The 57671-nt window shown below is 54.7% G+C and carries 49 protein-coding genes and 1 riboswitch (1 of these 50 cut by a window edge); of the genes, 21 read left to right on the top strand and 28 right to left on the bottom strand.

Annotated features, from left to right (window positions below):
• The first annotated feature begins 160 nt into the window (after positions 1-160).
• From coaE to yacG, 3 genes are read left to right on the top strand one after another with little or no spacing between them, the layout of a single operon-like run.
• The gene (gene coaE / locus FD737_RS11480; protein ID WP_058960895.1) at positions 161-769 is read left to right on the top strand and encodes a dephospho-CoA kinase; all 609 of its coding nucleotides are present in this window, start codon (positions 161-163) and stop codon (positions 767-769) included.
• A gap of 4 nt (positions 770-773) precedes the next feature.
• Entirely contained in the window at positions 774-1517 is a 744-nt protein-coding gene (zapD, locus tag FD737_RS11485; protein WP_097118345.1) for a cell division protein ZapD, read from the top strand.
• A 7-nt stretch (positions 1518-1524) separates the two neighbouring features.
• A complete protein-coding gene (yacG, locus tag FD737_RS11490; RefSeq protein WP_097118344.1) occupies positions 1525-1722 on the top strand; it encodes a DNA gyrase inhibitor YacG in 198 nt (65 codons plus the stop codon).
• Positions 1723-1751: 29 nt separating this feature from the next.
• On the opposite strand, the gene mutT is transcribed toward yacG, so the two are convergent.
• The 22 genes from mutT to ilvI all read right to left on the bottom strand — a co-directional run bounded on the left by mutT (position 1752) and on the right by ilvI (position 27529).
• Complete coding sequence (gene mutT, locus FD737_RS11495) at positions 1752-2147, bottom strand: 8-oxo-dGTP diphosphatase MutT (protein WP_160833542.1); 396 nt, start codon at positions 2145-2147, stop codon at positions 1752-1754.
• Positions 2148-2258: 111 nt separating this feature from the next.
• Positions 2259-4964 (bottom strand): preprotein translocase subunit SecA, encoded by a 2706-nt coding sequence (gene secA, locus FD737_RS11500; RefSeq protein WP_160833543.1) that lies wholly within the window; start codon positions 4962-4964, stop codon positions 2259-2261.
• 75 nt (positions 4965-5039) lie between these two features.
• Complete coding sequence (gene secM / locus FD737_RS11505; protein ID WP_370523067.1) at positions 5040-5540, bottom strand: secA translation cis-regulator SecM; 501 nt, start codon at positions 5538-5540, stop codon at positions 5040-5042.
• Between the two features lie 268 nt (positions 5541-5808).
• Positions 5809-6726: a UDP-3-O-acyl-N-acetylglucosamine deacetylase gene (gene lpxC, locus FD737_RS11510; protein WP_058960899.1), complete on the bottom strand. Its 918-nt coding sequence runs from the start codon at positions 6724-6726 to the stop codon at positions 5809-5811.
• Between the two features lie 101 nt (positions 6727-6827).
• Positions 6828-7982: a cell division protein FtsZ gene (gene ftsZ / locus FD737_RS11515; protein WP_034829667.1), complete on the bottom strand. Its 1155-nt coding sequence runs from the start codon at positions 7980-7982 to the stop codon at positions 6828-6830.
• A 71-nt stretch (positions 7983-8053) separates the two neighbouring features.
• The gene (ftsA, locus tag FD737_RS11520; protein ID WP_013507861.1) at positions 8054-9310 is read right to left on the bottom strand and encodes a cell division protein FtsA; all 1257 of its coding nucleotides are present in this window, start codon (positions 9308-9310) and stop codon (positions 8054-8056) included.
• On the bottom strand, positions 9307-10146 hold the full coding sequence (gene ftsQ / locus FD737_RS11525; RefSeq protein WP_160833545.1) for a cell division protein FtsQ: 840 nt from the start codon (positions 10144-10146) through the stop codon (positions 9307-9309). The genes ftsA and ftsQ overlap by 4 nt, the downstream gene beginning before the upstream one ends.
• A 1-nt stretch (position 10147) precedes the next feature.
• A complete protein-coding gene (locus tag FD737_RS11530) occupies positions 10148-11068 on the bottom strand; it encodes a D-alanine--D-alanine ligase (protein WP_097118340.1) in 921 nt (306 codons plus the stop codon).
• Entirely contained in the window at positions 11061-12536 is a 1476-nt protein-coding gene (gene murC / locus FD737_RS11535) for a UDP-N-acetylmuramate--L-alanine ligase (RefSeq protein ID WP_160833546.1), read from the bottom strand. The genes FD737_RS11530 and murC overlap by 8 nt, the downstream gene beginning before the upstream one ends.
• A gap of 69 nt (positions 12537-12605) precedes the next feature.
• On the bottom strand, positions 12606-13664 hold the full coding sequence (murG, locus tag FD737_RS11540) for an undecaprenyldiphospho-muramoylpentapeptide beta-N-acetylglucosaminyltransferase (RefSeq protein WP_160833547.1): 1059 nt from the start codon (positions 13662-13664) through the stop codon (positions 12606-12608).
• Positions 13661-14875 carry a cell division protein FtsW gene (ftsW, locus tag FD737_RS11545; RefSeq protein WP_034829677.1) on the bottom strand — a complete coding sequence of 405 codons (1215 nt, stop codon included), beginning with the start codon at positions 14873-14875 and terminating at the stop codon, positions 13661-13663. Before ftsW ends, murG begins: the two co-directional genes overlap by 4 nt.
• Positions 14875-16191 (bottom strand): UDP-N-acetylmuramoyl-L-alanine--D-glutamate ligase, encoded by a 1317-nt coding sequence (gene murD, locus FD737_RS11550; RefSeq protein WP_160833548.1) that lies wholly within the window; start codon positions 16189-16191, stop codon positions 14875-14877. The genes ftsW and murD overlap by 1 nt, the downstream gene beginning before the upstream one ends.
• A gap of 2 nt (positions 16192-16193) precedes the next feature.
• Entirely contained in the window at positions 16194-17276 is a 1083-nt protein-coding gene (gene mraY, locus FD737_RS11555; RefSeq protein WP_034829683.1) for a phospho-N-acetylmuramoyl-pentapeptide-transferase, read from the bottom strand.
• Complete coding sequence (murF, locus tag FD737_RS11560; protein ID WP_160833549.1) at positions 17270-18631, bottom strand: UDP-N-acetylmuramoyl-tripeptide--D-alanyl-D-alanine ligase; 1362 nt, start codon at positions 18629-18631, stop codon at positions 17270-17272. Before murF ends, mraY begins: the two co-directional genes overlap by 7 nt.
• Complete coding sequence (gene murE / locus FD737_RS11565; RefSeq protein WP_097118336.1) at positions 18628-20115, bottom strand: UDP-N-acetylmuramoyl-L-alanyl-D-glutamate--2,6-diaminopimelate ligase; 1488 nt, start codon at positions 20113-20115, stop codon at positions 18628-18630. The genes murF and murE overlap by 4 nt, the downstream gene beginning before the upstream one ends.
• A complete protein-coding gene (locus FD737_RS11570) occupies positions 20102-21868 on the bottom strand; it encodes a peptidoglycan glycosyltransferase FtsI (RefSeq protein ID WP_058960906.1) in 1767 nt (588 codons plus the stop codon). Before FD737_RS11570 ends, murE begins: the two co-directional genes overlap by 14 nt.
• Before the next feature lie 20 nt (positions 21869-21888).
• Entirely contained in the window at positions 21889-22209 is a 321-nt protein-coding gene (gene ftsL, locus FD737_RS11575) for a cell division protein FtsL (protein WP_034825986.1), read from the bottom strand.
• A complete protein-coding gene (gene rsmH, locus FD737_RS11580) occupies positions 22206-23147 on the bottom strand; it encodes a 16S rRNA (cytosine(1402)-N(4))-methyltransferase RsmH (RefSeq protein ID WP_160833550.1) in 942 nt (313 codons plus the stop codon). The genes ftsL and rsmH overlap by 4 nt, the downstream gene beginning before the upstream one ends.
• Before the next feature lie 2 nt (positions 23148-23149).
• Positions 23150-23608, bottom strand: a complete 459-nt coding sequence (gene mraZ / locus FD737_RS11585) for a division/cell wall cluster transcriptional repressor MraZ (RefSeq protein ID WP_160833551.1) — start codon at positions 23606-23608, stop codon at positions 23150-23152.
• A gap of 493 nt (positions 23609-24101) precedes the next feature.
• Positions 24102-25112 (bottom strand): catabolite repressor/activator, encoded by a 1011-nt coding sequence (gene cra, locus FD737_RS11590; RefSeq protein WP_097118335.1) that lies wholly within the window; start codon positions 25110-25112, stop codon positions 24102-24104.
• Between the two features lie 198 nt (positions 25113-25310).
• Positions 25311-25802, bottom strand: a complete 492-nt coding sequence (gene ilvN, locus FD737_RS11595) for an acetolactate synthase small subunit (protein ID WP_034825997.1) — start codon at positions 25800-25802, stop codon at positions 25311-25313.
• Positions 25803-25804: 2 nt separating this feature from the next.
• Positions 25805-27529 carry an acetolactate synthase 3 large subunit gene (ilvI, locus tag FD737_RS11600; RefSeq protein ID WP_034825999.1) on the bottom strand — a complete coding sequence of 575 codons (1725 nt, stop codon included), beginning with the start codon at positions 27527-27529 and terminating at the stop codon, positions 25805-25807.
• 733 nt (positions 27530-28262) lie between these two features.
• Here ilvI and leuL point away from each other — a divergent pair.
• The 5 genes from leuL to leuD all read left to right on the top strand — a co-directional run bounded on the left by leuL (position 28263) and on the right by leuD (position 33121).
• Positions 28263-28346 (top strand): leu operon leader peptide, encoded by an 84-nt coding sequence (leuL, locus tag FD737_RS24150; RefSeq protein ID WP_101749442.1) that lies wholly within the window; start codon positions 28263-28265, stop codon positions 28344-28346.
• 98 nt (positions 28347-28444) lie between these two features.
• Complete coding sequence (gene leuA, locus FD737_RS11610) at positions 28445-30007, top strand: 2-isopropylmalate synthase (RefSeq protein ID WP_034826001.1); 1563 nt, start codon at positions 28445-28447, stop codon at positions 30005-30007.
• Between the two features lie 2 nt (positions 30008-30009).
• Complete coding sequence (gene leuB, locus FD737_RS11615; RefSeq protein ID WP_097118333.1) at positions 30010-31101, top strand: 3-isopropylmalate dehydrogenase; 1092 nt, start codon at positions 30010-30012, stop codon at positions 31099-31101.
• A 4-nt stretch (positions 31102-31105) separates the two neighbouring features.
• A complete protein-coding gene (leuC, locus tag FD737_RS11620; RefSeq protein ID WP_034826009.1) occupies positions 31106-32512 on the top strand; it encodes a 3-isopropylmalate dehydratase large subunit in 1407 nt (468 codons plus the stop codon).
• Positions 32513-32515: 3 nt separating this feature from the next.
• Positions 32516-33121, top strand: a complete 606-nt coding sequence (gene leuD, locus FD737_RS11625; protein ID WP_038649091.1) for a 3-isopropylmalate dehydratase small subunit — start codon at positions 32516-32518, stop codon at positions 33119-33121.
• Between the two features lie 83 nt (positions 33122-33204).
• Here leuD and FD737_RS11630 read toward each other — a convergent pair whose 3' ends face one another.
• On the bottom strand, positions 33205-34386 hold the full coding sequence (locus FD737_RS11630) for an MFS transporter (RefSeq protein WP_160833552.1): 1182 nt from the start codon (positions 34384-34386) through the stop codon (positions 33205-33207).
• Between the two features lie 253 nt (positions 34387-34639).
• Here FD737_RS11630 and sgrR point away from each other — a divergent pair, with 253 nt between their 5' ends.
• The 4 genes from sgrR to thiQ all read left to right on the top strand — a co-directional run bounded on the left by sgrR (position 34640) and on the right by thiQ (position 39736).
• A complete protein-coding gene (gene sgrR, locus FD737_RS11635) occupies positions 34640-36301 on the top strand; it encodes an HTH-type transcriptional regulator SgrR (protein WP_160833553.1) in 1662 nt (553 codons plus the stop codon).
• 35 nt (positions 36302-36336) lie between these two features.
• A riboswitch (TPP riboswitch) is annotated at positions 36337-36431 on the top strand.
• A gap of 47 nt (positions 36432-36478) precedes the next feature.
• The gene (gene thiB / locus FD737_RS11640) at positions 36479-37465 is read left to right on the top strand and encodes a thiamine ABC transporter substrate binding subunit (protein ID WP_160833554.1); all 987 of its coding nucleotides are present in this window, start codon (positions 36479-36481) and stop codon (positions 37463-37465) included.
• The gene (thiP, locus tag FD737_RS11645; RefSeq protein ID WP_160833555.1) at positions 37465-39051 is read left to right on the top strand and encodes a thiamine/thiamine pyrophosphate ABC transporter permease ThiP; all 1587 of its coding nucleotides are present in this window, start codon (positions 37465-37467) and stop codon (positions 39049-39051) included. The genes thiB and thiP overlap by 1 nt, the downstream gene beginning before the upstream one ends.
• Positions 39035-39736 carry a thiamine ABC transporter ATP-binding protein ThiQ gene (thiQ, locus tag FD737_RS11650; protein ID WP_160833556.1) on the top strand — a complete coding sequence of 234 codons (702 nt, stop codon included), beginning with the start codon at positions 39035-39037 and terminating at the stop codon, positions 39734-39736. Before thiP ends, thiQ begins: the two co-directional genes overlap by 17 nt.
• On the opposite strand, the gene FD737_RS11655 is transcribed toward thiQ, so the two are convergent.
• On the bottom strand, positions 39733-40497 hold the full coding sequence (locus FD737_RS11655; RefSeq protein WP_160833557.1) for a DedA family protein: 765 nt from the start codon (positions 40495-40497) through the stop codon (positions 39733-39735). The two genes, thiQ and FD737_RS11655, sit on opposite strands and share 4 nt — an antisense overlap.
• Positions 40498-40663: 166 nt before the next feature.
• Between FD737_RS11655 and polB the strand changes: the two genes are divergently transcribed.
• The 3 genes from polB to rluA all read left to right on the top strand — a co-directional run bounded on the left by polB (position 40664) and on the right by rluA (position 46763).
• Positions 40664-43024, top strand: coding sequence for a DNA polymerase II (gene polB, locus FD737_RS11660; protein ID WP_160833558.1), 2361 nt, complete (start codon positions 40664-40666; stop codon positions 43022-43024).
• 152 nt (positions 43025-43176) lie between these two features.
• Complete coding sequence (rapA, locus tag FD737_RS11665; protein WP_160833559.1) at positions 43177-46083, top strand: RNA polymerase-associated protein RapA; 2907 nt, start codon at positions 43177-43179, stop codon at positions 46081-46083.
• A 20-nt stretch (positions 46084-46103) separates the two neighbouring features.
• Positions 46104-46763, top strand: a complete 660-nt coding sequence (gene rluA / locus FD737_RS11670; RefSeq protein WP_097118323.1) for a bifunctional tRNA pseudouridine(32) synthase/23S rRNA pseudouridine(746) synthase RluA — start codon at positions 46104-46106, stop codon at positions 46761-46763.
• Between the two features lie 67 nt (positions 46764-46830).
• Here rluA and djlA read toward each other — a convergent pair whose 3' ends face one another.
• A complete protein-coding gene (gene djlA / locus FD737_RS11675) occupies positions 46831-47643 on the bottom strand; it encodes a co-chaperone DjlA (RefSeq protein WP_058959353.1) in 813 nt (270 codons plus the stop codon).
• Between the two features lie 181 nt (positions 47644-47824).
• Between djlA and lptD the strand changes: the two genes are divergently transcribed.
• Genes lptD through apaH form a run of 6 tightly spaced genes read left to right on the top strand, consistent with a single transcriptional unit; the run spans position 47825 to position 54649 of the window.
• Positions 47825-50197 carry an LPS assembly protein LptD gene (gene lptD, locus FD737_RS11680; RefSeq protein WP_160833560.1) on the top strand — a complete coding sequence of 791 codons (2373 nt, stop codon included), beginning with the start codon at positions 47825-47827 and terminating at the stop codon, positions 50195-50197.
• Between the two features lie 54 nt (positions 50198-50251).
• A complete protein-coding gene (gene surA / locus FD737_RS11685) occupies positions 50252-51547 on the top strand; it encodes a peptidylprolyl isomerase SurA (protein ID WP_097118321.1) in 1296 nt (431 codons plus the stop codon).
• Positions 51537-52529, top strand: coding sequence for a 4-hydroxythreonine-4-phosphate dehydrogenase PdxA (gene pdxA / locus FD737_RS11690; protein WP_097118320.1), 993 nt, complete (start codon positions 51537-51539; stop codon positions 52527-52529). Before surA ends, pdxA begins: the two co-directional genes overlap by 11 nt.
• A complete protein-coding gene (rsmA, locus tag FD737_RS11695; RefSeq protein WP_034826076.1) occupies positions 52522-53346 on the top strand; it encodes a 16S rRNA (adenine(1518)-N(6)/adenine(1519)-N(6))-dimethyltransferase RsmA in 825 nt (274 codons plus the stop codon). Before pdxA ends, rsmA begins: the two co-directional genes overlap by 8 nt.
• Positions 53347-53350: 4 nt before the next feature.
• Positions 53351-53728 (top strand): Co2+/Mg2+ efflux protein ApaG, encoded by a 378-nt coding sequence (gene apaG, locus FD737_RS11700; protein ID WP_034826077.1) that lies wholly within the window; start codon positions 53351-53353, stop codon positions 53726-53728.
• Positions 53729-53779: 51 nt separating this feature from the next.
• The gene (gene apaH, locus FD737_RS11705) at positions 53780-54649 is read left to right on the top strand and encodes a bis(5'-nucleosyl)-tetraphosphatase (symmetrical) ApaH (protein WP_160833561.1); all 870 of its coding nucleotides are present in this window, start codon (positions 53780-53782) and stop codon (positions 54647-54649) included.
• Between the two features lie 145 nt (positions 54650-54794).
• Here apaH and folA read toward each other — a convergent pair whose 3' ends face one another.
• The 3 genes from folA to carB form a co-directional block, all read right to left on the bottom strand.
• A complete protein-coding gene (gene folA, locus FD737_RS11710; RefSeq protein WP_034826087.1) occupies positions 54795-55274 on the bottom strand; it encodes a type 3 dihydrofolate reductase in 480 nt (159 codons plus the stop codon).
• 287 nt (positions 55275-55561) lie between these two features.
• Positions 55562-56704, bottom strand: a complete 1143-nt coding sequence (locus FD737_RS11715; protein WP_160833562.1) for a porin — start codon at positions 56702-56704, stop codon at positions 55562-55564.
• A 239-nt stretch (positions 56705-56943) separates the two neighbouring features.
• On the bottom strand, positions 56944-57671 hold the 3' portion of the coding sequence (gene carB / locus FD737_RS11720; protein WP_034826091.1) for a carbamoyl-phosphate synthase large subunit. The gene runs 2497 nt beyond the window's last position; 728 of the gene's 3225 nt are visible here — the last part of the coding sequence; its start codon lies beyond the right edge, outside the window; it ends in the stop codon at positions 56944-56946.

Raw genomic sequence — 57671 nt, forward strand, 5'->3', positions numbered from 1 at the left:
TGTCGTTATCATACGCGCCATTCGTTCCGCGACAAGACTGCGAATTTCACTTTATTTAAGCTACAATCCCTTAAATTTAGCTGAGAAAATTGATTGTGATCATGCTCTCATCTTATTGCGGCTGATGGTCGCCCAATGAAGACAATTTTGAGAGAACGCTATGCCTTTTACCGTTGCGCTCACCGGAGGAATTGGCAGTGGTAAAAGCACCATTGCCAACGCTTTCACCGCGCTAGGCGTTGATATTATTGATGCTGATGTGATTGCGCGAGAAGTGGTTGAACCTGGTTCACCCGCCCTGCAGGCGATCGTTAAACGCCATGGTGAGTCAATATTGACCGCCGAAGGAGCGTTGTATCGGGCACGGCTGCGCGAGATTATTTTTCAGCAGCCGAAAGAAAAAAACTGGCTAAATCAGCTGCTTCATCCTCTTATTAATGCCCGTACACAGCAGCTAAAATTATTGGCAACGTCACCCTATGTGTTATGGGTGGTGCCGCTATTGGTTGAAAACGGGTTACAGCATCAGGCTGACCGGGTTCTGGTGGTTGATGTGGATGAAGCTACGCAGTTGCGGCGCACTCAGCAGCGTGATGGCATCACACTTAGCCAGGCAAAAAATATTCTTGCCGCACAGGCCAGCCGCGAGCAGCGTCTGGCCTGTGCGGATGACATCATCGATAACAGTGGTACGCCCGAGCAGGCGTTGCCGCGCGTTGCTGAACTTCACCAGCGTTATTTACGCCTGGCAGCAACCGGACAGGATTAACATCATGAGTACAGTCGTTCTGTTTGAACACCCGCTGAATGAGAAGATGCGCACCTGGCTGCGCGTGGAGTCATTACTTAACCAACTGCATGAAACGGTGCCCGTGGTGAATTCCGTCTCTGCATTAGGGGTATTTCGCATCATTGGTGATCTGTTAGATATCTTTGAGCGCGGTGATATGCGTACCGAGTTATTGAAAGAGCTGGAGCGCCAGCAGCAGAAACTTCGCGCCTGGCTTGATGTGCCAGGTGTGGACGAGCACACCGTCAGTAGCCTGCGTGACCGATTGAAACAGCAATCCAGCGAGCTGAATGCGGCACCGCGTATGGGCCAGCAATTGCGCGAAGATCGGTTGATTGGATTGGTACGCCAGCGATTGAGCATTCCTGGTGGCTGCTGCAGTTTTGATTTGCCGAGCCTGCATATCTGGCTGCACCAGCAGCAGTCACAGCGTGATTTGCAGGTTAACGGCTGGCTGGCGTCACTGGTTCCTCTGCGCAATAGTCTGACCATGATCCTTGATCTGGTGCGTCAGTCAGGCGTATTTCGCCATCAAACCAGCCTGAACGGTTTTTATCAGGATAATGCCGAAGGTTCGGATTTGTTGCGCCTCCAGCTCACCCTCGAAGATGCGCTGTACCCGCAGGTTTCAGGCCATAAAAGCCGTTATGCCATTCGATTCCTGCCACTGGACAGCGAGCGTGGTGAAGTGCCAGCCCGATTGAATTTTGAATTAGCGTGTTGTTGAGGTTGTTATGCAGGAAGAGTTGATTACCGTACCTTGTCCCAACTGCGGTAAAGATGTGATGTGGGATGAGCTGAGTCCTTGGCGCCCGTTTTGCAGCAAGCGCTGCCAGCTGATTGATTTGGGCGAATGGGCCGCCGAAGAGAAGCGCATTCCCAGCGATAGCGATCTGACCGACAGCGATGACTGGAGCGAAGAACAGCATTAATAAGAGATAAGGGGCTTACGCCCCTTTGCTTAAATTTCGTCAGCGACCAGGCGAGCGATAAGTTCGTGGTTGGCAGGAGGAAACTCTTCCGCGACTATATCACGCTGTTCCACCCAACGCTGTGGCTGCCCTTCACGGCCGTACGGCTCACCGTTCCAACCTTCCACCAGGAAGAAGTGCAATGTGACGCGCAGATCGTCATAGCTATGATCGGCCAAACCAATCGCCTTCGCGGCTGTCACCTCAATGCCGGTCTCTTCCATCAATTCGCGTTTTAACGCTTGTTCAGCGGTTTCATCCTGTTCAATTTTTCCGCCAGGAAACTCCCATTTATTCGCCATGTAGGAGCTCGCCGCACGCTGGGCAAGGAAGATCTGACGGCTGGCATTGCGAATGATGCCCACTGCGACTTGCAGGTGTTTCATAAGCTGAATTCCGCTTTTAATTAATGAGCGCTGATAGTAATGCAGTCGTCAGGCAATGTTAACTCTGTGGCGACGGCCAAAAGAAAAAGGAGCCCGAAGGCTCCTCGTTTATCAGGCCAGGCGGCCATGACACTGTTTGTATTTCTTACCGGAACCGCATGGGCACAAATCGTTGCGTCCTACTTTGCGCTCCCCACCCTGTGCAGCCAGGGCCGCAGCTGCTGCGGTTTCGTCATCAACATGGCTCAGCTGTTGTTGCTGTGCCAGACGCTCAGCCTCTTCACGGCGTTGCTGTTCCATCGCCTCGACTTCTTCCGGCATGCGCACCTGCACTTTGCTCAGGGTGCTGATCACTTCATACTTCAGTGACTCCAGCATGGCGGCGAACATCGAGAAGGACTCGCGCTTGTATTCCTGCTTCGGATCTTTCTGCGCATAGCCACGCAGATGGATGCCCTGACGCAGATAATCCATCGCCGCCAGATGCTCTTTCCACAGTGAATCCAGCGTTTGCAGCATCACGCCTTTTTCGAAGTTACGCATCATTTCAGCGCCAACCACTTCTTCTTTCGACACGTAGTTTTCATGCGCACGGCTCATGATACGTTCACGCAGCGTTTCTTCATGCAGATCCGGCTCTTTATCCAGCCATTCTGCAATCGGCAGATCCAGATCGAAATCGTTGCGCAGACGCTCTTCAAGGCCCGGAATATCCCACATTTCTTCCAGCGACTGCGGTGGAATGTAGGTGTCGATAGTGGCCTTGAACACATCTTCACGGATGCTGTTGATGGTTTCAGACACATCAGACACGTCCAGCAGTTCATTACGCTGACTGTAGATAGCGCGACGCTGATCGTTGGCCACATCATCGTATTCCAGCAGCTGCTTACGGATGTCGAAGTTACGGCTTTCCACTTTACGCTGTGCATTGGCGATGGCTTTGGTGACCCACGGATGCTCAATCGCTTCGCCTGGCTTCATGCCCAGTTTACGCATCATGTTAGACACACGATCCGAAGCAAAGATACGCATCAACGCATCTTCCATTGACAGGTAGAAGCGTGATGAACCCGCATCACCCTGACGACCGGCACGACCGCGCAGCTGGTTATCGATACGACGTGATTCGTGACGCTCAGTACCGATAATGTGCAGACCGCCCGATGCCAGAACTGCATCATGGCGCAGTTTCCAGGCTTCTTTGATGGCCTGAATCTGCGCTTCTGAAGGTTCATCCAGCGCTGCCACTTCGGCCTGCCAGCTGCCGCCCAACACGATATCGGTACCACGACCTGCCATGTTGGTTGCGATGGTGACTGCAGCTGGTTGACCTGCCTGTGCCACGATATCCGCTTCGCTGGCGTGGAATTTGGCGTTCAGTACGCTGTGTTTGATACCCGCGCGCGTCAGTTCGTTAGAGACCACCTCTGATTTCTCAATCGAAATGGTTCCGACCAGCACCGGCTGGCCTTTCGCAGTGCAAGTACGAATGTCTTCGATGATCGCGTCGATCTTCTCTTTCTCGGTCATATAGACCAGGTCAGCCATATCTTTACGCACCATCGGACGGTTAGTTGGCACCACGATGGTATCGAGTTTATAGATCGAGCTGAATTCAAATGCTTCGGTATCAGCAGTACCGGTCATACCGGCCAGTTTTTCGTAAATACGGAAGTAGTTCTGGAAGGTGATGGAAGCCAGCGTTTGGTTCTCGTTCTGGATTTCCACGCCTTCTTTGGCTTCAACAGCCTGGTGCAAACCATCAGACCAGCGACGTCCCTGCATGGTACGGCCAGTGTGCTCATCAACGATGATCACTTCGCCATCTTTTACGATGTAATCGACATCGCGGGTAAACAGCGCATGCGCACGCAGTGCAGCCGTCACGTGGTGCATCAGCATGATGTTGGTTGGCGAGTAAAGTGACTCACCTTCTTCCATAATGCCCTGGCTCACCAGCAGCTCTTCAACTTTTACCAGACCACGCTCGCTCATGTGAGCCTGACGTGCTTTCTCATCGACCCAGAAGTCGCCTTCACCCTGGAAGGTTTCTGAGTCTTCCTTCTCCTGGCGTACCAGGTGAGGAATGATTTTATTCACTTTGGTGTACAGCTCGGAGCTGTCTTCAGCAGGACCGGAGATGATTAACGGCGTACGCGCTTCATCGATCAGGATGGAATCCACCTCATCCACCAACGCGTAGTGCAGTTTACGCTGTACACGCTCTTCCGGGCTGAATGCCATGTTGTCGCGCAGGTAGTCGAAGCCGTATTCGTTGTTAGTACCGTAGGTGATATCCGCAGCATAGGCAGCGCGTTTCGCCACCGCGGGCATGTTTGGCAGGTTGATACCGATAGACAGACCCAGGAACTCGAACAGTGCACGGTTGTTTTCGGCATCACGCTGAGCCAGGTAATCGTTCACCGTGACCACGTGCACGCCTTTACCGCTCAATGCGTTCAGGTAAGCCGGTAGTGTTGCCGTCAGGGTTTTACCTTCACCGGTACGCATCTCGGCGATGCAACGCTCATTCAGCACCATGCCGCCAATCAGCTGTACATCGAAGTGGCGCATACCAAACACACGTTTACTGGCTTCACGCACCGTGGCAAAGGCTTCAGGAATCAGGCTTTCAAGGCTTTCACCTTTCTTCAGGCGTTCACGGAACAGGTCGGTCTTGGCTTTCAGTTCGTCATCCGAGAGCTTGACGAAATCCGGCTCCATCTTATTGATGACATCGACGATTTTGCGCATGCGGCGCAGAGTACGATCGTTGCTGCTGCCGAATACTTTGGTTAACAATTTGATTAACATGGTAAATTTTTCTCAATTCAGCCGCATTCATGCGGGCTGGAAAATCTAAAACAGGATGTGGAAAATCGTTAGCTGTTAAGCAATGGCAGGCCCGGCGCGGATGCCATGAATAGCAGCCTGCCAGTCAGCAGAAGTGTGAATTTGAGGTTCGCGATGACGCAGCGTTTCCTGCGGCTCTAATGCAATAGCGGGTTGAGCTGGCGATGTGAGTAGCGCCTGCAGCGAATCGATTAACGCCAGCTTTTGTACCGCCAGCGGGACTGTATGACTCTCTTCCGCTTCTGCTGGTGGCGTCATGCTAAATGAGAGGTGGCGAATGACCGTGCGAATGGCATGCTGATGCCAGTAATCGACATTGAAATTAGGTCGACGCGCACTTTCCTGCAGACGGATTAAATGATCGAAATGAACAACATTGCCAACAAACAGGCTGCTGATGGGCGAGTCTGTCGCCGTGGACTCCGCACTTTGCGCACAGGCAGGCAAGCCCAAACTGGCCGCCACCATCCCTAACAAGAGATGAGGCCAGAAGTAGCGTCTGCCTAATTGTCGCCAGCGTGAGAAAATCCCGATCACAACCTGTCCACAGTTAAATAAAGTAATGAAGCCGTTGCGGATATCCGCGAACCTGCTCATATGAGCGCCAGATAATAGCACTTATGTGGGGCCAGGACACCAGTGATTAAAGGGCTTACAGGGGATTTCACGTTTATTTGTACAGGCTTTCGCCAGTGATAGCAGAGAATTGAGAGCGGTCTTGCAGGAATAAAAAACAGGCAATAAAAAACGGCAGCTTCCACTGACCGGAGAGGGTGTCAGGGAAACTGCCGTTTTTATGACTGACTTACGCCAGAACTAAATTTGGTGCTTTGAATGCCAGTGGCAGTTCAGCTTCGTCTTCGAAGGTCGCCCATTCCCAGGCTTCCTGCTTCGCCAGCACCGCTTGAAGCAATTTGTTGTTTAACGCATGGCCTGATTTAAACGCAGAGAATGCGCCAATCACGTTGTGGCCACACATAAACAGATCGCCGATCGCGTCCAGCATTTTGTGACGAACGAACTCATCTTCAAAGCGCAGACCGTCTTCGTTGAGTACGCGGAAATCATCAAGACCAATCGCACAATCTAAGCTACCGCCCAGGCACAGGCCTTTAGACTGCAGATATTCGATTTCACGCATAAAACCAAAGGTGCGCGCACGACTGATTTGGCGAACAAACGCATCAGCCGAGAAGTTTAACTGGTAACGCTGCGAGCTTGAGTCAATTGCCGGATGTTTGAAGTCGATAGTAAAGTCGAGTGAGAAACCATTGTAAGGTTTGATCTCGGCCCACTTATCGCCATCTTCAACACGCACCGTCTGCTTAACGCGTACGAATTTCTTCGCACTGTTCAGCTCTTCGACGCCTGCATCCATCAGCAAGTAGACAAAAGGCGCGGCACTGCCATCCATAATTGGGATTTCGGGCGCATCGACTTCAACAATAATGTTGTCGATACCCAAGCCTGCCAATGCAGCATTCAGGTGTTCAACCGTCGATATACGCACGCCTTCATCATTCACCAGGCAGGTACTCAGCATGGTGTCGCGCACGTATTTTGCATCAGCCGGGAAATCAACCGGTGGATTCAAGTCAGTGCGACGATAGATGACCCCGGTATTAGCCGACGCAGGGCGTAAGGTCAGCGTGACTTTCTTGCCGGTATGTAAACCGACACCTGTCGCCTGAACAATACGTTTTAATGTCCTTTGTTTGATCATCGCATTATCTCGCAATATTACCCATCCGACCGCCAGTATAAATTACCAGCGGGCGAATACTTTAGCACAAAGAGCGGAGAATCCCAATTCTCAGGATATTCTTAGTCTGCCTGCTTACGCAGGAAGGCTGGAATATCAAGATAATCTGGCTCTTTATTGGACGATGCTGGCTGGTCGTTGACCACTTTCGCTGCCGGCTTCTGCTCCTGCGGCAACGGCGCCATACCGTGCTGCTGGTAGCGATGATCCATCACTGGCTGAGAAGCCGGTTTGTTGGTCACCAGCGTAATTTCTGGACGCTTGTCCATGCCAATACCGGTTGCAACGACGGTCACGCGCAGTTCGTCGTTCATCTCTGGGTCCAGAGAAGTACCGATGACCACGGTCGCGTTGTCAGAGGCGAAGGCGCGGATAGTGTTACCCACGGTTTCGAACTCATCCAGACGCAGGTCGAAGCCCGCCGTGATGTTGACCAGCACGCCGCGCGCACCAGACAGATCGATATCTTCCAGCAGTGGGCTGGAGATCGCCATTTCGGCTGCTTCTTCGGCACGGTCTTCACCGCACGCCACGCCGGAGCCCATCATGGCGTAACCCATTTCTGACATCACGGTACGCACGTCCGCGAAGTCAACGTTCATCAAGCCTGGGCGAGTAATCAGCTCGGCGATACCCTGCACCGCACCTTTCAGTACGTCGTTGGCTGCACCAAAGGCATCCAGCAGAGAGATACCGCGACCCAGCACTTTTAACAGCTTGTCGTTCGGGATGGTGATCAGTGAATCAACATGCTTAGACAGCTCAGCGATACCCTGTTCAGCAAAAGCCATACGCTTTTTGCCTTCGAAATTGAAGGGCTTGGTCACCACCGCAACGGTCAGGATACCCAAATCTTTTGCTACTTCTGCCACGACTGGCGCTGCACCGGTACCGGTACCGCCGCCCATGCCTGCAGCGATAAACACCATGTCTGCCCCTTCCAGCGCAGAACGCAGTGCTTCACGATCTTCCTCAGCTGAGGTACGACCCACCTCCGGGTTTGCACCAGCACCGAGACCCTTGGTGATACCGGTCCCGATCTGGATCGTCTGGCCAACCGCTGTCTTACGCAACGCTTGCGCGTCGGTGTTTACAGCGAAGAATTCTACACCTTCGATACGCTCGCGTACCATGTGCTCTACGGCGTTGCCACCGCCGCCGCCGACGCCGATGACTTTAATCACCGCGTCATTGGTTAATTCCATAGGTTCAAACATGATTTCTCTCCGTTATGTGCCTGTCGCCTGGAGATCATAAACATTGCCTACATGATCTCCTTTTTCAAAAATTAAAACTCTTTCTTCAGCCAGCTATTGATACGTTTAAACCAGTTGCCCACTGAAGCACGTTTTTCCGTTTCTGCATCACCGTTCATGTGTGACTCTTTGCCGTAATGCAGCAGACCGACTGCAGTTGAGTAATACGGCTCCTGCGCATAATCCGTCAGGCCGGTGATGTTAAGTGGCTGACCAATACGCACCTGCGTATGAAATACACGCTGGGCGCAAGCGGCCAAACCTTCAATCTGTGCTGCGCCACCGGTCAGCACGATGCCTGCTGCCAGGTGGTGTTTCACGCCCTGCTGGCGCAGTTGCTCCTGCAGTTGCAGAATCTCGTCATTCACCAGATTCAGCAATTCGGTGTAACGCGGCTCAATCACTTCTGCCAGCGTTTGGCGTTGCAGACTGCGCGGTGGACGTCCACCGACGCTCGGCACTTCGACGTTTTCATCTTTGCCAACAATCGAACCCAACGCACAACCATGGCGTACTTTGATCGCTTCCGCATCGGTTGGCGGTGTGCCGAAGGCATAGGCGATATCACTGGTCACCACATTCCCTGCATAAGGGATCACTTTGGTGTGACGCAGTGCGCCGCCGGTGTAAACCGCGATATCCATTGTACCGCCACCGATGTCAACAACACAGACGCCCAGCTCACGTTCATCTTCAGTCAGAACCGAGAAACTGGATGCCAGTCCGGCAAAAATCAGTTGGTCAACTTTCAGGCCGCAACGTTCAACGGCTTTAACAATATTTTTCGCCATATCATTGTGGCAGGTGATCAAGTGCACTTTCGCCTGCATACGCACGCCGGAAAGTCCCACCGGATTCTTGATGCCTTCCTGATAATCAATGGCATATTCCTGAGGAATAACATGCAGGATACGATGTTCATCGCGTACGCGTACGGATTTCGCCGTATGTACCACGTTCTCTACATCATCCTGAGTCACTTCCTCTTCCGAAATCGGAACCATCCCGATTTCGTTCTGACAACTGATATGTTTGCCCGATAAAGCAAGGTAAACCGACGAAATCTGGCAATCAGCCATCAGTTCAGCCTGGTCGATGGCGCGTTGAACGCATTTCACCACCGACTCAAGGTCATTTACGCCGCCTTTATCCATACCACGAGACGGGCAGCTGCCCACCCCAATAATGTTGACCATACCATCAGGCAGAATTTCCCCAACCAGGGCGGCAACCTTTGCGGTGCCGATTTCAAGTCCTACTACCAGTTTTCTGTCCGTTGCCTTGATCATTGTGGTTTAGCCTGTGCCTGGTTTTGTTGCTGATTACTGTCCTGTGGCTCCAGCGGGGCCGCTGCCCAGCCTACTGCGGCACCGGAGTCGTAGCGCAAATCGACATAGGTAATGCGCTTGTTCTGACTCTGGCCCTGCTGCAGCAGCTCCGGATAGAGCTCAATAAAACGGTTCAGACGCTTCATGGTGTCGCTGCGTCCCAGTTCGATGCGCACATCGTCGCTGGTCACTAACTGCCACGAGCGCCGCGCCGTCATCGACGCCACCTTCAGGGTAAACTTGCCGGCTTTGAGCACATCACTCATGGTGTGATAGCCTGCCAACACCTCTGTTTCACTGCCTTCCGGGCCATATAACATCGGCAATGTTTCTTTACCGATATGACTGGCCGGGACGCTGAAGGAGACGCCATCGGCGTCTACCATGTGTGAGTCATTCCAGCGTGCCACCGGAACATACTCCACCAGGTTAATCTTCAGCTCATCAGGCCACTGCTTACGCACACTGACCTGTTTAATCCAGGGTAAACGCTCAATCTGTTGCTGGATGATGTCCACGTTTTGCGACATAAACGTGCCAGGTGCACCGAGCGACAAAATGGCCTGGCGAATGTCATCATGCGTGGTGTAATGCGTTTCCCCGGTCACCACCAGCTTCGACAGCGGTAAACGCGACGCATCATTCATCCACTTCAGCACCACCAGCCCACCGGCAGCCATGATGCCCAACACCATCAGCAGGAATACGACGCCAAACAGTCGGGCACCGTTGCTACGCCCGGTGCGCGCACGCTCCTGGGGTTCGCGATTTCGTACACGTATCGCCGCCTGAGACATATCAGTCAGCCAGTTCCAGAATACGCGCCACCAGCTGCGGGAAACTGTATCCCGCCTGCTTTGCGGCCATCGGCACCAGACTGTGGCTGGTCATGCCCGGTGAGGTATTCACTTCCAGCAACTGGAATTTCCCCTCGCCATCTGTCATTACATCGACGCGTCCCCAGCCGCTGCAACCCAGTGCACGCCAGGCTGCCCATACCAGCGTCTTCAATTCTGCTTCCTGATCTGCACTCAAACCACTTGGACAGAAGTATTCAGTATCGTCAGAAATGTATTTAGCTTCATAGTCATAGAACTCGCTGGCGGTTTTAATTCTGATTGAAGGCAGAATTTCATCACCCAGGATGCCAACGGTATATTCCGCACCACTCAGGAATGCCTCAACTAGCACGTCATTATCGTGGCGAAACGCTTCATCCAGCGCTGCAGGCAAGGCTTCTAACGTGTTCACACGGCTGATGCCGACACTAGAACCTTCACAGCTTGGCTTCACAAACAGCGGCAGCCCGAGCGCATCAATGGCAGCCTGCGTTTGTGCGTCTAAACCCTGCTCCTGCTGCTGACGCGTTAACCAGACGAATTTGCCTGAAGGCAGTCCCCTGCCCTGCCACAGCAATTTGCTGCGCAGTTTATCCATGGTGATCGCCGAAGCCATCACGCCGCTGCCGGTATAGGGCAACTGGAGGAACTCCAGCACCGCCTGCAGCGTGCCATCTTCACCGCCGCGACCGTGCAGAGCGATAAAGGTTTTATCAAAGCCCTGCGCTTTAAGATCCAGCACTGACACATCACGGGTATCCACTCCGTGCGCATCAATGCCCATCTCACGCAGACCAGCTAACACCGCACTGCCCGACATCAGCGACACTTCACGCTCTGCCGAGGTTCCGCCCATCAGGACGGCAACTTTCTCAGCCATGACGGGCCTCCGTTTTTGCTGCTGGCTGCAATTCACTTTCAGCCAACTTGCGGGCGATTTTGCCGATATTGCCGGCGCCCTGAACGATCACCAAATCATCGCCTGACAGCAGTGGCGCCAGCGCTTCCGGCAACGCATCGTGCTCAGAGACCAGAATCGGGTCAACCTTGCCACGATTGCGAATCGCGCGGCACAGTGAACGGCTATCTGCGCCTGGAATCGGCGCTTCACCGGCCGGATAAACATCCAGCATCAGCAATACATCGACCTGTGACAGCACGTTAGCGAAGTCATCGAACAGATCACGAGTTCGCGTGTAACGATGCGGCTGGAATACCATCACCAGTTTTTTCTCTGGCCAGCCGGCACGCGCGGCTTTAATGGTGACATCCACTTCCGTTGGGTGATGACCGTAATCATCCACCAGCATTGCGGTGCCTGGATTGCCATTGACCGCTGCGGTATCAAATTCGCCCAGCACATCAAAGCGGCGCCCGGTGCCCTGGAAGCTCTCCAGTGCCGCCAGAATCGCGTTATCTTCAATGCCTTCTTCTGTCGCCACTGCAACCGCAGCAGCAGCATTTAAGGCATTGTGACGGCCCGGCGCATTCAGGGTCACTTTCAGCACCGGTTTGTCCTGACGAATCAGGGTAAAGTGCCCCTGCGCGCTGCGTTGTTCATAGTTTTCGATGCGCACATCGGCGTCATCACTGAAACCGTAAGTGGTGACCTGACGGCCTACGCGTGGGATCAAATCGCGGATCACCACATCATCTACGCACATCACCGCACGTCCGTAGAACGGTAGGTTATGCAGGAAGTTGATGAACGTCTGCTTCAGGTTCTCGAAATCGCCCTGATAGGTGTCCATATGATCCGCTTCGATGTTGGTGACAATCGCCACCATCGGCTGCAGATGCAGGAACGACGCGTCACTCTCATCGGCTTCCGCAATCAGGTAACGGCTGGTGCCCAAACGCGCATGTGTGCCCGCTGCTTTCACCAGGCCGCCATTGACGAAAGTTGGGTCTAAGCCACCTTCGGCATAAATACTGGTAACCATCGCTGTGGTGGTGGTTTTGCCGTGCGTACCGGCAACCGCGATGCCATGACGGAAGCGCATCAGCTCAGCCAGCATCTCTGCACGGCGAATCACCGGGATACGCTGCTCGCGTGCCGCGACCAGCTCCGGATTGTCCTGAGCCACCGCAGTCGACACCACCACCACGCTCGCATCCGTCACGTTTTCCGGGCGATGGTTGAAATAAATGGTCGCACCCAATGAGGCCAGATGCTGGGTCACCGGGTTAGGCGCCAGATCCGACCCGCTGATGTGATAACCTTCGTTCGCCAACACCTCGGCAATACCGCCCATGCCAGCACCACCGATGCCGACAAAGTGAATGTGCCGGACGCGACGCATCTCGGGCACAATGGAACGCAGTTTTGCCAATTGTTGTGTATTCATCTGTCTCAATTACCTGTTGATCTCATTTGTACCTGCATTCAGGTACAGCCGGTCAAACCGACCTATTAATTACTTCGCGACGCGTGCCACTTCCTGCGCAACCCGATCGGTTGCATCAGGAATCGCTACCTGACGGGCTTTCTCAGCCATCGCCAGCAGCGTGGCGCGATCCCAATGGCGCAACGTGTCCGCTACTGCAGTCGCGGTAAATTGCGGCTGCTCGAAAATTTTGGCTGCGCCCGCTTGCTCCAGCGGCAACGCATTCCAGTACTGCTGACGGTCTTTGTGCTGAAACGGCACGAAGATCGCCGGTAAACCTGCGGCGGCCACTTCGCTCACCGTCAATGCGCCCGAACGACACACCACTACATCCGCCCAGGCATAGGCTTCCGCCATATCATCGATAAACTCGGTGACCTTGTGCTGCGGCTGTCCGGCATCGCGATACGCCTGTTGCACCGTCTCCAGCGCGCCTTTGCCGCTTTGATGCCAAATCGTGATGGCATCACCCAGTTCTGCGGCCACCTGCGGTACTGTCTGATTCAGGATACGTGCGCCCTGGCTTCCGCCGACCACCAGCACACGAATCGCACCAGTGCGCCCATTCAGTCGTTCAGCGGGCAGTGGCAGGGCCAACACATCAGTTCGCACGGGATTGCCGACCACATCCGCTTTCGGAAAAGCGCCCGGAAACGCCTGCATCACTTTGGTGGCAATTTTCGCCAGCCATTTGTTGGTCAGCCCGGCAATGCCGTTCTGCTCATGCAGCACCACAGGAATACCGCAACTCCACGCGGCTAATCCACCTGGACCGGAAACGTATCCGCCCATGCCGAGCACTACGTCCGGCTGCCAGCGCTTCATGATGCGACGCGCCTGGCGCCATGCATTGAAGATGCGTACCGGTGCCAGTAACTGCGCTTTAACGCCTTTGCCGCGCAAACCGCTAATGCGGATAAATTCAATTTCGATGCCATGTTTCGGCACCAAATCCGCTTCCATTCGGTCAGCGGTTCCGAGCCAGCGCACCTGCCAGCCCTGTTCGATCAGATGGTGTGCCACGGCCAGACCCGGGAACACATGTCCGCCGGTTCCGCCGGCCATCACCATCAGCCGCTTGCTACTCATCGAGCACCTCGGGTAAACGCCTGCGCTTTTGCCAGACGCGTTTCATAATCAATGCGCAATAAAAACACGATGGCGGTCGACATGATGATCAGACTTGAGCCACCGTAACTGATCAGCGGCAGTGTCAGGCCTTTGGTCGGCAGCATACCTGCGGCCGCACCGACGTTAACCAGCGCCTGGAAGCTAAACCACACGCCAATTGAGCAAGCGAGGAAGCCAGAAAAGCGCTGATCGATCTCCAGAGCACGGCGACCAATCGACATCGCGCGAAAAGCGACGAAGAATACCATTAACAGCGCCAAAACCACACCGACATAACCCAACTCTTCACCAATGATGGAGAAGATAAAGTCGGTGTGTGCCTCCGGCAGATACTCGAGTTTTTGCACCGAGTTGCCGAGGCCCTGGCCCCAGAATTCACCACGACCGAAGGCCATCAGCGACTGGGTCAGCTGGTAGCCGCTGCCAAACGGATCTTCCCATGGGTTCCAGAAAGAGGTCACACGGCGCATACGATAGGGTTCAGCGATAATCAGCAGCACCACGGCAAAAATACCGGAGCCGATGATCGCCAGGAACTGCCACATTTTGGCACCCGCGAGGAACAGCATCGCTAGCGTCGTCACAAACAGCACAACTACAGTTCCGAGATCCGGTTGCGCCAGCAGTAACACGGCCAACACCACCATCACGCCCATCGGCTTACAAAAGCCCCAGAAGTTGTTGCGCACCTCTTCCACTTTGCGCACCAGATAGCTGGCGAGATAGCAAAACAGGGAAAGCTTGGACAATTCGGCCGGCTGAATACGCAGTGGGCCGAGGGCAATCCAGCGCGATGCACCGTTAACCGAACTACCCACCACCAGGACGATCAGCAGCATTGCCACAGACGCCATCAGCATCACGTTGCTGTAGCGCTGCCAGAAATCCATTGGGACGCGCAATGTTACCAGCGCCATGCCTACCGCCAGGGCAATATAGAAAGCGTCGCGTTTAGCGAAGTAGAACGGGTCTTCGTTAAGACGCTGGCCGACCGGCATCGACGCTGAAGTCACCATCACAAAGCCGATAATCGCCAAACCAAAGGTCAGCCACAGCAGCGTACGATCATACAGTACCACTGGCGCATCATCATTTTCACGGCCGCCCATCACCCAATCGCGTAAACGCACGGAGAGGAAGCTGGCAATACCGGCACCTGGAATGCGCATCAGCTCAACTCCTTCGCCAGTTGCGCGAAAATATCGCCGCGCTGTTCAAAATTGCGGAACTGATCGAGGCTGGCGCAGGCCGGTGACAGCAGCACCATATCGCCCGCCTTCGCCTGAGGTGCAATCTGCTCCATGGCCTGCTGCATCGTCTCTGTGCGCGTGGCGATCTCCGGGCGCAACGCCGCGAGCGCATCGCCGTCACGACCAAAGCAGTAGATGCGAACATTGTCGCCCTGCAAAAAGCGCGTCAGTGCACTGAAGTCAGCGGATTTGCCATCGCCGCCCATCAACAGCCACAAGGTGCCTTTCACCTGCAAACCATTGAGTGCCGCTTCAGTACTGCCGACATTGGTGGCTTTGGAGTCATTAATCCAGCGAACGCCATTGGCTTCATGCACCAGCTGGAAACGGTGCGCCAGGCCAGTGAAAGTCGTTAACGCTTTCAGACTGGAAGCGCGCGGGATATTCACCGCATCTGCCAGTGCCAGGGCCGCCAGTGCGTTGGTGTAGTTGTGCTGGCCCACCAGAGTCATTTCATCAGTATTGAGCACCCTTTCACCCTGCGCCCGCAGCCAGGTGCTGCCCTGCTGCTGGGTCAGGTGATAATCACCGAGATTAATGCCAAAACTGACACAACGTGCATCAACACCGCGAACGGGCATGGTCATACCATCATCGGCATTGACCACACAGACGCGGGCGTTTTCATAAATGCGCAATTTCGCCGCACGATACTGCTGCATGCCCAACGGATAGCGATCCATATGATCTTCCGTTACGTTGAGAATGGTGGCAGCCGCTGCTTGCAGACTGTAGGTGGTTTCAAGTTGGAAGCTGGAAAGTTCCAGCACATACAACTGTGCCGGAGATTTCAGCAGGGTTAGCGCCGGTAAACCGATGTTGCCACCCACGCCAACCTGCCAACCTGCTGCACGGGCCATTTCACCCACCAGGGTGGTGACAGTGCTTTTACCGTTCGAGCCGGTGATCGCGACAATCGGAGCCTGAGCTTCACGGCAAAACAGTTCGATATCACCGACGATTTCGATACCGGCATCCGCGGCTTCACTTAATGCAGGATGTGCCAGCGCGATACCTGGGCTGGCAATAATTAAATCCGATGCCAGCAGCCAGTCGCTGTTGATACCGCCCACATAGCGTTCAACCGCCTCAGGCAACTTGTCGAGGCCAGGCGGAGACACACGGGTATCCATCACGCGAGGCGTCACGCCCTGAGCGAGGAAGAAATCAACACAGGACAGGCCAGTAATGCCTAATCCGATGATGACGACTTTTCTGCCCCGATAGTCAGCCATGATTAACGTACCTTCAGCGTTGCCAGGCCAATCAGCACCAGCATCAGTGAAATAATCCAGAAGCGCACGATGACACGCGGCTCCGGCCAGCCTTTCAATTCATAGTGGTGGTGAATCGGTGCCATGCGGAAAATGCGCTGGCCGCGCAGCTTGAACGAGCCCACCTGCAGGATCACCGACAGTGTTTCAACCACAAACACGCCGCCCATGATCACCAGCAAAAACTCCTGACGCAGCAGCACGGCGATAGTGCCTAACGCGCCGCCCAGTGCCAGTGAACCCACATCGCCCATGAAGACCTGAGCCGGGTAGGTGTTGAACCACAGGAAGCCGAGACCGGCACCGACAATCGCGGTACAGACAATCACCAGCTCACCCGCGTGGCGTAGATACGGGATGTGCAGATATTCCGCAAACTTCACGTTACCGGTCGCCCAGGCGACCAAAGCGAAGCCTGCCGCCACAAAAACGGTGGGCATAATCGCCAGGCCATCCAGACCATCGGTCAGGTTGACCGCATTACCGGTGCCGACAATCACAAAGTAAGCCAGCAGCACATAGAACAATCCCAGCTGCGGCATGATGTCTTTAAAGAACGGCACCACCAACTGAGTGGCCGGTGTGCCTTTGCCCGCAGCGTAAAGCGCAAAAGCCACGCCAAGGGAAATCACCGACATCCAGAAGTATTTCCAGCGGGCAATCAGGCCTTTGGTGTCTTTGCGTACCACTTTGCGATAGTCATCGACGAAACCGATAATGCCGAAACCAATCAGCACCGCCAGCACGCACCACACATAAGGGTTGGATGGATACGCCCACATCAACACCGAGACGGTGATGGAGGTGAGGATCATGATGCCACCCATGGTTGGCGTACCGCGCTTACTGAAGTGCGATTCCGGACCGTCGTTACGCACCACCTGGCCAATTTGCAGTTTCTGCAGCCAGGCGATCAGGCGCGGGCCCATCCAGAGTGATAGGAACAGAGCGGTCAGCAGGCTGACAATGGCGCGAAACGTCAAATACGAGAAGACGTTAAAGCCGGAATAAAGTGCGACCAAATGTTCGGCCAGCCAGACTAGCATGTTCCTTTCTCCTGTAAGCTCTCGACGACCTGCTCCATGGCGGCGCTACGTGAGCCTTTAACCAAAATAGTGATGTCCTGATGTTGGGACAGCAATGCGCGTAAACGTACAGTCAGCTCGGCTTTTGTAGCGAAATGCTCGCCTTTACCGCTGCTTTCACCGATCAACCGACTCAAAGTGCCGGTACTCAGAACACAATCAATACCTGCTGCCCTGGCGGCTTCACCCACCTGCTGATGGCAAGCTTCCGCTTCATCGCCCAGTTCGGCCATATCACCGACGACCATCACTCGGAACCCTGGCATATCGCCCAGTACCTGTGCGGCCGCCGTCATCGAACCGACGTTGGCGTTATAGCTGTCATCCAGCAGCAGTTGATTGTCTGCCAGACGAATCGGGAACAGACGCCCCGGTACGGGCTGCAGTGTTTTCAAACCGGTTTGGATCGCGCTTAGCGGGGCATCAACGGACAGTGCCAGCGCAGCAGCAGCAAGCGCGTTCGCGATGTTGTGGCGACCAGGCAGCGGAAGCGCAACAGCAATGTCTCCGCGCGGCGTATGCAAGGTAAACAGCGTGGCGTCGGCGCGTAGCACGATCTCGCTGGCACGGAATTCTGCATCTGCCATCGGCTGTGGCGAGAAGCGCCACAGGGTCTTATCGACAAACTGCGACTGCCAGTTAGCGAGATCGTTGCTGTCAGCATTGACGATGGCGGTGCCGTGTACTGGCAATCCACCAAAAATTTCGCCTTTGGCTTTCGCTACACCGGCCAGTGAACCAAAGCCTTCCAGATGCGCTGCAGCGAGATTATTCACCAGCGCCGTTTCAGGACGCACTAAATCGGTGGTGTAAGCAATCTCGCCCTGATGATTGGCACCCAGCTCAATCACCGCGAACTCGTGTTCTGGGGTCAGACGCAGCAACGTCATCGGCACGCCGAAGTCGTTGTTCAGGTTGCCAGCGGTATAGAGGGTTTCACCACACTGACGCAAAATGGCAGCGGTCATCTCTTTGACGGAGGTTTTACCGGATGAACCGGTCAGGGCTACCACGCGCGCCTTCGATTGCTGACGCACCCAGGCGCCGAGCTGACCAAAGGCAATGCGGGTATCTGCCACCACCACTTGCGGCACATCTAAAGGCAAGTGCTTACTCACCAGCAGCGCTTTGGCACCCTGGGCAATAGCATCCTGAGCAAAGTCATGCGCATCAAAACGCTCACCGACCAGTGCGACAAACAGGCTGCCATCAGCCACTTTACGCGTGTCGCTGGTCACATCATTCAGCGTCAAATCAGCGCCGTGCAGTTGACCACCACTGATTTCAGCCAGTGTTTTCAAAGAAACCGGGATCATGCTATCACCCCCAGTAAACGGGCGACGGTGTCGCGATCGGAGTAATCCAAACGACGGTTACCAATGATTTGATAATCTTCATGGCCTTTACCAGCCACCAGCACGATGTCATCGACATTGGCCTGCATCACGGCGTTAGTGACCGCTTGCGCACGTCCCGCGACCACGCGGGCGCGACCGGGATCAAGCAAGCCAGTCAGAATGTCATTCACAATCGCGGCAGGTTCTTCGCTGCGCGGATTGTCATCGGTGATGACCACGATGTCAGAGAACTGTTCGGCAATCGCGCCCATCAGCGGACGTTTGCCTTTGTCACGATCGCCGCCGCAGCCAAACACGCACCAAAGTTTGCCTTTGCAGTGCAGGCGGGCAGCTTCTAACGCTTTTTCCAGCGCATCGGGGGTGTGAGCATAATCCACCACCACTGTGGGTTTTTCTGGCGCCGTGAACACTTCCATGCGACCGCATACCGGTTGCAGCTGAGCAGCGCTTGATACCAGCGCCTCCAGCGGATAATCGAGCGTCAGCAAGGTGGCCAGTGCCAGCAGCAGATTGCTGACATTGAATGCGCCCATCAGACGGCTATCAAATTCCCCGTCGCCCCAGCTGGAGCTGAACTGGATATGCGCACCGCCATCGTGATAATTCACCGCTGTGGCTTTCAACCAGCGTCCACGACAGCCAGGCTGCAAGTTGTCAGCCAGGGTGACGGCAACGGCATCCGGCAGTTTCTCCAGCCAGCGGCGTCCGACCTCGTCATCAGCGTTGATAATGGCTTCGCCAACCTGATGCTCAGAGAACAGCAGCCATTTGGCGGCTTCGTAGCCCTGCATATCACCATGATAATCGAGGTGGTCGCGGCTCAGGTTGGTGAATACGGCAGCCGCGAAGGGCAGTGCCGCCACGCGATGCTGCACCAGGCCGTGAGAAGAGACTTCCATCGCGGCCAGCGTGGCGCCCTGCTCCACCAAATCATTCAACACATGTTGAACATCTACCGCGGAACCGGTGGTGTTTTCGGTAGCCACCAGTTGGCCATATAAGCCATTACCCACCGTGCCCATCACGGCACCGGTTTCACCCAGCAGATTGGCCCACTGCGCCATCAACTGCGTGGTGGTGGTTTTTCCGTTGGTGCCGGTGACACCGATTAATTTAAGTTTTTCAGCAGGCTGCTGATAAAAGCGCCCGGCCAGTGCAGAGAGACGCTGCTGCAACTGCGCCAGGTAGATAACCGGGACGCCGTGCATCTCGCGGATATCTCCATCGCTGGCTTCACCCTCGGCTTCGGCAATCACTGCCGCCACGCCTTGAGCAATAGCCTGCGGAATAAAACGACGTCCATCAGCATGATGGCCCGCCACGGCGATAAACAGATCGCCAGCAGCCGCTGAGCGGCTGTCTAGTGTCATGTCACGGAGTGGACGCGCCGGCGCACCCGGCACCCACGGGGCCAGTAAATCGCGCAGGTTACGATCGGTCACTTGATTCCTCACTTCTGTTCTTCACCAACTCGTCTTTATCAATTGTCGGCAGCGCATCTGGTTCAATGTTCATGGTGCGTAATACACCGCCCATGATGGCGCCAAACACCGGTGCAGAAACCGCACCACCATAATATTTACCGGCCTGGGGATCGTTGATCACCACCACCAGCGCAAAACGAGGGCGACTGGCAGGTGCAACACCTGCCGTGTAAGCAATGTATTTATTGACGTAGCGTCCATCCGGTCCCACTTTTTTCGCAGTACCGGTTTTAATCGCGATGCGATAACCCTTGATGGCGGCTTTAACCCCACCGCCACCAGGCAGCGCAACGCTTTCCATCATGTGCATCACCGTTTTCACCAGGTCTTCCTGGAAAACGCGTTCACCCGCCACTGGCGGGTCAACTTTGGTGATCGACAGCGGGCGGTTGATGCCGTAGCTGCCAATGGTTGCGTAGACTCGCGCTAACTGTAACGGTGTTACCATTAGCCCGTAGCCGAAAGAGAAGGTGGCCCTCTCTATGTCAGACCACCGTTGTTTTTGAGGGTATAAGCCACTACTTTCCCCGACCAGCCCCAAATTGGTCGGTTTACCCAGTCCAAAGCGCGCGTAAGTATCTACGAGTGCTGAGGAGGGCATCGCTAACGCCAAACGTGAAACCCCGACGTTACTCGACTTCTGTAAAACCCCGGTAAGGGTCAATTCGTTGTAGCGTGCCACGTCCTTGATCTCATGACCATTGACGCGGTACGGCACGGTATTCAGTACGCTGTTCTCTTTCACCACGCCACGCTGCAGCGCGGTCATCACCACCATCGGTTTGACGGTGGAGCCTGGCTCGAAGATGTCGGTAATGGCACGGTTGCGCATCACATCTTTCGGCGTGTTGGAGAGATTGTTTGGGTTGTAAGCCGGGCTGTTGGCCATTGCCAACACTTCACCGGTGTTCACATCCACCAAAACGGCAGTGCCCGACTCCGCTTTGTTGAAAGCCACGGCATTGTTCAGCTCGCGGTACACCAGCGCCTGCAAGCGTTCGTCGATGCTGAGCGTCAGGTTGTGCGCCGCGCGGCTGTCTACAGAGGAGATATCTTCAATCACGCGACCGTAGCGGTCTTTACGCACCGTACGCTCGCCTGGTGCGCCGGTCAGCCACTTGTCGAAGCTCTTTTCGATGCCCTCAATGCCCTGACCATCAATGTTGGTAAAGCCGATCAGATGTGCAGTGACCTGACCGGCTGGATAGTAACGACGCGACTCTTCACGCAGGTAAATGCCGGGCAGCTTGAGTTTTTTGACGTATTCGCCGATCGCTGGATTCACCTGACGCGCCAGATAGATAAAGCGCCCTTTGGGATTGGCATTCACGCGCGCGGCGAGTTGATCGAGTGGGATGGACAACGCATCTGAAAGGGCTTTCCAGCGGCTGTCGAGTGACACGCCGCCATGTTCCATCAGCTCTTTAGGATCGGCCCAGATGGCATTCACCGGCACGCTGACGGCTAACGGACGGCCAGCACGATCGCTGATCATGCCACGTGCTGTGGGAACAGATTGAACACGCAGCGAACGCAAATCCCCTTCTTTGACCAGCTTATCCGGGCTGATGACCTGTAACCACGCCACGCGTGACAGCAATCCGCCCAAAGCCAGTAAAATACAGCCGCACAGCAACGCAAAACGCCAGCTTATAAAGCTGGCCTTATCTTCCTGTTTTTTTAACTTCAGCGTTTTGCCTGCGCCGCTCATTGAGGTCTGCGATTCCTTATTTATCTCTGCACCACGATATTTTCCTGTGAAGGATCAACATGCTGCATCTGCAGCTTATCGGTTGCTATTCGCTCAACCCGGCTATGATCGCCGAGCGCATTCTCTTCCAAAATCAGGTTACGCCACTCGATATCGAGCGCATCACGTTCTAACACCAACTGTTCGCGCTGCGCCGTTAACAGGCGCGTTTTATGCGTGGTGGTCACCACCAACACCGAGGACACTAGTACTGCAATCAGCAGCAACACCGGGATCTTGCCGAATCGCAGCAGGTCACCGCCGATGACGCCGGGCAGGCTGTGTCGCTCGTTGCCAATCATGTCGCGGTCCTCTCAGCAATACGCAGTACCGAACTGCGCGCGCGTGGGTTCTCGTTGACTTCCGCTTCACCCGGAATCAGCTTGCCTAAGGTTTTCAATTCACGTCCACCTAGCGCTTTAAGCTGGCTTTCGGTCATTGGGATACCCGCTGGAACTTGCGGGCCTCGGCTCTGATCGCGCATAAAACGCTTCACCAAACGGTCTTCCAGCGAATGGAAGCTGATAACCGATAACCGCCCGCCAGGTGCCAGCACCGACATTGCCCCTTTCAGTGCAGTATCGATCTCTTCCAATTCGCTGTTGATCCAGATACGAATCGCCTGGAAGGTGCGCGTGGCCGGATGTTTAAACTTGTCCTTCACCGGCATCGCAGCAGCGATCACGGTGGCTAACTCTTTGGTGCGCGTCATTGGCTGTTCACGATTACGCTCGACGATGGCGCGTGCGATACGTTTGCCAAATTTCTCTTCACCGTAGGTCTTGATGACGAAGGCGATATCGGCTTCCTCGGCGTTCATCAGCCACTCTGCTGCAGACTGGCCCCGTGTCGGGTCCATACGCATATCCAGTGGCCCATCACGCATAAACGAGAAACCGCGCTCTGCGTCATCCAACTGCGGTGATGACACGCCAAGATCGAGCAATACGCCATCGATCTTACCGGTGAGACCACGCGCTTCGACATACTCTGCGAGCGCCGAAAAGGGTCCGTGCACGATCGAAAAACGTGGATCCTGAATTTCAGCTGCAGCGGCTATGGCTTGCGGATCGCGATCGATCGCCAGTAAGTGCCCTTTCTCGCCCAGTTGCGAAAGGATCAGACGTGAGTGACCGCCGCGCCCAAAAGTGCCGTCAATGTAAATGCCGTCTTCCCTGATATTGAGGCCGTTAACCGCCTCATCCAGCAGCACTGTGGTGTGTTTAAAATTATCCTGCATAGCTATAGCGACAAGTCCTGCAACCGCTCAGATAAAGGCTCCTGAGCTGACTGTTCTGCGTCAATATCGTCCTTAACTTGTTGATACCAGGTCTGTTCATCCCACAGCTCAAACTTATTGAACTGTCCAACCAGCATCACTTCTTTGGTCAGGCTCGCATGTTGCCGTAGCGTATTCGCCAGCAACAAACGACCTGCATTATCCATCTGGCATTCGCTGGCATGTCCTAACAGCAGTCGCTGCACGCGACGTTCGTTCGGATTCATGCTGGATAAGCGCGCCAGTTTTTTCTCGATGATTTCCCATTCGGGCAGGGTATAAAGCAACAGACATGGCTGGTGGAGGTCAATGGTGCACACCATTTGCCCCTGAGACTCCGCGACAAGCAATTCACGATAGCGTGTTGGTACCGCCAATCGGCCTTTGCAGTCGAGATTGACTAACGTTGCTCCTCGGAACATGTCAGTCCTACCCCCCAATCACCCGTTTTCACCACTTTATCCCACTTTTTACCACGAAACGAGTTTACGGAGCCTATGAAATCCTTGTCAAGCCGCAACGACAAGTGAATATCACTCTTTACAAGGGTGAGAATTATTTAGTGGAGGGGAATTTAGGGGAATGAATGGCAAAATAAAAATTTAACCTGATGAATAATGGAATAAAAATTTTCACGATTTGAAAAATGGCGAAAAATAAAGCGTTTTAATCGCAAAAGATAATTATCCCGGGATATGCGACAGCGGCTGCATTTTAGGGGATTTCTGAAAGGAAGCCCAGCACCATCGCGCCAGCTCTGCTACGCGTCACTGCTGAAGATGTAAACAAATAAGAAAATTCAGTGCAGTTAATTCGTTAGGGAAAGTGGTGACTATTTACGCTTTTTTACCCCAGTCCTATGGCAGAAAAATATCTGGATGATTAATAAGTGCGGGCAGCGATCTGCCCGCGATTTCATTTAGTGCGGCGACTTAACTGACCACGGCGGAATAAATTGCGGCGAATACGGGTTAATCCCGGCTTCGGTTTGCGCGGTTCATCCAGCGAGGCCAAAACTAATTCCAGCACGCGCTCGGCCACATCACGATGTCGCTGCCCCACCGCCAGTACCGGGCACTCTAAAAAGTCCAGTAATTCGTGGTCGCCAAAGGTGGCGATAGCCAGGTCAGTGGGCAGGCGGCCATCCCGCTTTAGGGTAATGTCCATCACGCCCTGAAGCAGACCGAATGAGGTGGTAAACAACGCATCTGGCATCGGATGATCTTCGAGGTATTTCTCGAACAGTGTGGCAGCCGCAGTGCGATCAAAGCTGTTGCAGTAGAGGTAATCCACCGTGCGTTCATCGTCTTTCCACGCATCGCGGAAGCCCATTTCACGCAGGAAACTGACTGAAAGCTCAGGCAAGGCCCCAAGGAACAGCACGTTTTTCACCGGAAGCTGACGCAATTCAGCCGCCAGAGCATGCGCATCGTCCTGATCGGCACCGACCACACTGGTGAAGTGTTCACGATCCAGCGCACGGTCCAGCGCGATAATCGGCAGCGGATCGTTGATCCAGCGCTGATAAAACGGGTGTTCTGGCGGCAACGAGGTCGAAACAATGATCGCATCCACCTGGCGCTGCAGCAGATGTTCAATACAGCGCATTTCATTGTCAGGCTGATCTTCCGAGCAGGCAATCAGCAGCTGATAGCCACGTTGGCGTGCCTGGCGCTCCAGATAATTGGCAATGCGCGTGTAACTGGTGTTCTCAAGATCCGGGATCACCAGACCAATTGAACGCGTACGTCCGGCGCGCAGGCCTGCCGCAACAGCATTGGGGTGATAATTATGTTCACGCACCACCGCCATCACTTTTTCGACGGTTTTGTCGCTGACACGATACTGCCGCGCTTTGCCATTGATAACGTAGCTGGCCGTGGTGCGCGACACGCCCGCCAGGCGCGCAATTTCATCCAGTTTCACGATGACACCTTAATTCTGATAAGCCAGGGCTGGGCAAATGTCCGCAGAGTAGCTATGGGTAAAACATTTGTAACATCTAACCGCAGAACACTACGCTGAGCAACCGCTTTTATCGGGCAGCACTCACAAGCGCATTAAATAAAAAAAACCCGGCATTACGCCGGGTTAGCTTGGAAGCAGGATGATAACTCTGCGGAATTAACGCATCACACGATCGCCACGTGACACGCCCACAATCCCTGATCGCGCCACTTCAACGATCTCAGCAACATCGCGTACCGTGTTGAGGAAGGCGTCGAGTTTATCGCTGGTGCCTGCCAGCTGAACCGTGTACAGCGTTGGCGTCACATCGATAATCTGGCCACGGAAAATTTCCGCGCTGCGCTTCACTTCTTCACGGCCATACCCGCTTGCCTGAATCTTCACCAGCATGATTTCACGTTCAACGTAAGCCCCCTGCCCCAGCTCGCTGACACGTAACACGTCCACCAGCTTGTGCAGTTGCTTCTCAATCTGCTCCAGTACTTTTTCATCGCCGACCGTCTGAATGGTCATGCGTGACAGCGTTGGATCATCGGTCGGCGCAACGGTCAGACTTTCGATGTTGTAGCCGCGCTGTGAGAACAAGCCCACCACGCGAGACAATGCGCCGGATTCATTTTCCAGCAGTACCGATAACACACGACGCATAATTAAGTCCTCTCCGTTTTGCTCAGCCACATCTCATCCATCGAACCGCCGCGAATCTGCATCGGGTAAACGTGCTCGCTGCCGTCGATATTCACATCAACAAACACCAGACGCCCTTTCGCCAGGGTATCCAATGCCAGCTGCAGCTTCTCTTCCAGCTCAGCGGGGTGCGCGATGGAAATACCCACGTGTCCGTAGGCTTCGGCTAAACGCACAAAGTCAGGCAGAGATTGCATGTAGGATTGCGAGTGGCGGCCGGAATAAATCATATCCTGCCACTGTTTCACCATACCGAGGAAACCGTTGTTGAGGTTCAGCACCAGCACCGGTAAATCGTACTGCAGTGCCGTCGACAGTTCCTGGATGTTCATCTGAATACTGCCATCACCGGTCACGCAGATGACGGTTTCATCCGGCAGCGCCATTTTCACCCCCAGCGCAGCCGGTAAGCCGAAGCCCATGGTGCCAAGGCCACCGGAGTTGATCCAGCGACGCGGCTTATCAAACTGATAATAGAGCGCGGCGAACATCTGATGCTGGCCGACATCAGAGGTAACGTACGCATCCCCCTTAGTCAGACGCCAGATGGTTTCGATCACCGCCTGCGGTTTGATCTTGTCGCTGGTGCGATCAAATTCAAGGCACTTACGGCTACGCCAGCCATCAATGGTCTGCCACCAGTCGCGCAGGCTATCCAGCTCTTGCTTCGCATCGCTTTGCGCCAGCAGTTCCAGCATCTGCGACAACGTCTGCTTCGCATCACCGACAATCGGGATATCGGCGCTGACGGTCTTGGAAATCGAGGTCGGATCGACGTCGATATGCATGATGGTGGCGTTCGGGCAATATTTCGCCAGGTTGTTGGTAGTACGGTCATCGAAGCGCACACCAATGCCGAAAATCAAATCGGCATTGTGCATGGTCATATTGGCTTCGTAAGTACCGTGCATACCCAGCATGCCTACACTCTGGCGATGCGTGCCAGGGAACACGCCGAGGCCCATCAGTGACATGGTGACCGGAATATTCAGCTGTTCAGCTAACTGCAGCAGCTCCGCCTCACAGCCGGACATAATCGCACCGCCACCGGCATAAATCACCGGCTTATGCGCGGCCAGTAGCGTTTGCAGTGCACGCTTAATCTGTCCTTTATGCCCCTGAATCGTCGGGTTATAAGAGCGCATGCTGACCGACTCAGGATAGACGTACGGCAGTTTGTTCGCTGGGTTAAGAATGTCTTTTGGCAGGTCGATCACCACCGGGCCTGGGCGGCCGCTTGCTGCCAGCCAGAAGGCTTTTTTCAGCACGGTTGGGATCTCTTCGGCGTTTTTCACCAGGAAGCTGTGTTTGACCACCGGACGGGAAATCCCGACCATGTCGCACTCCTGGAACGCATCGTAGCCGATCAGTGAAGACGGCACCTGACCCGACAGAATCACCATCGGAATCGAATCCATATAGGCCGTCGCAATACCGGTAATGGCATTGGTGGCGCCTGGACCTGAGGTGACCAGCACCACGCCGACTTCGCCGGTCGCGCGTGCCAGACCATCTGCCATATGCACAGCGCCTTGCTCGTGACGCACTAATACGTGGTCAATACCACCGACCGTTTGCAGCGCATCGTAAATGTCGAGCACTGCTCCGCCCGGATAGCCGAATACCTGCTTAACGCCCTGATCGATTAACGAACGGACGACCATTTCGGCTCCTGACAACATCTCCATTTTCTGCCTCCAGGCTTGAGGAACCGGATCCCGTGACGCGCATTGCCCCTGCGCCACTGGCACCCAGCCCCGTATTCGCCAGTTAAGATCAAAACCTTATGTTTATGCTCAGATGACAGAATTCATTTCTGCCTTCCAGGTACAGGGAATCTACTTGAGTTGATTCTTTTAAGAGTAGGTCGATTACCATAACCGCAGAAAAGCCGGCCTGCAAACGACAGGAGGCTGCGACAGGCTTATTTCGACACAAAAGGCACTGACACGTGATAATCGCTCTCGAGGATTAAACTAATGCCATCCCACAACCACAGATGAAAATGCTGGTTTCATGATTATTTGCAGCGTGTTCTAAGAAATATGATTTTCATATTGCCTGGCCGGTTAGCCCACAATTTTTCCTGAATATTACTTTCTGGCGTGATTAACTTCAAAATCCGCTTCTTGCATGACATTGTGCTAAGCTACCCGCCAAATCTTGTTTTTAAAATTGTGCCAAAACTCAGATTAAATACATTAAATTCAACAACTTAAAAATAATTCGTTTTTATAAAAAATTTTTTAGGCTGTTTAAGCCATTATGCATGCAGCTAATTAATGCCAAAGCTCTGTATAGCGGGATATTCGCAGCAGATCGCCCTTAAAGGACAAAAGAAATACCCTTTCACTTAGGGTTGACTTCCCACAGTAATCCCAGTATCAATATGTGCAGCACAAAATTTACGAGGTTTGATTCATGTTCCATTCTTTCCGCCTACTCGGTCTACTACTAAACGCATTCAGTTTGCGCGGTAGACTTGTGGGTGGAATCAATCACTGATTCGAACCTGAAGAAGTTTAAAGAACCCGCGCCGATGCGCGGGTTTTTTTATGCTCGTTACACCGGCGAAGTTGAGTTAAAGCAAAAGGAAGATGACCATGAGCCAGCAAGTTATTATTTTCGATACCACTCTGCGCGACGGCGAGCAGGCATTACAGGCCAGCCTGAGTGTTAAAGAAAAACTGCAGATCGCCCTGGCGCTGGAGCGTATGGGCGTGGATGTAATGGAAGTCGGTTTCCCTATCTCTTCGCCAGGCGATTTCGAATCGGTGCAGACCATCGCGCGCTCGGTGAAAAACAGCCGCGTTGCTGCCCTGGCCCGCTGCGTGGATAAGGATATTGATGCCGCCTACGAGGCTTTGCGTGTGGCTGAAGCATTCCGCATTCATACTTTCCTCGCCACTTCGCCAATGCATATCGCCACCAAATTGCGCAGTACCTTGCCAGATGTGATTGACCGCGCGGTAGCCTCGATTAAACGTGCCCGCAACTATACCGATGACGTTGAGTTTTCTTGCGAAGACGGTGGCCGTACGCCGATCGACGATCTGTGCCGCGTAGTGGAAGCCGCGATCAACGCCGGCGCGACCACCATCAACATCCCGGATACGGTTGGTTACACCTTGCCGCACGAGTACGCTAACATCTTCAGCCAGTTGCGCGAACGCGTACCGAACATCGATAAAGCTATCTTGTCTGTTCACACCCATGATGATTTGGGCATGGCAACCGGCAATGCCGTAGCAGCAGTGTTAGCAGGTGCGCGTCAGGTTGAAGGCACCATCAATGGCCTGGGCGAACGTGCCGGTAACTGTGCGCTGGAAGAAGTGATTATGGCGATTAAAACCCGCCAGCAGATCATGAACCTGCACACCAATATCCATCATCAGGAAATCTACCGCACCAGCCAGTTGATCAGCCAAATCTGCAACATGCCGATTCCAGCCAACAAAGCGATTGTGGGTACGGGTGCGTTTGCTCACTCCTCTGGTATTCACCAGGATGGCGTGTTGAAGAACCGCGAAAACTACGAAATCCTGACGCCAGAATCGATCGGCTTACACAAAATTCAGTTGAACCTGACTTCACGTTCAGGCCGTGCTGCGGTGAAACATCGCATGGAAGAGATGGGCTACAAAGATTCCGACTACAACGTCGATGCTCTGTACGATGCCTTCCTGAAGCTGGCCGACAAGAAAGGCCAGGTATTTGATTACGATTTGGAAGCGCTGGCGTTCATCAACAAACAGAATGAAGAGCCAGAATATTTCCAGCTGAACGAATTTAATGTACAGACCGGTTCCAGCGTCACTGCCACCGCGTCGGTGCAGTTGGGCTGTGGCGAAGAGACCAAAGCCGATGCCGCGACCGGTAACGGCCCGGTGGATGCCGTATATCAGGCCATCAACCGCATCACCGGCTTTGAAGCAGAATTGGTGAACTACAAGTTGACCGCGAAAGGCCACGGCGAGAACGCGCTGGGCCAGGTTGATATCGTGGTGAACTACAACGGTCGTAAATTCCATGGCGTTGGCCTGGCGACCGATATCGTCGAATCTTCTGCTAAAGCGATGGTGAACGCCCTGAACAACATCTGGCGCGCCAAACAGGTAGAAAAAGAATTGCAGCGTAAATTTAAAGATCAGAAGGAAACGGTGTAACTATGACTCAGTCTTATCATATTGCGGTAATGCCAGGCGACGGAATCGGCCCGGAAGTGATGGCGCAGGCTATCAAGGTTCTCGACGCCATTCGCGGGCGCTTCGACATGCGTATCACCACCAGCGAATATGATGTAGGCGGTATCGCCATCGATCGTCACGGTGAACCGCTGCCGCCTGCCACCGTTGCCGGTGCAGAGCAAGCGAATGCGATTCTGTTCGGCTCTGTCGGTGGTCCAAAATGGGAACACCTGCCGCCAGCGGGCCAGCCTGAGCGTGGTGCACTGTTGCCACTGCGTAAGCACTTCAAGTTGTTCAGCAACCTGCGCCCCGCTTCCTTATATAAAGGCCTGGAAGCGTTTTGCCCACTGCGCAGCGACATCGCCGCACGCGGTTTCGACATCCTGTGCGTGCGTGAATTAACCGGCGGCATCTACTTTGGTCAGCCGAAAGGGCGCGAAGGTAGCGGTCCACATGAGCGTGCATTTGATACCGAGGTGTATCACCGTTTCGAGATCGAGCGTATTGCACGCAACGCCTTTGAAGCCGCACGCAAGCGTCGTAACAAAGTGACGTCAGTGGATAAAGCCAACGTGCTGCAGACCTCAGTGATGTGGCGTGAAATCGTTAATGAAGTGGCAAAAGATTACCCGGATGTGCAGTTGAGCCACATGTACATCGATAATGCCACCATGCAGTTGATTAAAGATCCATCACAGTTTGACGTGCTGCTCTGTTCTAACCTGTTCGGTGACATCCTGTCAGACGAATGCGCGATGATCACCGGTTCCATGGGCATGCTGCCTTCTGCCAGCATGAATGAAGAAGGTTTCGGTCTGTATGAGCCTGCGGGCGGTTCTGCGCCCGATATCGCCGGTCAGAACATTGCCAACCCAATTGCTCAGATTCTCTCGTTGTCTCTGCTGTTGCGCTTCAGCCTGAATGCCGCTGAAGCTGCAGACAGTATCGAGCGTGCGGTCAGCCGTGCGCTGGAAGCGGGCCATCGTACCCGCGATTTAGCCGGTAACGGCCCAGCTGTGAGCACAGATGAAATGGGCAGCATCATTGCCGGTTTCATCGCTGAGGAAAAATAATAAAATGAAAAGCTTATACCAGAAGTTATTTGATGCACATGTCGTCCACGAAGCACCAAACGAAACCCCGTTACTGTACATCGATCGCCATCTGATCCATGAAGTAACGTCACCGCAGGCCTTCGATGGCCTGCGCGCTCACGGCCGCAAAGTGCGCCAGCCGTCGAAGACGTTCGCCACCATGGACCACAACGTTTCTACCCAGACCAAAGACATTAACGCGTCGGGTGAGATGGCGCGTATTCAGATGCAAGAGCTGATCAAGAACTGTGCTGAGTTCGGCATTCAGCTGTATGACCTGAATCACCCGTTCCAGGGTATCGTGCACGTGATCGGGCCTGAACAAGGGATGACGCTGCCAGGCATGACCATCGTCTGCGGCGATTCCCACACCGCGACCCACGGCGCCTTCGGTTCGCTGGCATTCGGTATCGGCACCTCCGAAGTTGAGCATGTGTTTGCCACGCAGACCCTGAAGCAGGGCCGTGCCAAAACCATGAAGATTGAAGTGCTGGGCGAAGCGGCCCCGGGTATTACGGCGAAAGATATCGTGTTGGCGATTATTGGTAAAACCGGCAGCGCCGGCGGTACCGGCCACGTGGTGGAATTCTGTGGCCCGGCGATTGAAGCGCTGAGCATGGAAGGCCGCATGACGTTGTGTAACATGGCGATTGAGATGGGTGCCAAAGCGGGCCTGGTCGCGCCGGATGACACCACTTTCGCTTACCTGAAAGACAAGCAGTTCGCACCGAAGGGCGAGCAGTGGGATGAAGCCGTCGCTTACTGGCGTACGATGAAGTCCGACAGCGATGCCAAATTCGACACCATTGTCACCCTGAACGCGGCCGATATCGCGCCGCAGGTCACCTGGGGCACCAACCCAGGCCAGGTGATGGCGGTGGATCAGGCGATCCCCAACCCGCAATCCTTTGCCGATCCGGTTGAGCGTGCTTCTGCCGAGAAAGCGTTGGCTTACATGGATTTGCAGCCGGGTATTAAACTGACTGAAGTCGCTATCGACAAAGTCTTTATCGGCTCTTGCACCAACTCACGAATTGAAGATTTGCGCGCTGCGGCAGCCATCGCTAAAGGCCGCAAAGTCGCACCTGGCGTTGTTGCCATGGTCGTCCCTGGCTCAGGCCCAGTGAAGGCGCAAGCCGAAGCAGAAGGTCTGGATAAGATTTTCCTCGAAGCCGGTTTTGAATGGCGTCTGCCGGGCTGCTCCATGTGTCTGGCGATGAACAATGACCGTCTGAACCCAGGCGAGCGTTGTGCCTCCACCAGTAACCGTAACTTTGAAGGTCGTCAGGGCCGTGGCGGTCGCACTCACTTAGTGAGCCCGGCGATGGCTGCAGCGGCGGCAGTAACCGGTCGTTTTGCCGACATTCGTGAATTGACTCAGGGAGCTTAAGCCATGGCGAACAAATTTACCCAACACACCGGAATTGTGGCGCCACTGGATGCGGCGAACGTCGATACCGATGCCATCATTCCAAAACAGTTCCTGCAGAAAGTGACGCGCACCGGTTTTGGCGCGCACCTGTTCCACGACTGGCGCTTCGAAGATGATGCGGGCACCGTGCCTACCCCAGGTTTCGTGCTGAACAAGCCGGAATTTAAAGGCACCAGCATCTTGCTGGCGCGTGAAAACTTTGGCTGCGGCTCATCACGTGAGCACGCCCCATGGGCCCTGACCGATTTCGGTTTCCACGTGGTGATTGCACCCAGCTTCGCGGATATTTTCTATGGCAACAGCTTTAACAACCAGCTGCTGCCGGTGAAGTTGAGCGATGAAGAAGTGGATGAGATGTTCAAACTGGTGGCCGCGCAGCCAGGCGTGACCTTTACCGTGGATCTGGAAGCCCAGACCGTCACGGCGGGTGATAAGTCTTACAGCTTTGAAATCGACAGCTTCCGCCGTCACTGCATGATTAACGGTCTCGACAGCATTGGTTTAACGCTGCAACACGAAGCGTCCATCTCCAACTACGAGACCACTCAGCCAGCATTCCTGCGTTAATGCCCTATTCGGTGCGTTTGAATGCGCACCGAATAGAGACGCACTGGATGTTTATAAAGTCGCCTTTGCGGGCGACTTTTTATTTATTGGGCATCACGCACGCGCGACGCCAGCCCCAACGCCACCATCGCCATCGCTAATGCCAGCCAGTACACCGACTCATGGCCAAAGCGCTCGCTCAGCGTGCCCTGTATCAATCCTGCAATAATCAAACCGGTCGATATCGAGGTGGTAAACATCGTGGTCGCTGCGCCCGCGCGTCCCGGCATCAAATCCTGGAACCACAGCATGCCAATTCCCGCGACGATGCCGATAAACGCCGCGTTGAACAGCTGAAGCACCATCAATGCCATGCGCGACTGGAACAACACCAGTCCGAGATAGAACAGGATTGCCGCCACCAGCGCTAACAGCACCAACTTGCGCTTACCAAAGCGCTTGGCGTAGTGTCCAGCCAGCAGCATGATGGGAATTTCCAATCCTGCGGCCGTCCCCATTAGTAAGCCCGCCAGTTTTTCCGGCAGCCCCAACGTGGAGCTGATATACAGCGGCATATCGATGATATACATGGTGTTGCACGCCCACATCACCACCGAGGCGATAAACAGCACTCGCACCTGGCTATCTTTCCACGGACTGAGCTGGGTCAGCACCTGCTCTGGCGTCGCGGCCACGCGCGGCACTGAAGGCAGAGTGCGCCAAATCAGCAGCATACTGAGCAGGAAAATCGCCGCCGCCACGCAGAACAGCGTCACGAAGCCATAGTTAAGCGCTAAGGCGAACGACAGCGGCGGGCCAATCACCCATGCCAGCGACAGTTGCGCACGCATCACCGAGCTGAACATCACCACTTCACGCGCCGACTGATCCGCATACTCGCGTGCCAGCGCAAAGATCTGCGGAATCGCCACGCTGGCCAGCGCTGACAGCAACACGCCCACACTGATCAACGTCAGGTACTGACGATTAAAGGCGAATAGCAGCGCATTCAGTACCGCCATCAGGCAGCAAAACAGGATCAGATTGCGACGATCGCCGCGATTGTCCGAACGTTTCGCCATCAGCAGGCTAATCACAATCCCGGCAATCGCGTTGATGGTAAAAAATAGCCCGACCCAAAACGGTCGCACCTGCACTTCGCGCGTCAAAAACAGACTCAGCGTGGGTGCCTGCAACGCACCGGCGACACCGGTCATAAACGACACCGCCATAAAAGAGAGATAAACCGGATTGATACGACGCTGGCGCGTTAACAGCGATTTCATGCAGAAATCCCTTTGCGGAGAAATGAGGCTAAGACAAAGAGGGTAGAAGATTTCACAGCAAAACGAAAAAAGCCAGCAGAGAAAACGCTGCTGGCGGTGAAATGCACCCTACTCAGAAAAGGCTCCACGTCGGTGGAACCGCTGGCAGAGCGCCATTCATTGCTGAATGCCTCCCGCTCTTCCATTGCCTGGCAGTATGCCTCTAATATGAGGCAGGAAAAACTGAGCGATTCTGAGAAGGAGTTCCCCTTTTATGTCCTCTGCGCGACTGCAACAGCAGTTCATCCGCCTGTGGCAAAGCTGCCAGGGGCTGGATCAGGAAACTACCTTAAGCGATCTGGCTGAACGACTGCACTGCTCGCGGCGCCATATGCGTAACCTGCTGAATGCCATGCAGGATGCGGGCTGGCTGATTTGGCAGGCAGAAGCCGGGCGCGGTAAGCGTTCGACCCTGAGCTTCAATTACACCGGCCTGGCACTCCAGCAGCAGCGCGCCGAAGATCTACTGGAGCAGGACCGCATAGAGCAGTTGGTGCAACTGGTGGGCGATAAGAATCAGGTGCGGCAGATGATTGCGGCGCATCTCGGGCGCAGTTTCCGCCAGGGCAAGCACATCCTGCGCGTGCTCTATTACCGTCCGCTGCCCAATCTGCTGCCGGGCTCGCCGCTGCGTCGTTCGGAAACCCATCTGGCGCGACAAATCTTTAACGGCCTGACCCGAATAAATGAGGAAAAGGGGGAAATCGAAGCGGATATCGCCCATCACTGGCAACAAACCTCCCCACTCCACTGGCGCTTCTTTTTACGACCCGCGATTCGCTTCCATCACGGACGTGAACTGGAGATGGATGACATCATCGCTTCACTGGAACGTGTACGCAGTCAGCCGCTGTTCTCGCATATCGACAAACTGCACTCTCCCGCGCCCTGGACGCTGGATATTCATCTGTCACAGCCCGATAGCTGGTTGCCTTGGCTGCTGGCCAGCGTCAGCGCGATGATCCTGCCGCGCGAATGGCCGACGTTGCGCCATTTTGCCCGTCAACCCATCGGCACCGGTCCTTACAGCGTGGTACGCAACCAGCAGACGCAGCTGAAAATCGCCGCCTTTGATGACTATTTTGGCTATCGCGCTCTGATTGATGACGTGTCGATTTGGGTGCTGCCGGAAATCAGCGACGAGCTGGTGTATGCCGGCGTTAAGCTGCAGGGGGAAACCGCCGATGAGAAATCCGAAGAGAGCCGTCTGGAAGAAGGTTGCTATTTCCTGCTGTTCGACCAGCGCTCAGAGCGTGGTAAGGATGCCCATTTTCGACGCTGGGTGAGCTATCTGCTTAACCCGATTGCCCTGCTCAACCATGCGGGTGTGGGCTATCAGCGCTACTGGTTCCCTGCATACGGTTTCTTACCGCGCTGGCATCATCGCCGCGATCTCACCCCAGCCGAAAAGCCCGATGGACTCACGCAACTGACCATCAGCTGGTACAGCCATCATGTTGAGCATGAAGGGATTGCTAACGCCCTACGCCCGCTGCTGGCTGAACAGGGCGTTGAGCTGATCACGCGCGAGCTGAGCTACGAAGAGTGGTTCGAAGGTGAAGGAGAGAGTGACATCTGGCTCGGCAGTGTGAACTTCACGCTGCCACTGGAGTACGCGCTGTTTGCCCAACTCTACGAGCTGCCGCTAATGCACCACTGCGTCCCGATTAACTGGCATGCCGATGCGGAGCAGTGGCGGCAAAAAAACTTATCCTTAGCCGATTGGAGTAAGCAGTTGGTGAACAGCGACTTTGTTCATCCGCTCTTCCATCACTGGTTACTGCTGGAAGGCCAGCGCAGTATGCGCGGTGTGCGGCTCAATACGCTCGGCTGGTTTGACTTCAAATCGGCCTGGTTTGCACCACCGGAGCTGTGACACTTTCGCGCTGTCACAGAAGTGTCTAAAATAAGCCGTTCTCAACGGGGTGCCCTGGTATTGGGCTGAGAGAAACCCGTCGAACCTGATCCGGCTCATACCGGCGTAGGGATTTGAGATGCCCGCTAACTCAGATCCTTTGCGACTCAACTTTATCTTCTCCTCAAGGAGCGCAAAGTGTTAAACAAAGTCTTGCCCGTGTTGCTGTTGATCTCTGCCCCGGCGTTGGCTGTCAAGCCTGTTCTTACCGTTTACACCTACGACTCGTTCTCTGCAGATTGGGGCCCCGGCCCTGCCGTTAAAAAAGCCTTTGAAGCCGAGTGCGGCTGCGAACTGAACTATGTGGCGCTGGAAGATGGCGTGTCGCTGCTCAACCGCGTGCGGATGGAGGGCAAAAACAGCAAAGCCGATGTGGTGCTGGGCCTCGATAACAACCTCTTGCAAGCCGCCGAAAAAACCGGCCTGTTCGCAAAAAGCACCGTCGACACCAGTCAATTGCAACTGCCTGATAGCTGGCATAACGACACCTTCGTTCCGTTCGATTACGGCTACTTCGCCTTCGTCTACGATAAAAACAAGCTGAAGAACCCACCGAAAAGCCTGAAAGAACTGGTCGAAAGCCCGGAAAAGTGGCGTGTGATCTATGAAGATCCACGCACCAGCACACCGGGATTAGGCCTGCTGCTGTGGATGCAAAAAGTGTATGGCGATAAAGCACCTGACGCCTGGCAGAAGCTGGCACAGAAAACGGTCACCGTCACTAAGGGCTGGAGCGAAGCCTATGGCCTGTTCCTGAAAGGCGAAGGCGATCTGGTGCTGAGTTACACCACCTCTCCGGCATATCACATCATCGAAGAGAAGAAAGATAACTACGCCGCTGCGCCGTTTAGCGAAGGCCATTATCTGCAAGTGGAAGTGGCTGCACAGCTCGCTAGCAGCAAACAGCCCAAACTGGCGCAGCAGTTTATGCAATTTATGGTATCGCCAGCCTTCCAGCAGACCATTCCGACTGGCAACTGGATGTATCCGGTGATCAAAAGCGATCTGCCTGCCGGTTATCAGTCTCTGACCGTGCCGGCGAATGCGCTGCAATACTGCTCAGCCGAAGTGGCCGATCATCGCGCGGACTGGATTCGTACCTGGCAACAAGCCGTTAGCCGTTAATGCCAGCCTGGTTAATTCCTGGAAGTGCCGTTGCGCTGCTATTGTGCGCAGTGGCACTGCTGGCGTTTGGCGCCTTAGTGATGGCGGCGCCGGTCACTGACTGGCGCGCCCTGCTGTCAGACAATTATCTGCACCACGTCCTGGCCTTCTCGTTTGAGCAGGCGCTTTTATCTGCCCTGCTCTCGGTGCTGCCGTCGATTCTGCTGGCACGTGCGTTGTATCGTCGCCGCTTTCCGGGACGTAATCTGCTGCTGCGCCTGTGTGCCATGACGCTGGTATTGCCGGTTTTAGTGGCCGTATTTGGTTTGCTCAGTGTTTACGGTCGCAACGGCTGGCTGGCGCACCTCTGTAGCCTGCCTGGCATTGATTACACCTTCTCGCCCTATGGCTTGCAGGGCATTTTACTGGCACATGTGTTCTTCAATCTGCCCCTCGCCACCCGCATGCTGTTACAGGCGCTGGAAAGTATTCCCGGCGAGCAGCGTCAGTTAGCCGCCCAACTTGGTATGCGCGGCTGGAATCTGTTTCGTTTAGTCGAATGGCCATGGCTGCGGCGCCAGATTCTGCCCACCGCAGCCCTGATTTTTATGCTGTGCTTCGCCAGCTTTGCCACGGTACTGGCATTAGGCGGAGGACCGCGTGCCACCACGCTGGAACTGGCCATCTACCAGGCGCTGAGTTTTGATTACGATCCCAGCCGTGCGGCGCTACTGGCACTGTTACAACTCGGGTGCTGTTTGCTGCTGGTGCTGCTCAGCCAACGTTTCAGTAAAGCCATTCCTACCGGCAGCCAAAATATTCGCGGCTGGCGTGATCCGCAGGATTGCTGGCATGCCCGGATCGGCGACACGCTACTGATTGTCTGTGCGCTACTGCTGTTGCTGCCGCCGCTCGCTGCGGTGATCGTTGATGGCTTGCGCGGTGGTGTTGCAGGTGCCCTGCAACAGCCCGCGTTATGGCAAGCGACCTTCACTTCACTGCGCATCGCCATCGGCGCCGGATTGCTGTGCGTGGTGCTGACCATCATGTTGCTATGGAGCAGTCGCGAGCTGCGTCAGCGTCAGCGCAACGTTGCGGCACAGGCAATGGAGCTAAGCGGTATGCTGATCCTGGCGATGCCCGGCATCGTGCTGGCCAGCGGCTTTTTCCTGCTGTTCAACGCCACCATCGGCCTGCCGCAGCGCGCCGATGGCTTAGTGATTTTCACCAATGCGCTGATTGCCATCCCCTATGCGATGAAGGTACTGGAGAACCCGATGCGCGATATCAGCGCTCGCTACACCCCGCTCTGCGCATCACTGGGCATTGCTGGTATTAATCGCCTGAAACTGATTGAACTGCGCGCGCTGAAGCGGCCCATTGCACAAGCGCTGGCGTTTGCCTGCGTGCTGTCGATTGGTGATTTCGGCGTGGTGGCCCTGTTTGGCAGCGCCGATTTCCGTACGCTGCCGTTCTATCTGTTCCAGCAAATTGGCGCTTACCGCGGCGCAGACGGTGCCGTAACCGCACTGCTACTGTTATTACTGTGCCTGTTGCTCTTTACTCTGATGGAAAAACTGCCGGGTCGTCATGCTGACACTGAATAATCTCACTTACCTTTACCAGCATCTGCCAATGCGCTTCCGTTTTGAAGCCCAGGCGGGGGAACGTCTGGCGATCCTCGGCCCCAGCGGCGCAGGCAAAAGCACCTTGCTCAGCTTGATCGGCGGGTTTCTGCCAGTGAGTCAGGGAACCCTGATAATGAATGGCGTCGATCATACGCGCAGCGTGCCGTCGGCGCGGCCGGTGTCGATGCTGTTTCAGGAGAACAACCTCTTCCCGCATCTGACGGTGCAGCAAAATATGGGATTAGGCTTGCATCCAGGCTTGAAACTGACGTGGGAACAGCAGCAACAGCTGGCCGCCATCGCTGAGCAGACCGGATTAGCCGAGATGCTGAACCGCTTGCCAGCTGAGCTTTCCGGCGGTCAACGCCAGCGCGTGGCCTTAGCGCGCTGCCTGCTGCGCGATCGGCCGATCCTGCTGCTCGATGAGCCCTTCTCTGCGCTCGATCCGGCGCTTCGCGGTGAGATGCTGCAACTGGTGCGTACGGTGTGTGAAAGCCGCAATATCACGCTGCTGATGGTGTCGCACAGCCTGGAAGACGCCCAGCAAATTGCGCCGCGCAGTCTGGTGGTGGTCGATGGGCGGATTTACTGGGATGGCAGCACGGCGAGCTTGATCAGTGGAGAGAGTGAAGCGGCTACCATCCTTGGCGTGAAAAAGCCTTAAGCGAAGAACACCTTCCACAATAGCTGGCGGAAGATAGGCATCATCGGGTGATACTGAATGGCGATAAATGCCGCCACGCCGATAGCCGCCGCCAGCGGTGCCAGCCAGCGCAAACGCGCCTGCGGCAGATATTTCGTCGCCCAATCAGTGGTTTTGCCACTGCGCCACCAGCGCCACATCAGCCAGAATCCCATCCACACCAGCAAAGCCACCAGCAACAGCAGCCACTTAAAATGGCCGCCTTGCGAGGCCTGCGGCACATCAATCGCCACACCGGCGAGGATACCCGGCATCAGATAAGCTGGCGGCCAGAGAATACAGCCAATCAGATTAGGTGGCAGGAACTTGCGCACCGGCAGCTCCAGCATGCCCGCCGCCAGTGGAATCAACGGACGCGTCGGGCCGACGAAGCGCCCCACCAGAATGGTAAACATGCTGTGTTCATGCAGCGCGTGCTCAGTTTTATCCAGCAGGCCCTGATACTTTTTCAGATATTTCCAGCGGTGTAATGGCCCCTGAAACTTCCAGCCGATGCCATACGAGACCCAATCACCAATCAGGCAACCGGCAAAACCCGCCGCCCAGGCAGGATAAAGGCCAATCTGTCCGCTGCCCACCAGCGCCCCAAGGCTGGCCATTAATACGGTTCCTGGCAACAGCAATCCCACGAACGCCAGTGACTCAAGGAAGGTCACCAGCGCCACGGCCATCAGCGCGTACTCCAGCGATTGCGAAAACAGATGTTCAATCCAGGCTTCCATAACTATCCTCTGCGGAATATAGAGGCTGGATTGTCCGGAGCCAGCGCCAAACCGTCAAGGCAAGAATTGTAGGACGATGTTGACAGAGTACTGACAATGTCGCCACACACAGGCACTGTATAAACATCCATGGTATACTTCAGGCAATTCATTTCCCGGAGTTCACGTGACCGAACCACGCGCAGGTTTTTTGCTTACCCGCCACTGGCGAGATACCCCAACCGGCAGCGAAGTGGTGCTGTGGCTGGCGACTGATGAGGGTCCACAGCGGCTGGTGCTACCGGCACAAGAGTCCGTGGCTTTCATTCCAGAAGAGTTCCGCCAGCAAACCGAAGCGTTGATCCGTGACGAGCGGCATATTCGTGTGCAATCACTCGAGCTGAAAGATTTCCGCCGTCGTCCGGTCTTTGGTCTCTATTGCCGCAGCCATCGCCAGTTGCAATACCTGGAAAAGCGACTGCGAGAAAATGGCATCGCGCTGTATGAGGCCGATATCCGCCCGCCAGAGCGCTATTTGATGGAGCGTTTCATCACTGCGCCGGTGTGGTTCAGCGGCGAGGTGCGCGGCGATAGCGTGGTCAATGCTCGCCTGAAACCGCATCCAGATTACCGCCCGCAGCTAAGATGGGTTTCGCTGGATATCGAAACCACGGAACACGGTGAGCTGTATTGCATCGGGCTGGAGGGCTGCGGTCAGCGCCAGGTTTACATGCTGGGTCCGCCCAATGGCGACGCCAGCACGCTCGATTTCGATCTCATCTATGTGGATAGCCGCCCGCAGCTGCTGGAACAGCTCAATGGCTGGTTCGCCCGCCACGACCCTGACGTGATCATCGGCTGGAGCGTAGTGCAGTTCGATCTGCGCGTCCTGCAAAAACACGCCGATCGTTATGGCATTCCGCTGCGCTTAGGACGCCAAAATCAGGCGCTGGAGTGGCGCGAGCACGGCTTTAAGCCTGGCGTCTTCTTCGCACAAGCCACCGGGCGGTTGGTGATTGATGGTATTGAAGCGCTGAAATCCGCATTCTGGGACTTTCCCTCTTTCAGTCTTGAGGCGGTGTCACGCCAGCTCCTCGGCGAAGGAAAAGACATCGACAACCCGTGGCAGCGCATGGAGGAGATCAACTGGCGTTTTGCCCATGACAAACCCGCGCTGGCGAAGTACAACCTGAAAGATTGCGAACTGGTGACGCGTATTTTCCAGCACACTGCCATCATGCCGTTCCTGCTGGAACGCGCCACGGTCAATGGCCTGGCGGTCGATCGTCACGGCGGTTCGGTGGCGGCGTTTGGTCATCTTTATATTCCGCGTATGCATCGCGCAGGATTCGTGGCACCTAACCTTGGTGAAGTGGCGCCCGAAGCCAGCCCGGGTGGTTATGTGATGGACTCACGGCCCGGCCTGTACGACTCGGTGCTGGTGCTGGATTACAAAAGCCTTTATCCCTCCATTATTCGCACCTTTTTGATCGATCCCGTCGGTTTGGTGGAGGGGCTGGCGCATCCAGACGATGCCGATTCCGTGCCCGGGTTTCGCCATGCGCGCTTCTCACGCCAAACCCATTGCCTGCCAGCGATTGTGGAGCAGATTTGGCAAGGGCGTGAAGCGGCTAAACGCAACGGCAATCAGCCTTTGTCACAGGCGCTGAAAATCATCATGAATGCCTTTTACGGCGTGCTTGGCACCAGCGCCTGTCGCTTCTTTGATCCACGTCTTGCGTCTTCAATTACCCTGCGTGGCCACGCCATCATGCAGCAAACACGTGAGCTGATTGAAGCCGAAGGGTTTGATGTGATTTATGGCGACACCGACTCCACCTTTGTCTGGTTGAAAGGCGCACACAGCGAGGCGGAGGCCGCCGCCATTGGTCATCGTCTGGCTAAACAGGTCAATGCGTGGTGGCAGCAACATCTGCAGCAGACTTACGGGCTGGAGAGCGCACTGGAATTAGAGTACGAAACCCATTTCAGTCGCTTCCTGATGCCCACCATTCGCGGTGCTGAACAAGGCAGTAAAAAGCGCTACGCCGGCATGATTCGCAGCGACGGAACAGAACGGCTGGTGTTTAAAGGGCTGGAGTCAGTGCGCACCGACTGGACACCGCTGGCGCAGCAGTTCCAGCAAAATCTGTATGGCCGAATTTTCCGTGGTGAGCCATGGCAGGATTATATCCGTGAGACCGTGGCGCAGTTGCTGGCGGGCGAACTGGATGAATTACTGGTCTACAAAAAGCGCCTGCGCCGCCCGTTAAAAGATTATGAAAAAAACGTGCCACCCCATGTACGCGCGGCTCGCCTCGCCGATGAGCAAAATCGGAAATTACAGCGTCCATTACAGCATCAAAATGGCGGGTCCATTCGCTATGTGATGGCGACCGCTGGCCCGGAACCGCTGGAAGCGCGCACCACGCCGCTCGACTATGATCACTATGTCACCAAACAGTTACAACCGGTGGCAGATGGCATTTTACCCTTCGTCGGCGATGACTTTGCTACACTTATCACCGGGCAGCTGGGGCTTTTTTGACAGGTGACGAATGCCCTGCCATCCAGTACCATAGCGCCCTTCCTGTTTCTCACCGCATAGACACTCTGACCAAACTCTCGTTTGGCGGTGATGTATTGCCTGAGAGCAGGTGAACTTCTTTATGGCATGTCAGAGAGTCGAGCTAAAAATATATGGTTTTTACACTGGGTCAGCGCTGGATTAGTGATACGGAAAGTGAACTGGGATTAGGAACGGTGGTGGCGATCGATACGCGCATGATCACCATGATGTTCCCGGCAACCGGCGAAAACCGCCTGTATGCCCGTAATGATGCTCCCGTCACCCGTGTGATATTCAATCCGGGCGACACCATCACCAACCACGAAGGTTGGCAGATGAGCGTCGATGAAGTCCGCAACGATAACGAATTAATGACTTACATCGGCACGCGTCTCGACACCGAAGAAAGCGGCGTGGTGATGCGCGAAGTGATGCTGGATAGCAAACTGGTGTTCAGTAAGCCTCAGGATCGCCTGTTCGCCGGTCAGCTCGACCGTATGGACCGTTTTGCCCTGCGCTTCCGTGCGCGTAAATACCAGAGTGAGCAGTATCGCCTGCCGATCAGCGGCCTGCGCGGCATGCGCACCAACCTGATTCCGCATCAGCTGCATATCGCCCATGATGTTGGCCGTCGTCATGCGCCACGCGTGTTGCTGGCGGATGAAGTGGGCCTGGGTAAAACCATTGAAGCCGGGATGATTATTCAGCAACAGCTGCTGGCCGGTCGTGCCGATCGCGTACTGATCGTGGTGCCGGAAACGCTGCAGCACCAGTGGCTGGTTGAGATGTTGCGCCGCTTCAACCTGCGCTTTGCCCTGTTTGATGACGACCGCTACACCGAAGCCCAGCACGACAGCGACAACGCCTTCGAAACCGAACAGCTGATTATCTGTTCACTGGATTTCGTACGCCGTAACAAGCAGCGTCTTGAATTGCTGGCCGATGCCGACTGGGATCTGCTGGTGGTCGATGAAGCCCACCATCTGGCCTGGAGCGAAGATGCGCCAAGCCGTGAATATCAGGTGATTGAACAGCTGGCGGAAAAAACGCCGGGCGTGCTGCTGCTGACGGCAACGCCGGAACAGCTGGGTCTGGAAAGTCACTTTGCCCGTTTACGTCTGCTCGATCCAAATCGCTTCCACGACTTCAGCCAGTTCGTGGCTGAGCAGCAGAATTATCGCCCGGTGGCCGATGCGGTGAGTTCGCTGCTGGCCGATCAGGCGATCACCAAAGAAGAGATGAACCTGATCAATGACCTGATCGGTGAACAGGACATCGAGCCGCTGCTGCAGGTGGCGAACAGCGATCGTGAAGGCAAAGAAGAAGCACGCAAAGAGCTGGTCTCGATGTTGATGGACCGCCACGGCACCAGCCGCGTGCTGTTCCGTAACACCCGTAACGGCGTGAAGGGCTTCCCGAAACGCGAACTGCACCAGATTCGTTTGCCACTGCCTGCGCAGTATCAAACCGCGATTAAAGTTTCCGGCATTATGGGCACACGCAAGAGCGCAGAAGAACGCGCGCGTGACATGCTGTATCCGGAAAAGATTTATCAGGAATTTGAAGGTGATAGCGGTACCTGGTGGAACTTCGACCCGCGCGTAGAGTGGCTGATGGGTTACCTGACCAGCAACCGTAAAGAGAAAGTACTGGTGATTTGCGCTCAGGCTGCCACTGCGCTGCAACTGGAGCAGGTGCTGCGCGAGCGCGAAGGTATTCGTGCTGCAGTGTTCCACGAAGGATTATCCATTCTGGAACGCGACCGCGCTGCGGCGTTCTTCGCCTCAGAAGAAGAAGGCGCACAGGTACTGCTGTGCTCGGAGATCGGTTCTGAAGGCCGTAATTTCCAGTTCGCCAGCCGTCTGGTAATGTTCGACCTGCCGTTTAACCCGGATCTGCTGGAACAGCGTATTGGCCGTCTCGACCGTATCGGCCAAATGCACGACATTCAGATCCTGGTGCCATGGCTGGAAAAAACCGCCCAGGCGGTGCTGCTGCGCTGGTACCACGAGGGCCTGGATGCGTTTGAGCATACCTGTCCAACTGGACGCGCCATTTATGACAGCGAATACAGCAAGTTAATCGAATACCTCGCCGCACCTGAGAATCCACAGGGGCTGGATGAATTTATTGCAGAGAGCCGCAAACAGCACGACACGCTGAAAGCGCAGCTGGAGCAGGGTCGTGACCGCTTACTGGAGCTGAACTCCAACGGCGGCGAAGCAGCGCAGGCGCTGGCGAATGCTATCGGCGAACAGGATAACGACACCGACCTGGTTAACTTCGCGCTGAACCTGTTCGATATCGTCGGCATCAACCAGGAAGACCGCAGTGACAGCCTGATCGTGCTGACGCCATCCGATCATATGCTGGTGCCGGATTTTCCAGGTTTACCGGAAGATGGCTGCACCGTGACCTTCAACCGTAACCAGGCGCTGTCGCGTGAAGACACCCAGTTCATCACCTGGGAACATCCGCTGATCCGTAATGGTCTCGATTTGATCCTGTCCGGCGATACCGGCAGCTGTGCATTGTCACTGCTGAAGAACAAAGCGCTGCCGGTTGGGACGCTGCTGGTTGAGATGGTGTACGTGGTTGAAGCGCAGGCTCCGAAAAGCCTGCAACTCACCCGCTTCCTGCCGCCAACGCCGGTGCGTCTGCTGATGGATCGTGCGGGCAACAACCTGGCAGGCAAAGTGGAGTTTGAAAGCTTTAACCGCCAGTTAAACGCCGTGAATCGTCATACCGGTAGCAAACTGGTTAACGCAGTGCAGCAGGAAGTGCACGAGATTCTGACCCAAGCCGAAAAAGTGGTGATTCCGGAAGCACAGGCGATCATCGCAGCGGCGAAAGTCGAGGCGGATGAGAAGCTGAGTGCCGAGCTATCACGTCTTGAAGCGCTGCGAGCGGTCAACCCCAGCATCCGTGATGATGAGGTTGAAGCGCTGGAAAGCAATCGCGAGCAGGTGCTGGCGAGCCTCGGTGATGCGGGCTGGCGTCTGGACGCGCTGCGTCTGATCGTTGTCACGCACCAATAATTGCTGAAGGCCACTACGACATGTTGATGGAAGCCTACAATCCGCCGCTCGACCCCTGGCTACATATTCTGTATCAGGACGAGCACATTATGGTGGTCAACAAGCCAAGCGGCTTGTTGTCGGTGCCTGGTCGCCTGGAGGAGCACAAAGATAGCGTGATGACGCGCATTCAACGTGATTTCCCTCAGGCGGAATCGGTGCATCGCCTGGATATGGCCACCAGCGGCGTGATCGTGGTGGCGCTGAATAAGGCTGCGGAAAGAGAGCTCAAGCGGCAGTTCCGCGAGCGTGAGCCGTCAAAGTATTATGTGGCACGCGTGTGGGGCCATCCTGCGGCGGAAGAGGGATTGATCGATCTGCCGCTGATTTGCGACTGGCCTAATCGCCCTAAGCAAATGGTATGCTTCGAGAACGGTAAAGCCGCTCAGACCGAATATCAGGTGCTGGAATACGAAGCGAGCAACAGCGCCCGCGTGCGGCTCAAGCCGATTACCGGCCGCTCGCACCAGCTGCGCGTGCATCTACTGGCGCTGGGTCACCCGATTTTGGGCGACCGCTTTTATGCCCATGAAGAAGCACTGAGCATGGCGCCGCGTCTGCAACTGCACGCGGAGTCATTAACCATTACCCATCCGGCGTTTGGCAACAGCATGACGTTTAAGCAGCCAGCAGATTTTTAATCTGCAGGTCATAAAAAAGGGCCGTCAGTCATGACGGCCCTTTCAAATTCAATCTTAACGTTCCAGGCTATTTAAAACCTTTCTCCTTACGAATCAAATCGTAAGCCGCCTGAATCTCCTGCGCTTTCTGCTTCGCCATCTCCATCATTTCTGGCGGTAACCCTTTCGCCACCAGTTTGTCCGGATGATGCTCACTCATCAGCTTACGGTAAGCGCGTTTAATGGTGGTGCTGTCATCGCTGCTTTTTACCCCCAGCACACTACAGGCATCATCCAGCGTCGGTCCGCGTTTCGCCTGTTGATAAGCACCACCATAAGAGGAGCCACCGCCACCAAATTGTTGCCCACCTTCCATCATGCGAAGGAACTGATCGAACTGTGCCCGCGAAATGCCCAGCTCTTCCGCGATTACATACAGCACCTGGCGTTCATTGGGATGCAGCGAACCGTCAGCAAATGCCGCCTGAATCTGAATTTCCAGAAACATCCGAATCAGATCAAAACGACCAAAACAGGCGCTGCGCAGTTCACGCAATTTATTCCGCAGCGGATAGTCACTTTGCTTGCCTTCGCGGAAAGCACGCTGCGCAGCCATGCGGGCATCGCCATGCAGTTGCATACGATCCATAAATAAGGAAGCAATCTGGATATCTGCCTCGGTGACGCGCCCTTTTGACTTGGTCAAATGACCCATCACCTGAAAAGTGGTACTGAAAAACAGCGTCTGTCGCGCCTGATTATTGGCGAAATAGCCCTGTCCTTTTACGCTGCGCACTTTGTCAAACATATGACCAATGATCAGACCCAGTACAATGCCCCAGAAGCCTGCTCCGGAAAGTAAGCCGAGAGCCAGACCAATAACTTTTCCCCAGTAGCGCATAAACTCCTCAATTCGCCATGCTTGCGGCTGAAAATTGCATTATCATACCTTTCATTTACTTCAGTGCCTAACAGCAACGCGATCAGACAAGGATTAACACTGGCACAACGCCGGGCAGTAAGTTAGTCTCTGAGCCGATTGTCGGCATGATGCCCGTTCTCATGGAAATCCCGAACCGCGTATGAAAAAACAGATACCTACCCTGCTGGCAACCATGATTGGTGCAGCGCTCTACAGTCAGCAGTCATTCGCCGACGATCTTATGTCGCAATGCATGCTGGGCGTGCCGAGCTATAACCGTCCGCTGGTCAGCGGCGACACCAATTCCCTGCCTGTCACCATCAACTCTGACTCGGCCAAGGGTAACTACCCGAATGACGCGGTATTCACGGGCAATGTTGATGTGCAGCAGGGCAACAGCCGCTTACGTGCCGATGAGATGCAACTGCATCAGCGTCAGCAGGATGGACAGACCACGCCAGTGCGTACCGTGGATGCGCTGGGTAATGTGCACTATGACGACAACCAGGTCATCCTGAAAGGTCCGAAAGCGTGGTCCAATCTGAACACCAAAGACACCAACGTGTGGAACGGTGATTACCAGATGGTGGGCCGTCAGGGCCGCGGCGTTGCCGATCAGATGAAACTGCGTGGCGACAACCGTTATACCATTCTGGAAAACGGCAGCTTCACCTCTTGCCTGCCCGGCTCTAATAGCTGGAGCGTGGTCGGTTCTGAAGTGATCCAGGACCGTCAGGAAGAAGTGGCGGAGATTTGGAACGCCCGCTTTAAACTCGGCAATGTGCCGGTGTTTTACAGCCCATATTTGCAGTTACCGATTGGCGATCGCCGTCGCTCCGGTTTCTTGATCCCGAATGCGAAGTACGGTAGTAACAACGGCTTCGAATTTATGCTGCCGTATTACTGGAACATCGCGCCACAGGCCGATGCCACCATTACGCCGCATTACATGAGCAAACGTGGTCTGCAATTGCAGAACGAATTCCGCTATCTGACCGTATTTGGTGCCGGTTTGATGGAGCTGGATTACCTGCCTTCAGATAAGCAGTACGATAACGATAAAGCGGTGCGTGGCATCGCTGAAAACGATAACTCAGATCGCTGGCTGTTCTACTGGCAGCATGCCGGCGTTTACGAGCAGCACTGGCGCTTCAACGCCAACTACACCAAGGTAAGTGACCCGTATTACTTCAACGATCTCGACTCGAAGTATTACAACTCTACTGACGGTTATGCGACGCAGAAATTCAGCTTTGGCTACGCGGACACCAACTGGGACGCCACGTTGTCGACCAAAGATTTCCAGGTGTTTGGCAGTACCAGCACGCGTAATATTTATCGTGCGATGCCTCAGCTTGACCTAAATTTCTATCAGAATGACATTGGTCCTTTTGACGGTCGTATTTTTGCTCAGGCGGTTAAATTTACCAACGTAAACAGCGAAATGCCTGAAGCCACGCGCCTTCATATCGAACCGACGTTGAATCTGCCACTATCCAATGGCTGGGCCAGTCTCGATACCGAAGCAAAATTCCTCGCTACCCACTATCAGCAGGATGGTATCGACAATTACAACAGCACTGTGGATGAAAATAGTGCTAGCGGTCAGCTGAAAAACTCCGTTAATCGTACCTTGCCGCAGTTCAAAGTGGATGGTCGCCTGGTGTTTGACCGTGATATGGATTGGGAACCTGGCTACACGCAAACGCTGGAACCGCGTGTGCAGTACCTCTATATCCCGTATCGCAACCAGAGCAGCATCTATCCGTACGACTCTACCCTGCTGCAAACCGACTATACCGGTCTGTTCCGCGATCGTACCTATAGCGGCCTGGATCGTATCGCGTCGGCTAACGAAGTCTCAACCGGTGTGACCACACGAATTTATGATAACGATCTGGTTGAACGTTTTAACGTTTCTGTGGGTCAAATCTACTCGTTTACCCCGTCTCGTACCGGCGTAAACCAGACGAGTGATGAGGATGATACCGGCAGCCTGGTGTGGGCCGGGGATACCTACTGGAAAATCAGCGATCGCTGGGGCGCGCGTGGCGGTCTGCAGTATGACACCCGTCTCGATAACGTTGCACAAGGCAACGCCATCCTGGAATACCGTCAGGATGCCGATCGTATGGTGCAGTTGAGCTATCGCTACAGCAGCCCGGAATACGTGGCGCAGGCGTTGAACAACTCCAGCTTGCTGACGAACCCGATCTACAAAAACGGGATTTCACAAGTTGGCGCAACCGCGAGTTGGCCAATTGCCGATGCCTGGTCACTGGTGGGCGGATATTACTACGATACCCGCAACAGTCGCCCTGCTGAGCAGTTAGTTGGCCTGCAGTACAGCTCGTGCTGCTACGCCATTCGTCTGGGTTACGAGCGCAAGATCAACGGTTGGGAAAACAACGACAGTAAGTACGACAACCAAATCTCATTCAACATTGAGCTACGTGGTCTGAGTTCTAACTATGGCTTAGGCACCAATGAAATGCTGCGTCAGGGCATCATCCCTTACCAGCGCGCTTTCTGATGTTGTGATGTTTTACAGGCTATCCCGCAGTGCGGAAACAACAATGGATAAAGTATGAAGAACTGGAGAATGCTGATTCTTGGTGTAGCGATCACCGCTAACACTGCGTTCGCAGCCCCACAAGAGCTTGATAAAGTTGCTGCCGTCGTGAATAACGGCGTGGTACTGGAAAGTGACGTTGATAACATGATGCGCACTGTGAAATCACAGGCGCAGCAAGCTCATCAACAGTTGCCTGATGACAAAACCTTGCGTCATCAGATCCTTGAGCGTCAGGTCATGGATGCCATCATTCTTCAGATGGGCGAGAAAGCCGGCCTGCAGGTCAGCGATCAGCAGTTGGATCAGGCAATCCAGAATATTGCCGCACAAAATAAGATGAGCATGGATCAGTTGCGCAGCCGCCTGGCCTATGACGGAATGAACTACAACGCCTACCGTGCGCAGATCCGTCAGGAAATGCTGATCTCTGAAGTGCGTAATAACGAAGTGCGCCGCCGTGTGACGATCCTGCCGCAGGAAGTCGATACGCTGGCAACGCAGATTGGTTCACAGAATACTCAGGGCACTGAACTGAACGTGAGCCAGATCTTGCTGCCACTGTCAGAAAACCCTACGCAGCAGCAGGTTGACGATCAGGAAGCGCTGGCGCGTCAATTGGTCGGTCAACTGAAAAGCGGTGCCGATTTCGGCAAAATGGCAGTGACCTACTCTGCCGATCCGCAGGCGCTGAAAGGCGGCAACATGGGTTGGGCGAAAATTGAAGAGTTGCCGACCCTGTTCTCGCAAGCGTTAAGCACCGCGAAGAAGGGCGACATCGTCGGCCCAATACGTTCTGGTGTTGGCTTCCATATTCTTAAAGTGAACGATCTGCGCGGTGAGAGTAAAAACATCTCTGTCACCGAAGTGCATGCACGCCATATTCTGCTGAAGCCTTCTCCGATCCTCACTGATGCGCAGGCACAAGCGAAGATCGAGCAGATCGCAGCTGACATCAAGAGTGGCAAAACCACCTTTGCTGCGGCGGCAAAACAGTTCTCTGACGATCCGGGTTCTGCTAACCAGGGTGGTGATCTCGGCTGGGCAACGCCTGAAATCTACGATCCTGCCTTCCGTGATGCGCTGCTGAAGCTGCAAAAAGGCCAGGTCAGTGAGCCGGTACACTCCTCCTTCGGCTGGCATCTGATTCAGTTACTGGATACCCGTCAGGTTGATAAAACCGATGCGGCGCAGAAAGAGCGTGCTTATCGTCTGCTGTTTAACCGTAAATTTGCCGAAGAAGCACAAACCTGGATGCAGGAACAACGCGCCAGTGCTTACGTGAAGATTCTGGACAACAATGGTCAGTAATTATCGTGTCGTGATTACCCCCGGCGAACCCGCCGGGATTGGTCCTGATCTCACCGTTCAACTGGCTCAGCTCGACTGGCCAGTTGAACTGGTGGTCTGTGCCGATGGCCATGTGCTGCGTCAGCGAGCCCAGCAACTGGGCTTACCGCTTACGCTGCGCGATTACCAACCGGGTGTTGCGGCACAAGTACAGCAGGCCGGTACGTTAACGCTGCTGCAGGTTGATACCGCGCAGCCGGTCACGCCTGGTGAATTAACCGTAGCGAATGGGCATTACGTATTGGAAACGCTGGCGCGTGCCTGCGACGGTTGCCTAAACGGTGAATTTGCTGCGTTGATTACCGGACCCGTGCACAAAGGCGTCATCAATGACGCCGGCATTCCGTTTACCGGTCATACCGAATTCTTCGCCGAGCGTGCCGGTGGCGATCGCGTGGTGATGATGCTGGCCACCGAAGAGTTACGCGTCGCGCTCGCCACTACGCATTTGCCGTTAAAAGATGTCGCTGATGCGATTACTCGCGACAGCCTGCATGAGGTGATTACGATTCTGCATCAGGATTTACAGCAGAAGTTCGGTTTACCCCATCCGCATATCTTTGTCTGCGGCCTGAATCCGCACGCGGGCGAAAGCGGCCATATGGGCCGTGAAGAAATTGATACTATCATTCCGGCGCTCGACGAACTGCGTCAGCAAGGTATACAGCTTACCGGCCCATTACCGGCTGATACGCTGTTCCAGCCGAAGTACCTACAGCATGCCGATGCGGTCCTGGCGATGTATCACGATCAGGGCTTACCGGTGCTAAAATTTCAGGGGTTTGGTCGCGCGGTGAATATCACCCTTGGCCTGCCCTTTATCCGGACTTCTGTCGACCATGGTACCGCGCTGGAATTAGCCGGCCAGGGCAAGGCGGAACCGGGCAGCTTTATCACGGCGCTTAATCTCGCCATCACTATGATCAAGAGCAGTAATGAATAATCGCGTCCATCAGGGGCATTTTGCCCGTAAACGTTTCGGGCAGAACTTCCTGAACGATCAGTACATTATCGACAGCATTGTCTCCGCTATTCACCCGCAGAAGGGAGAAGCGATTGTGGAGATTGGTCCCGGCCTGGGTGCCTTAACTGAACCGGTGGGCGAACGCCTCGATGAACTGACCGTTGTAGAGCTGGACCGCGATCTGGCTGCACGTTTGCAGACCCATCCGTTCCTCGGACCGAAGCTGACCATTTATCAGCAAGATGCCATGACTTTCGATTTCTCGGCGCTGGCGCAAGAGAAAGGTCAGCCACTACGTGTCTTTGGCAACCTGCCGTACAATATTTCGACCCCGCTGATGTTCCACCTTTTCAGCTATACTGGTTCGATTAAAGACATGCACTTCATGCTGCAGAAAGAAGTGGTAAACCGTTTGGTTGCCGGACCAGGCAGTAAAGCGTATGGCCGCCTGAGCGTGATGGCGCAGTACTATTGCCAGGTGATTCCGGTGCTGGAAGTTCCACCCGAATCCTTCACGCCTGCGCCAAAAGTTGATTCCGCCGTGGTGCGTTTGATGCCTTACCCAGAACCACCTTATCCGGTGAGCGATATTCGCCTGCTGAGCCGCATCACCACTGAAGCCTTTGGTCAACGCCGTAAAACCCTGCGTAACAGCCTTGCACATATGTTTACTGCGGGTGCGTTGGATGAACTGAACATTGATGCCTCGCTGCGTGCTGAGAATGTCACCGTGGCACAGTATTGCCAATTGGCGAACTGGCTGGGCAATCATCAGGCTGAAACCCCGGAGAAATAAGTGTATGAGTGAACTGGCCCGCGTCTGTATTCATGTATTGAGTCAATATGTGGAATCACAATCCTTGCCCGACGAGGATCGTTACGTGTTTGCCTACACCATCACCATACGTAATCTGGGACGAAATAGCGTTCAACTGCATAGTCGCTACTGGCTTATCACCAATGGCAACGGTCGTGAGACTGAAGTTCAGGGGGAAGGTGTGGTTGGCGAGCAACCGCACATTGCCGCTGGCGGTGAGTATCAGTACACCAGCGGTGCGATTCTGGAAACCCCTATGGGCACCATGCAAGGTCACTATGTGATGATCGACGATGAAGGTGAAGAATTTCACGTCGACATTCCGGTGTTCCGACTCGCCGTGCAAACCCACATACATTAATCCCCCTCCGCCCGGCCAGTCCGGGCGGCGCGTTTTGATCGGACTGACGTAATGAGTACATACCTGATTGGCGATATTCACGGCTGTTATGACGAGCTACGTGCGCTGCTGGCGCAGGTTGATTTCGATCCGCAGCAAGACGAGCTTTGGCTAACCGGCGACTTAGTGGCGCGTGGCCCGGGTTCGCTGGATGTGCTGCGCTATGTGAAATCGCTGGGAGATTGCGTACGACTGGTGCTCGGCAATCACGATCTGCATCTGCTGGCGGTTTATGCGGGCATCAGCCGTAACAAACCTAAAGATCGTCTGACGCCATTGTTAGAGGCGCAGGACGCGGATGAGCTGATCAACTGGTTACGTCGCCAGCCGCTGCTACAAGTGGATGAAGAGAAAAAGTTGTTGATGGCTCATGCGGGTATCACACCGCAGTGGGATCTCGACACGGCAAAACTCTGTGCGCGTGAAGTTGAAGCCGTGCTGGCCAGCGACACCTACCCGCTGTTCCTGGATGCGATGTACGGCGACATGCCGAACAACTGGACGCCGGAATTGAGCGGCTTGGCGCGTCTGCGCTTCAGTACCAATGCCCTGACGCGTATGCGCTTCTGCTTCCCCAACGGTCAGTTGGATATGATCTGCAAAGAAGCCCCCAACTCTGCTCCACCGCCGCTGAAACCCTGGTTCCTTGTTCCCGGCAAGATCAGCAGTGACTACACGCAGGTGTTTGGTCACTGGGCTTCACTGGAAGGCAAAGGGACGCCTGAGCACATTATCGGCCTGGATACCGGTTGCTGCTGGGGCGGCACGCTGACGCTGCTGCATTGGGAATCGCAACGCTATTATGTGCAGGCCTCTAACCGTGAGAAGGCGATGGCAGAGAGTGCCACCAGCGTACATCCGCCATTGAGCGACATGTCATAAACAAAAAGCCCCGCAACGTGAGCGGGGCTTTTTTTTGTTCGCTATAAAGGGTGGTTCTGAGATTTCCCGGTCGCCCTGTAGGGCAACACCACGACGAAATGAGACGATTTTCTCAGGGGCACATTGATGGGTGCCGGGATAAACATCAACGGCGATCTAAAATCTCAAAGCAGTAGCTGTGCGAGTTTTGCGCATCGGCGTCATGAAACTCGCTAAAGGTCGATTGCCACTCATCCGGCTCGTAATCCGGGAATTGGGTGTCACCTTCGACTTCGGCATCAATGTGTGTGAGATACAAACGATCGGCACGCGCCAGCATCTGTTCGTAAATGCGACCGCCACCGATCACCATGACCTCTTCCACGTCTCCCGCCGCTTTCACTGCTTCGTCCAGCGAAGTCACCCAGGTCACGCCTTCATGGGTGCCCGGCTGGCTGCTCACCACGATATTCAAACGTCCCGGTAGCGGGCGGCCGATTGATTCAAAGGTCAGACGCCCCATAATCACCGGCTTATTCAGCGTATTACGTTTAAACCACGCCAAATCAGCGGGCAGGTTCCATGGCATGGCATTTTCCATACCAATAATGCGATCGGCTGCCAGTGCTGCGATCAGACTAATCATGTTAAAAGACCTACAGGAAAAAAATTGGCGCAATGATACGTAAAGGCGAAAGTTTCGTCGATAGGCCGCCCCCGCTATTTGCGTAAAGCTCCTATGCGACCGCATTTTTGTTATTGGACAGAGTTTTACACCGACTTTCCCACCATACTTGGGAATAGACGCCATATTAGTCCGGCAGGACGCTATAACTCAGGGTGAAATGAGGCTTTAACGTGATGGAGTGTAAAGAAAACCGCACTGTCTTCGACAAAGAAAAACGGCTCCCGCAGGAGCCGTTGTCACGTCGATTAGAAATCGTAGCGCAGACGCACCAGGTTCATGTTACCCAGTGATTTGTCGGTGCTTGAGGTGATCACGTATTCGTAATCCACCTGGAAGCCGTAATCCAGTTTAGTGCTGATACCGACACCATTGTCGATACGCTTGTAGTTACGTCCATTGACGAACTCCAGACGGTCGCCCATGAAGTAAGGCTGGATAGATTTGACCGCGTACTGGCCAATTGGGAATTTGTAACCGGCGAAGTATTCCACGCCCCACGCATCATCCGCGAAGTAATTGTTAACCGTATTCTTCTTGGTTGGTGAGAAGTTCTGATACCAGCCTGCACCTGCAGACAGCGTCCAGTTATCCGGGGTCCAACTCAGCGCGGTACCGTAGATGTTCTGGTCATAGTCTTTGCTTTCACCGGTGCCTGGGTTATGGATATCTGCACGGGTGTAGTTCCATGCCGTGCCCCATGCCAGATCTTTGGTGATGTGATAGTTCACACCCAGTGAGCCGCCGCCTTTACGCTTGTAACGCAGGCCGTTGCCTGGCAGGTAGTTGTTATCTTCAAACAGGTATGAAGCGTAAACATCAACGTCGCCGAAGGTGTTTTTGTACTTCAGCATCTTACGTGAACGGTATGAACCGTCGTAGTCACCGTTGATACCGTTGCCCGGTGCCTGAGCCAGCATGTCGTAGTCCCAGATATCGGTCTTCGCGCCGACCACATCATAGTAAACGCTGTTCTGCTGACCAAAGGTCAACTGACCCCAGGTTTTGCTCTTCAGACCCGTGTACAGCTGACGACGCGTGGTGTTGTTCTGGCCATCGGCATAGTGGTTATCCCAACCCCACCAGGCCGGGAAGTTCACGCCCAGCTCGTAGTAGCTGACCCAGCTGATGTCATCAAACAGGTAGTAATCCGCGGAGAAACGGAAACGTGAACCACCATCGTAGCCGTTACGCTTGTACGATTGATCACTGACGCCAGCCTGATGCTGGAACTGAGGACGAATACTGCCGCCGACTTTGAAATCAAGACGACTAAGTGGATCGCCTGCCTGCGGATCCTGCTTCAGCAGGGTAATTTCCGCCTGGCTGGCGAGAGGCGCAGCAACTAATAACGCAGCCACTGCGCTGAGGGTGAAAGCACGCATTTTCATTTTTTATATCCCAGTTAAGGTGAGCGCTCTATTGATGAGCGCTCAAGATAGTACGGTGCGCTTACCGGGATCGTATTTATAATTTTGTGCGGATAATCCGAGGTGTAACCGTTATCGCATCAACTGATAAAAACTATGTCAAATCAATATATTTTTCACAAATAACCTTATTCAACCAATGATAAACAGGCGAAAAAACGGCTCCCAAAGGAGCCGTTTTCAGTCGGTCAACTTATTGATTAACCTTTGATTTGCGCATGCATTTCCTGCACTGAAATCACTTTCTCTGTCGGATCTGCATTCAACGCCATCGCGGTAGCAAATCCACCATTCAGCGTGGTGTCATAATGCACTTTATATTGCAGTGCACTGCGGCGAATCAGTTTGGAATCTTCAATCGCCTGACGACCTGCGGTGGTATTGACGATGTAGGTGTATTCGCCATTCTTCAGACGGTCCTGAATGTGTGGACGACCTTCATGCACCTTGTTAACCAGACGTGGGTTGATACCGGCCTCACCCAGCACCACAGCGGTGCCGTGTGTGGCGTCCAACTCGAAGCCAAACTTCTGCAGCTTCGCCGCCAGGTCAACGATACGTTTCTTATCGCCTTCGCGCACAGACAGTAACGCACGACCGGTTTTCTTCATGTTGCTCTGCGCACCTAGCATCGCTTTGGCGAACGCTTCCGCAAAGGTACGACCGACACCCATCACTTCGCCGGTAGAACGCATCTCTGGACCAAGAATCGGGTCAACACCCGGGAACTTGTTGAACGGTAGCACCACTTCTTTCACCGAATAATACGGTGGAATGATTTCTTTCGTGACGCCCTGCTCAGCCAGGGTTTTGCCTGCCATCACGCGCGCAGCCACTTTCGCTAAAGGTACGCCGGTCGCTTTAGACACGAATGGCACGGTACGCGCCGCACGTGGGTTCACCTCAATCAGGTAAACCTCGTTGTCCT

This window comes from Pantoea sp. Seng (assembly GCF_009829935.1).
GTDB lineage: Bacteria > Pseudomonadota > Gammaproteobacteria > Enterobacterales > Enterobacteriaceae > Pantoea > Pantoea communis.

What these genes read in the sequence shown, in the direction of transcription:
- coaE (WP_058960895.1), top strand. Translation starts at nt 161, where the DNA reads ATGCCTTTTACCGTTGCGCTCACCGGAGGAATTGGCAGTGGTAAAAGC.
- zapD (WP_097118345.1), top strand. Translation starts at nt 774, where the DNA reads ATGAGTACAGTCGTTCTGTTTGAACACCCGCTGAATGAGAAGATGCGC.
- yacG (WP_097118344.1), top strand. Translation starts at nt 1,525, where the DNA reads ATGCAGGAAGAGTTGATTACCGTACCTTGTCCCAACTGCGGTAAAGAT.
- mutT (WP_160833542.1), bottom strand. Translation starts at nt 2,147, where the DNA reads ATGAAACACCTGCAAGTCGCAGTGGGCATCATTCGCAATGCCAGCCGT.
- secA (WP_160833543.1), bottom strand. Translation starts at nt 4,964, where the DNA reads ATGTTAATCAAATTGTTAACCAAAGTATTCGGCAGCAGCAACGATCGT.
- lpxC (WP_058960899.1), bottom strand. Translation starts at nt 6,726, where the DNA reads ATGATCAAACAAAGGACATTAAAACGTATTGTTCAGGCGACAGGTGTC.
- ftsZ (WP_034829667.1), bottom strand. Translation starts at nt 7,982, where the DNA reads ATGTTTGAACCTATGGAATTAACCAATGACGCGGTGATTAAAGTCATC.
- ftsA (WP_013507861.1), bottom strand. Translation starts at nt 9,310, where the DNA reads ATGATCAAGGCAACGGACAGAAAACTGGTAGTAGGACTTGAAATCGGC.
- ftsQ (WP_160833545.1), bottom strand. Translation starts at nt 10,146, where the DNA reads ATGTCTCAGGCGGCGATACGTGTACGAAATCGCGAACCCCAGGAGCGT.
- FD737_RS11530 (WP_097118340.1), bottom strand. Translation starts at nt 11,068, where the DNA reads ATGGCTGAGAAAGTTGCCGTCCTGATGGGCGGAACCTCGGCAGAGCGT.
- murC (WP_160833546.1), bottom strand. Translation starts at nt 12,536, where the DNA reads ATGAATACACAACAATTGGCAAAACTGCGTTCCATTGTGCCCGAGATG.
- murG (WP_160833547.1), bottom strand. Translation starts at nt 13,664, where the DNA reads ATGAGTAGCAAGCGGCTGATGGTGATGGCCGGCGGAACCGGCGGACAT.
- ftsW (WP_034829677.1), bottom strand. Translation starts at nt 14,875, where the DNA reads ATGCGCATTCCAGGTGCCGGTATTGCCAGCTTCCTCTCCGTGCGTTTA.
- murD (WP_160833548.1), bottom strand. Translation starts at nt 16,191, where the DNA reads ATGGCTGACTATCGGGGCAGAAAAGTCGTCATCATCGGATTAGGCATT.
- mraY (WP_034829683.1), bottom strand. Translation starts at nt 17,276, where the DNA reads ATGCTAGTCTGGCTGGCCGAACATTTGGTCGCACTTTATTCCGGCTTT.
- murF (WP_160833549.1), bottom strand. Translation starts at nt 18,631, where the DNA reads ATGATCCCGGTTTCTTTGAAAACACTGGCTGAAATCAGTGGTGGTCAA.
- FD737_RS11570 (WP_058960906.1), bottom strand. Translation starts at nt 21,868, where the DNA reads ATGAGCGGCGCAGGCAAAACGCTGAAGTTAAAAAAACAGGAAGATAAG.
- ftsL (WP_034825986.1), bottom strand. Translation starts at nt 22,209, where the DNA reads ATGATTGGCAACGAGCGACACAGCCTGCCCGGCGTCATCGGCGGTGAC.
- rsmH (WP_160833550.1), bottom strand. Translation starts at nt 23,147, where the DNA reads ATGCAGGATAATTTTAAACACACCACAGTGCTGCTGGATGAGGCGGTT.
- mraZ (WP_160833551.1), bottom strand. Translation starts at nt 23,608, where the DNA reads ATGTTCCGAGGAGCAACGTTAGTCAATCTCGACTGCAAAGGCCGATTG.
- ilvN (WP_034825997.1), bottom strand. Translation starts at nt 25,802, where the DNA reads ATGCGTCGTGTGTTATCGGTACTGCTGGAAAATGAATCCGGCGCATTG.
- ilvI (WP_034825999.1), bottom strand. Translation starts at nt 27,529, where the DNA reads ATGGAGATGTTGTCAGGAGCCGAAATGGTCGTCCGTTCGTTAATCGAT.
- leuL (WP_101749442.1), top strand. Translation starts at nt 28,263, where the DNA reads ATGTTCCATTCTTTCCGCCTACTCGGTCTACTACTAAACGCATTCAGT.
- leuA (WP_034826001.1), top strand. Translation starts at nt 28,445, where the DNA reads ATGAGCCAGCAAGTTATTATTTTCGATACCACTCTGCGCGACGGCGAG.
- leuB (WP_097118333.1), top strand. Translation starts at nt 30,010, where the DNA reads ATGACTCAGTCTTATCATATTGCGGTAATGCCAGGCGACGGAATCGGC.
- leuC (WP_034826009.1), top strand. Translation starts at nt 31,106, where the DNA reads ATGAAAAGCTTATACCAGAAGTTATTTGATGCACATGTCGTCCACGAA.
- leuD (WP_038649091.1), top strand. Translation starts at nt 32,516, where the DNA reads ATGGCGAACAAATTTACCCAACACACCGGAATTGTGGCGCCACTGGAT.
- FD737_RS11630 (WP_160833552.1), bottom strand. Translation starts at nt 34,386, where the DNA reads ATGAAATCGCTGTTAACGCGCCAGCGTCGTATCAATCCGGTTTATCTC.
- sgrR (WP_160833553.1), top strand. Translation starts at nt 34,640, where the DNA reads ATGTCCTCTGCGCGACTGCAACAGCAGTTCATCCGCCTGTGGCAAAGC.
- thiP (WP_160833555.1), top strand. Translation starts at nt 37,465, where the DNA reads ATGCCAGCCTGGTTAATTCCTGGAAGTGCCGTTGCGCTGCTATTGTGC.
- thiQ (WP_160833556.1), top strand. Translation starts at nt 39,035, where the DNA reads ATGCTGACACTGAATAATCTCACTTACCTTTACCAGCATCTGCCAATG.
- FD737_RS11655 (WP_160833557.1), bottom strand. Translation starts at nt 40,497, where the DNA reads ATGGAAGCCTGGATTGAACATCTGTTTTCGCAATCGCTGGAGTACGCG.
- rapA (WP_160833559.1), top strand. Translation starts at nt 43,177, where the DNA reads ATGGTTTTTACACTGGGTCAGCGCTGGATTAGTGATACGGAAAGTGAA.
- rluA (WP_097118323.1), top strand. Translation starts at nt 46,104, where the DNA reads ATGTTGATGGAAGCCTACAATCCGCCGCTCGACCCCTGGCTACATATT.
- djlA (WP_058959353.1), bottom strand. Translation starts at nt 47,643, where the DNA reads ATGCGCTACTGGGGAAAAGTTATTGGTCTGGCTCTCGGCTTACTTTCC.
- lptD (WP_160833560.1), top strand. Translation starts at nt 47,825, where the DNA reads ATGAAAAAACAGATACCTACCCTGCTGGCAACCATGATTGGTGCAGCG.
- surA (WP_097118321.1), top strand. Translation starts at nt 50,252, where the DNA reads ATGAAGAACTGGAGAATGCTGATTCTTGGTGTAGCGATCACCGCTAAC.
- pdxA (WP_097118320.1), top strand. Translation starts at nt 51,537, where the DNA reads ATGGTCAGTAATTATCGTGTCGTGATTACCCCCGGCGAACCCGCCGGG.
- rsmA (WP_034826076.1), top strand. Translation starts at nt 52,522, where the DNA reads ATGAATAATCGCGTCCATCAGGGGCATTTTGCCCGTAAACGTTTCGGG.
- apaG (WP_034826077.1), top strand. Translation starts at nt 53,351, where the DNA reads ATGAGTGAACTGGCCCGCGTCTGTATTCATGTATTGAGTCAATATGTG.
- apaH (WP_160833561.1), top strand. Translation starts at nt 53,780, where the DNA reads ATGAGTACATACCTGATTGGCGATATTCACGGCTGTTATGACGAGCTA.
- folA (WP_034826087.1), bottom strand. Translation starts at nt 55,274, where the DNA reads ATGATTAGTCTGATCGCAGCACTGGCAGCCGATCGCATTATTGGTATG.
- FD737_RS11715 (WP_160833562.1), bottom strand. Translation starts at nt 56,704, where the DNA reads ATGAAAATGCGTGCTTTCACCCTCAGCGCAGTGGCTGCGTTATTAGTT.